The 57,308-nt window shown below is 68.2% G+C and carries 50 protein-coding genes (1 of these 50 running past the window's edge); 31 read left to right on the plus strand and 19 right to left on the minus strand.

Annotation, left to right across the window (positions count from 1 at the left end):
• The 4 genes in view from IXW21_RS01665 to IXW21_RS01680 are tightly spaced (at most 58 nt apart) and all read left to right on the plus strand, a layout consistent with a single transcriptional unit that may run on beyond the window.
• Positions 1 to 439: the 3' portion of an arabinan endo-1,5-alpha-L-arabinosidase gene (locus IXW21_RS01665; RefSeq protein ID WP_194762507.1), read on the plus strand. It extends 911 nt beyond the left edge of the window; only the last 439 of its 1,350 coding nucleotides appear in the window; its start codon lies beyond the left edge, outside the window; it ends in the stop codon at positions 437 to 439.
• A complete protein-coding gene (locus IXW21_RS01670; RefSeq protein ID WP_194762508.1) occupies positions 436 to 1,095 on the plus strand; it encodes a DUF624 domain-containing protein in 660 nt (219 codons plus the stop codon). The genes IXW21_RS01665 and IXW21_RS01670 overlap by 4 nt, the downstream gene beginning before the upstream one ends.
• A 58-nt stretch (positions 1,096 to 1,153) precedes the next feature.
• On the plus strand, positions 1,154 to 2,653 hold the full coding sequence (locus tag IXW21_RS01675; RefSeq protein ID WP_194762509.1) for an alpha-N-arabinofuranosidase: 1,500 nt from the start codon (positions 1,154 to 1,156) through the stop codon (positions 2,651 to 2,653).
• A gap of 5 nt (positions 2,654 to 2,658) precedes the next feature.
• Entirely contained in the window at positions 2,659 to 3,672 is a 1,014-nt protein-coding gene (locus IXW21_RS01680) for an arabinan endo-1,5-alpha-L-arabinosidase (RefSeq protein ID WP_194762510.1), read from the plus strand.
• A gap of 93 nt (positions 3,673 to 3,765) precedes the next feature.
• Here IXW21_RS01680 and IXW21_RS01685 read toward each other — a convergent pair whose 3' ends face one another.
• The 5 genes from IXW21_RS01685 to IXW21_RS01705 form a co-directional block, all read right to left on the minus strand.
• A complete protein-coding gene (locus IXW21_RS01685) occupies positions 3,766 to 5,289 on the minus strand; it encodes an alpha-N-arabinofuranosidase (protein ID WP_194762511.1) in 1,524 nt (507 codons plus the stop codon).
• Positions 5,290 to 5,327: 38 nt separating this feature from the next.
• Complete coding sequence (locus tag IXW21_RS01690) at positions 5,328 to 6,239, minus strand: carbohydrate ABC transporter permease (protein ID WP_194762512.1); 912 nt, start codon at positions 6,237 to 6,239, stop codon at positions 5,328 to 5,330.
• The gene (locus IXW21_RS01695) at positions 6,239 to 7,189 is read right to left on the minus strand and encodes a carbohydrate ABC transporter permease (protein WP_194762513.1); all 951 of its coding nucleotides are present in this window, start codon (positions 7,187 to 7,189) and stop codon (positions 6,239 to 6,241) included. The genes IXW21_RS01690 and IXW21_RS01695 overlap by 1 nt, the downstream gene beginning before the upstream one ends.
• Positions 7,186 to 8,532: an extracellular solute-binding protein gene (locus IXW21_RS01700; RefSeq protein ID WP_194762514.1), complete on the minus strand. Its 1,347-nt coding sequence runs from the start codon at positions 8,530 to 8,532 to the stop codon at positions 7,186 to 7,188. Before IXW21_RS01700 ends, IXW21_RS01695 begins: the two co-directional genes overlap by 4 nt.
• 154 nt (positions 8,533 to 8,686) lie before the next feature.
• The gene (locus IXW21_RS01705) at positions 8,687 to 9,733 is read right to left on the minus strand and encodes a LacI family DNA-binding transcriptional regulator (protein WP_194762515.1); all 1,047 of its coding nucleotides are present in this window, start codon (positions 9,731 to 9,733) and stop codon (positions 8,687 to 8,689) included.
• Positions 9,734 to 9,810: 77 nt separating this feature from the next.
• Here IXW21_RS01705 and IXW21_RS01710 point away from each other — a divergent pair, with 77 nt between their 5' ends.
• The 13 genes from IXW21_RS01710 (at position 9,811) to IXW21_RS01770 (ending at position 22,274) form a co-directional block, all read left to right on the plus strand.
• Entirely contained in the window at positions 9,811 to 11,070 is a 1,260-nt protein-coding gene (locus IXW21_RS01710) for an FAD-binding protein (protein WP_194762516.1), read from the plus strand.
• 160 nt (positions 11,071 to 11,230) lie between these two features.
• On the plus strand, positions 11,231 to 11,491 hold the full coding sequence (locus IXW21_RS01715) for a hypothetical protein (protein WP_194762517.1): 261 nt from the start codon (positions 11,231 to 11,233) through the stop codon (positions 11,489 to 11,491).
• Positions 11,488 to 12,603, plus strand: a complete 1,116-nt coding sequence (locus IXW21_RS01720) for a hypothetical protein (protein WP_194762518.1) — start codon at positions 11,488 to 11,490, stop codon at positions 12,601 to 12,603. The genes IXW21_RS01715 and IXW21_RS01720 overlap by 4 nt, the downstream gene beginning before the upstream one ends.
• Positions 12,600 to 13,016 (plus strand): hypothetical protein, encoded by a 417-nt coding sequence (locus IXW21_RS01725; RefSeq protein ID WP_194762519.1) that lies wholly within the window; start codon positions 12,600 to 12,602, stop codon positions 13,014 to 13,016. Before IXW21_RS01720 ends, IXW21_RS01725 begins: the two co-directional genes overlap by 4 nt.
• 169 nt (positions 13,017 to 13,185) lie before the next feature.
• Entirely contained in the window at positions 13,186 to 14,205 is a 1,020-nt protein-coding gene (locus IXW21_RS01730) for a LacI family DNA-binding transcriptional regulator (protein WP_194762520.1), read from the plus strand.
• Positions 14,202 to 15,749 (plus strand): sugar ABC transporter ATP-binding protein, encoded by a 1,548-nt coding sequence (locus IXW21_RS01735; RefSeq protein WP_194762521.1) that lies wholly within the window; start codon positions 14,202 to 14,204, stop codon positions 15,747 to 15,749. Before IXW21_RS01730 ends, IXW21_RS01735 begins: the two co-directional genes overlap by 4 nt.
• A gap of 180 nt (positions 15,750 to 15,929) precedes the next feature.
• Positions 15,930 to 16,937 carry a substrate-binding domain-containing protein gene (locus IXW21_RS01740; RefSeq protein WP_194762522.1) on the plus strand — a complete coding sequence of 336 codons (1,008 nt, stop codon included), beginning with the start codon at positions 15,930 to 15,932 and terminating at the stop codon, positions 16,935 to 16,937.
• Between the two features lie 95 nt (positions 16,938 to 17,032).
• The gene (locus IXW21_RS01745; RefSeq protein ID WP_194762523.1) at positions 17,033 to 18,640 is read left to right on the plus strand and encodes a sugar ABC transporter ATP-binding protein; all 1,608 of its coding nucleotides are present in this window, start codon (positions 17,033 to 17,035) and stop codon (positions 18,638 to 18,640) included.
• The gene (locus IXW21_RS01750; RefSeq protein WP_194762524.1) at positions 18,637 to 19,704 is read left to right on the plus strand and encodes an ABC transporter permease; all 1,068 of its coding nucleotides are present in this window, start codon (positions 18,637 to 18,639) and stop codon (positions 19,702 to 19,704) included. The genes IXW21_RS01745 and IXW21_RS01750 overlap by 4 nt, the downstream gene beginning before the upstream one ends.
• The gene (locus tag IXW21_RS01755; RefSeq protein WP_194762525.1) at positions 19,701 to 20,738 is read left to right on the plus strand and encodes an ABC transporter permease; all 1,038 of its coding nucleotides are present in this window, start codon (positions 19,701 to 19,703) and stop codon (positions 20,736 to 20,738) included. Before IXW21_RS01750 ends, IXW21_RS01755 begins: the two co-directional genes overlap by 4 nt.
• 120 nt (positions 20,739 to 20,858) lie before the next feature.
• A complete protein-coding gene (locus IXW21_RS01760; RefSeq protein ID WP_194762526.1) occupies positions 20,859 to 21,416 on the plus strand; it encodes a hypothetical protein in 558 nt (185 codons plus the stop codon).
• Between the two features lie 172 nt (positions 21,417 to 21,588).
• The gene (locus IXW21_RS01765) at positions 21,589 to 21,990 is read left to right on the plus strand and encodes a hypothetical protein (protein ID WP_228528038.1); all 402 of its coding nucleotides are present in this window, start codon (positions 21,589 to 21,591) and stop codon (positions 21,988 to 21,990) included.
• Positions 21,990 to 22,274, plus strand: a complete 285-nt coding sequence (locus IXW21_RS01770) for a WXG100 family type VII secretion target (protein ID WP_194762528.1) — start codon at positions 21,990 to 21,992, stop codon at positions 22,272 to 22,274. The genes IXW21_RS01765 and IXW21_RS01770 overlap by 1 nt, the downstream gene beginning before the upstream one ends.
• 279 nt (positions 22,275 to 22,553) lie before the next feature.
• On the opposite strand, the gene IXW21_RS01775 is transcribed toward IXW21_RS01770, so the two are convergent.
• The 6 genes from IXW21_RS01775 to IXW21_RS01800 form a co-directional block, all read right to left on the minus strand.
• A complete protein-coding gene (locus IXW21_RS01775) occupies positions 22,554 to 23,057 on the minus strand; it encodes a GNAT family N-acetyltransferase (protein WP_194762529.1) in 504 nt (167 codons plus the stop codon).
• Entirely contained in the window at positions 23,050 to 23,328 is a 279-nt protein-coding gene (locus IXW21_RS01780) for a DUF1778 domain-containing protein (RefSeq protein ID WP_194762530.1), read from the minus strand. Before IXW21_RS01780 ends, IXW21_RS01775 begins: the two co-directional genes overlap by 8 nt.
• Positions 23,329 to 23,371: 43 nt before the next feature.
• A complete protein-coding gene (locus IXW21_RS01785) occupies positions 23,372 to 25,240 on the minus strand; it encodes a beta-L-arabinofuranosidase domain-containing protein (protein ID WP_194762531.1) in 1,869 nt (622 codons plus the stop codon).
• Positions 25,237 to 26,127: a carbohydrate ABC transporter permease gene (locus IXW21_RS01790; RefSeq protein WP_194762532.1), complete on the minus strand. Its 891-nt coding sequence runs from the start codon at positions 26,125 to 26,127 to the stop codon at positions 25,237 to 25,239. The genes IXW21_RS01785 and IXW21_RS01790 overlap by 4 nt, the downstream gene beginning before the upstream one ends.
• A gap of 10 nt (positions 26,128 to 26,137) precedes the next feature.
• Positions 26,138 to 27,043 (minus strand): carbohydrate ABC transporter permease, encoded by a 906-nt coding sequence (locus IXW21_RS01795; protein WP_194762533.1) that lies wholly within the window; start codon positions 27,041 to 27,043, stop codon positions 26,138 to 26,140.
• Between the two features lie 80 nt (positions 27,044 to 27,123).
• Complete coding sequence (locus IXW21_RS01800) at positions 27,124 to 28,419, minus strand: ABC transporter substrate-binding protein (protein ID WP_194762534.1); 1,296 nt, start codon at positions 28,417 to 28,419, stop codon at positions 27,124 to 27,126.
• Between the two features lie 190 nt (positions 28,420 to 28,609).
• On the opposite strand from IXW21_RS01800, the gene IXW21_RS01805 reads away from it, so the two are divergent.
• Positions 28,610 to 29,632: a LacI family DNA-binding transcriptional regulator gene (locus IXW21_RS01805; RefSeq protein WP_194762535.1), complete on the plus strand. Its 1,023-nt coding sequence runs from the start codon at positions 28,610 to 28,612 to the stop codon at positions 29,630 to 29,632.
• Between the two features lie 89 nt (positions 29,633 to 29,721).
• Here the strand turns inward: IXW21_RS01805 and IXW21_RS01810 are convergent, their stop codons facing one another.
• The gene (locus IXW21_RS01810; protein ID WP_194762536.1) at positions 29,722 to 30,567 is read right to left on the minus strand and encodes an NAD-dependent epimerase/dehydratase family protein; all 846 of its coding nucleotides are present in this window, start codon (positions 30,565 to 30,567) and stop codon (positions 29,722 to 29,724) included.
• 57 nt (positions 30,568 to 30,624) lie between these two features.
• Here IXW21_RS01810 and IXW21_RS01815 point away from each other — a divergent pair, with 57 nt between their 5' ends.
• The 5 genes from IXW21_RS01815 to IXW21_RS01835 all read left to right on the plus strand — a co-directional run bounded on the left by IXW21_RS01815 (position 30,625) and on the right by IXW21_RS01835 (position 36,869).
• The gene (locus IXW21_RS01815; protein WP_194762537.1) at positions 30,625 to 31,638 is read left to right on the plus strand and encodes a LacI family DNA-binding transcriptional regulator; all 1,014 of its coding nucleotides are present in this window, start codon (positions 30,625 to 30,627) and stop codon (positions 31,636 to 31,638) included.
• A gap of 294 nt (positions 31,639 to 31,932) precedes the next feature.
• The gene (locus IXW21_RS01820) at positions 31,933 to 32,619 is read left to right on the plus strand and encodes an L-ribulose-5-phosphate 4-epimerase (RefSeq protein WP_194762592.1); all 687 of its coding nucleotides are present in this window, start codon (positions 31,933 to 31,935) and stop codon (positions 32,617 to 32,619) included.
• A complete protein-coding gene (locus IXW21_RS01825) occupies positions 32,616 to 34,319 on the plus strand; it encodes a xylulokinase (RefSeq protein ID WP_194762538.1) in 1,704 nt (567 codons plus the stop codon). The genes IXW21_RS01820 and IXW21_RS01825 overlap by 4 nt, the downstream gene beginning before the upstream one ends.
• A 58-nt stretch (positions 34,320 to 34,377) precedes the next feature.
• A complete protein-coding gene (gene araA, locus IXW21_RS01830) occupies positions 34,378 to 35,901 on the plus strand; it encodes an L-arabinose isomerase (protein WP_194762539.1) in 1,524 nt (507 codons plus the stop codon).
• Positions 35,901 to 36,869, plus strand: a complete 969-nt coding sequence (locus IXW21_RS01835; protein ID WP_194762540.1) for an aldose 1-epimerase family protein — start codon at positions 35,901 to 35,903, stop codon at positions 36,867 to 36,869. The genes araA and IXW21_RS01835 overlap by 1 nt, the downstream gene beginning before the upstream one ends.
• An 85-nt stretch (positions 36,870 to 36,954) precedes the next feature.
• Here IXW21_RS01835 and IXW21_RS01840 read toward each other — a convergent pair whose 3' ends face one another.
• Positions 36,955 to 37,542 (minus strand): antibiotic biosynthesis monooxygenase, encoded by a 588-nt coding sequence (locus IXW21_RS01840; RefSeq protein WP_194762541.1) that lies wholly within the window; start codon positions 37,540 to 37,542, stop codon positions 36,955 to 36,957.
• Between the two features lie 190 nt (positions 37,543 to 37,732).
• Here IXW21_RS01840 and IXW21_RS01845 point away from each other — a divergent pair, with 190 nt between their 5' ends.
• Positions 37,733 to 38,917, plus strand: a complete 1,185-nt coding sequence (locus tag IXW21_RS01845) for a thiolase family protein (protein ID WP_194762542.1) — start codon at positions 37,733 to 37,735, stop codon at positions 38,915 to 38,917.
• A 79-nt stretch (positions 38,918 to 38,996) separates the two neighbouring features.
• Here IXW21_RS01845 and IXW21_RS01850 read toward each other — a convergent pair whose 3' ends face one another.
• A complete protein-coding gene (locus tag IXW21_RS01850) occupies positions 38,997 to 39,977 on the minus strand; it encodes a hypothetical protein (RefSeq protein ID WP_194762543.1) in 981 nt (326 codons plus the stop codon).
• 484 nt (positions 39,978 to 40,461) lie between these two features.
• Here IXW21_RS01850 and IXW21_RS01855 point away from each other — a divergent pair, with 484 nt between their 5' ends.
• From IXW21_RS01855 to pulA, 3 genes are all read left to right on the plus strand, one after another.
• Positions 40,462 to 40,803 carry a hypothetical protein gene (locus IXW21_RS01855; protein ID WP_194762544.1) on the plus strand — a complete coding sequence of 114 codons (342 nt, stop codon included), beginning with the start codon at positions 40,462 to 40,464 and terminating at the stop codon, positions 40,801 to 40,803.
• A 24-nt stretch (positions 40,804 to 40,827) separates the two neighbouring features.
• A complete protein-coding gene (locus IXW21_RS01860) occupies positions 40,828 to 41,370 on the plus strand; it encodes a hypothetical protein (protein WP_194762545.1) in 543 nt (180 codons plus the stop codon).
• A gap of 414 nt (positions 41,371 to 41,784) precedes the next feature.
• Positions 41,785 to 47,817, plus strand: coding sequence for a pullulanase-type alpha-1,6-glucosidase (gene pulA, locus IXW21_RS01865; RefSeq protein ID WP_194762546.1), 6,033 nt, complete (start codon positions 41,785 to 41,787; stop codon positions 47,815 to 47,817).
• A 61-nt stretch (positions 47,818 to 47,878) separates the two neighbouring features.
• Here the strand turns inward: pulA and IXW21_RS01870 are convergent, their stop codons facing one another.
• Both IXW21_RS01870 and IXW21_RS01875 read right to left on the minus strand, forming a co-directional pair.
• Positions 47,879 to 48,844 (minus strand): aldo/keto reductase, encoded by a 966-nt coding sequence (locus IXW21_RS01870; RefSeq protein ID WP_194762547.1) that lies wholly within the window; start codon positions 48,842 to 48,844, stop codon positions 47,879 to 47,881.
• Positions 48,844 to 50,922 (minus strand): beta-galactosidase, encoded by a 2,079-nt coding sequence (locus IXW21_RS01875; RefSeq protein ID WP_194762548.1) that lies wholly within the window; start codon positions 50,920 to 50,922, stop codon positions 48,844 to 48,846. The genes IXW21_RS01870 and IXW21_RS01875 overlap by 1 nt, the downstream gene beginning before the upstream one ends.
• Positions 50,923 to 51,114: 192 nt before the next feature.
• Between IXW21_RS01875 and IXW21_RS01880 the strand changes: the two genes are divergently transcribed.
• The 4 genes from IXW21_RS01880 (at position 51,115) to IXW21_RS01895 (ending at position 55,690) form a co-directional block, all read left to right on the plus strand.
• Positions 51,115 to 52,617 carry a CoA-acylating methylmalonate-semialdehyde dehydrogenase gene (locus tag IXW21_RS01880; RefSeq protein ID WP_194762549.1) on the plus strand — a complete coding sequence of 501 codons (1,503 nt, stop codon included), beginning with the start codon at positions 51,115 to 51,117 and terminating at the stop codon, positions 52,615 to 52,617.
• Positions 52,618 to 52,646: 29 nt separating this feature from the next.
• Complete coding sequence (locus IXW21_RS01885) at positions 52,647 to 53,852, plus strand: acyl-CoA dehydrogenase family protein (RefSeq protein WP_194762550.1); 1,206 nt, start codon at positions 52,647 to 52,649, stop codon at positions 53,850 to 53,852.
• On the plus strand, positions 53,849 to 54,751 hold the full coding sequence (mmsB, locus tag IXW21_RS01890; protein WP_194762551.1) for a 3-hydroxyisobutyrate dehydrogenase: 903 nt from the start codon (positions 53,849 to 53,851) through the stop codon (positions 54,749 to 54,751). Before IXW21_RS01885 ends, mmsB begins: the two co-directional genes overlap by 4 nt.
• Positions 54,752 to 54,913: 162 nt before the next feature.
• Positions 54,914 to 55,690: an enoyl-CoA hydratase gene (locus IXW21_RS01895; RefSeq protein WP_194762552.1), complete on the plus strand. Its 777-nt coding sequence runs from the start codon at positions 54,914 to 54,916 to the stop codon at positions 55,688 to 55,690.
• Between the two features lie 127 nt (positions 55,691 to 55,817).
• On the opposite strand, the gene IXW21_RS01900 is transcribed toward IXW21_RS01895, so the two are convergent.
• Genes IXW21_RS01900 through IXW21_RS01910 form a run of 3 tightly spaced genes read right to left on the minus strand, consistent with a single transcriptional unit; the run spans position 55,818 to position 57,266 of the window.
• Positions 55,818 to 56,261, minus strand: a complete 444-nt coding sequence (locus IXW21_RS01900) for a YdeI/OmpD-associated family protein (RefSeq protein ID WP_194762553.1) — start codon at positions 56,259 to 56,261, stop codon at positions 55,818 to 55,820.
• Positions 56,258 to 56,728 carry an SRPBCC family protein gene (locus IXW21_RS01905; protein WP_194762554.1) on the minus strand — a complete coding sequence of 157 codons (471 nt, stop codon included), beginning with the start codon at positions 56,726 to 56,728 and terminating at the stop codon, positions 56,258 to 56,260. The genes IXW21_RS01900 and IXW21_RS01905 overlap by 4 nt, the downstream gene beginning before the upstream one ends.
• Before the next feature lies 1 nt (position 56,729).
• Positions 56,730 to 57,266 (minus strand): MarR family winged helix-turn-helix transcriptional regulator, encoded by a 537-nt coding sequence (locus IXW21_RS01910; protein ID WP_194762555.1) that lies wholly within the window; start codon positions 57,264 to 57,266, stop codon positions 56,730 to 56,732.
• Between the last annotated feature and the right edge of the window lie 42 nt (positions 57,267 to 57,308).

A 57,308-nucleotide genomic window follows, 5' to 3' on the forward strand; every position in this document is an offset into this window, starting at 1 on the left:
TGATCCGACGCGGCACGAGGCGCAGGTGCGGCGTGTGCACTGGACGGCATCCGGATGGCCCGTCGTGTCGCCGCATCCGTTCGCCGGAGTCGGCACCGAGCGGCTGACCGTGGCCGCGCCGGTCGCGGGGGAGTGGGATGCCGTGCGCTTCGCCCCCGAGACGTCCACGATGGTCGACTCCCGTCGCGTGCGCTGCGAGTCGGCGGTGTCGTGCGACGGCGACCCGGTGTCGACCTCGCTCACCCTGCGGGTGTCGGACCGTGCACACACCACGGATGCCGAGGACACGGATGCCGAGGACGTGGATGCCGAGGACGTGGTCCTCGAGGCCGTGGTGTTCGGCGCCCGGGATCCCGTCGCCGAGCGCACGGTGCTCGCCTTCAGCGGCATCGACGAGCACGGCGTCGTCTGGAGCGGTTCGCAGGCGGTGCGGTCGTGAGCGCCGACGCGCAGGTCGGGCTCGGCTGGACCGGCCGGATCATGCAGGCTCTGCAAGCGGTCTGCACGCTGGTGCTGGTGAACCTCCTCTTCGCGGCGGGAGTCGTGGTCGGACTCGGGGTGCTCGGGATCATGCCCGCGAGCGTGGCCGCGACGACCGTGCTGCTCCACGGCGCCGGTGACGACGATGGGGGAGCAGGAACCGTGCGTCGATTCGTCCGCGCCTATCGCGCATCGTTCGTCCGGGCGAACCTGACCGGAATCCCGTTCCTCATCGCCGCTGCGCTGCTCGCGGCAGACGCCGTCGTGCTGCCGAGGCTCGACGGCCCGCTGGCAGCCGTGCTGACGGTGCTGACCTCGGTCACGGCGCTCGCAGTGCTGCTGATGTGGATCGTGTGCGTCACGCTGCTCGTGCGCTACCGCGATGCCCCTCTCGCCGTGCTGCGCTACGCGTTGCCCCTGGTGTTCTCCACCCCGCTCACCGGTGTCGGCGTGCTCGTGGTGCTCGTCGCCTTCGCGGTGATCGCAGCCGTCTTCCCCGTCGTCATCTCGCTCGTCGGGGCCTCTCTTCCGCTCGCGCTCGTGGCGCACATGATCGATCGGCGCCTGCAGGCGATCGATGCTCGCCGACCCGACGACGCCGACAATCCGTACTGACCCCCACCGACCCCTACGCCTGCTCGCCGAGTCGGCCCGTACCAGAGAAGGAAACCCTGTGACCAAGGCACGCATCTCCATCGACCGTGAGGCGGTCGTCGCGACGATCGACCGACGCATCTTCGGCTCGTTCGTCGAGCACCTCGGCCGCTGCGTCTATGACGGCATCTACGAGCCCGGGCATCCGACCGCCAACGAAGACGGGTTCCGGCTCGATGTCGTCGACCTCGTACGCGAACTGGGCTCGACCACGATCCGCTATCCCGGCGGCAACTTCGTCTCCGGCTTCCGCTGGGAGGACTCGGTGGGACCGCGGGATCAGCGACCGGTGCGCCGTGATCTCGCCTGGCACTCGATCGAGACGAACCAGGTCGGCGTCGACGAGTTCTCCCGCTGGCTCGCCCTGACCGGTTCCGAGCTGATGATGGCGGTGAACCTGGGCACCCGCGGCATCGAGGCCGCCCTCGACCTGCTCGAATACTGCAACCACCCCTCGGGCACGGCGCTCAGCGACCAGCGCATCGCGAACGGCACCGTCGAGCCGCATGACATCCGCATGTGGTGTCTCGGCAACGAGATGGACGGTCCCTGGCAGACCGGCTACATGACGGCCGATGACTACGGCAAGATCGCCGCCCGCACCGCGCAGGCCATGAAGGCGGCCGACAAGGATCTCGAGCTCGTCGTGTGCGGGTCGTCGGGGTCGTCGATGCCGACGTTCGGCGACTGGGAGCGCACGGTGCTCGAGCACGCCTACGAGCACGTCGACTTCATCTCGTGCCACGCGTACTACCAGGAGCGGGGCGGCGACCTCGCGTCGTACCTCGCCTCGTCGCTCGACATGCAGTACTTCATCGAGACCGTGGTCTCCACCGCCGATCACGTGGGCAACAAGCTCAAGTCGTCGAAGAAGATCAAGCTCTCGTTCGACGAGTGGAACATCTGGTACCTCGATGAGCATCAGGCATCCGATGAGGTCAACGACGAGTGGCGGGTCGCACCGCGTCAGCTCGAGGACGTGTACTCGGTGGCGGACGCCGTGGTGCTCGGCAACCTCCTCATCACCCTGCTGAAGAACCACGACCGTGTGGCGTCCGCCTCGCTCGCGCAGCTCGTCAACGTCATCGCCCCGATCATGACCGAGCCGGGCGGCGCCGCCTGGCGTCAGACCACGTTCTTCCCGTTCTCGGTGACGTCGAGGCTCGCGAAGGGCGAGATCGTGAAGCCGCGGATCGACGTGCCCACCTACGAGACGGCCGTGCACGGAGCCGCACCGCTCATCGACTCGGTGGTGACGACCGACGGCACCGACTCTGCAGTGTTCCTCGTGAACCGTAGCCAGACCGACGCGATCGAGGTGAGCATCGCGGTCTCCGAGCTCGGTGCCACGCGCATCGTCGAGGCGGTCGCCGTGTGGGACGACGACGTGTACGCCAAGAACACGCTCGCCGATCAGGAGCGTGTGGGGCTGAAGAGCCTCGACGGCGCGGTGCTCGCCGACGGCGTGCTCACCGTCACCCTGCCGCCGGTCTCGTGGTCGGCGCTCGCCCTCGGCTGACCGGCATGATCCGCCTCGCACGCCTGGCCGGCGCCGCCGCAGTCTTCACCCTCGCGGCGGCGCTGGCCGGCTGCGCGTCTCCGCCGGAGGCTGTGGCCCCGGCGGAGACGCCGTCGGGCGACGTGTTCGTGCACGACCCGGCATATGTGCGCGATGGGGACGAGGCATTCGTCTATTCGACGGGCAACGGGCAGATCGGCGACGGCTCCGTGCAGATCCGGCGGTCCGATGACGGGATCGCGTGGGAGTACGTCGGCGAGGTGTGGTCCGAGAAGCCGGCGTGGCTGACAGAAGCAGTGCCGGGGGTCGACAACCTGTGGGCGCCCGAGCTCTACGAACACGACGGCACGTGGTACCTCTACTACTCGGCATCCACCTTCGGCTCGAGCACCTCGGTGATCGCGCTCGCGACCAACACGACGCTCGACCCCGACGATCCCGAGTACGAATGGGTCGACCGCGGCGAGGTCATCGCCTCGGCCGGAACGGACTTCAACGCGATCGATCCCGGCATCGTCGAAGACGAGGACGGCGTGCCCTGGATGTCGTTCGGGTCGTTCTCGTCGGGCATCCGCATGGTGCAGCTGTCGTGGCCGAGCGGCCTGCGCGCCGATGAGGAGGAGCCGCTGCGTCTCGCCGACCGCGGGCTGATCGAGAACGCGATCGAGGCCCCGTACATCGTGGCGCACGACGGAGCCTTCTATCTGTTCGCCTCCCGTGGCTTCTGCTGCCGCGGGGTCGACAGCACCTACGAGATCATCGTGGGCAGGTCGACATCGGTCGGCGGTCCGTATCTGGATGCCGAGGGCGGCGCGCTGCTCGATGACGGAGGCACCGTCGTGCTCACCACAGACGGCGAGCGGATCGGCCCGGGCGGGCAGTCGGTCTCGGCCGACACCCTCGCGTTCCACTATTACGACGGCCGTGCGGACGGGGTCGCGACCCTCGGACTGCTGCCGATCACGTGGGCCGACGGGTGGCCTCGCGTCGAGTGGCCGGCTGACGGCTCATCGGAGTGACCGCGTCGCTCGGGGGGAGCGGTCGGGAGCTGACACGACGAAGCCCGGTATCGATCGATGCCGGGCTTCGTCGCGTTCAGGGGGTGGGGGCGCTCAGGCCAGCTCGATCACCGACCACGACAGCGGGGGGAGCGTCGCGCGCACCGCACCGTCGACGACCTCGGCCGCAGCGAGCGGCACCATGTGCACGGCATCCTGCGTCGTCTCGAGGTTCGACGTGTGGCGGTCGCCGCCCTCGGGGATCGTCAGAGTCTCGGCGTTGACGACGCGCAGGCCCGATATGCCGCGGAGGTCGACGGTCAGGTCGCTCTCCTCGTCGAGCGAGCGGTTCGCGACGAAGACGACGACGCGTCCGGTCTCCTCGTCCCAGGTCGCCGCGGCGTCGATGGCGTCGACCCCGCCGTAGCGCTTCGTCTCGATCTGCGGCGCCGACACCGCGAGGCGCAGGATGCGGCCCTTCGCCAGGCGCGCCATGCGCTCGAAGGGCCAGAAGCTGGTCTGGCGCCAGGCCGGACCGTTCTCCTCCGAGCGGATCGGCGCGATCACGTTCACGAGCTGCGCCTGGTTCGCGATCTTCACGCGGTCGCCGTGACGCAGCAGGCTGTTGAGCAGCGTGCCCACGACCACGGCATCCGTCACGTTGTACGTGTCCTCGATCACACGCGGATGCTGCTTCCACCCGGCCTTCGCGATCTCGACCGACTCGACGTCGTTGAACTTCCGCTGATCCCACACGTTCCACTCGTCGAACGAGATGTCGACCTGCTTGGTGTGCTTGCCGGCCGCCTTCACGGCGTCGATGGTCGCGATGACGCCGTCGATGAAGGCATCCATGTCGACCGACTCCGCGAGGAACGACTCGGCGTCGCCGTCGTGCTCCTGGTAGTACGCGTGCATCGAGACGAAGTCGACCTCGTCGTAGGCGTGCGTGAGGACGGTGTGCTCCCACGTGCCGAACGTCGGCATCGAGCGGGCCGACGAACCGACCGCGACGAGCTCGATCGTCGGGTCGACCAGCTTCATGGCCTTGGCCGACTCCTGGGCGAGGCGGCCGTACTCGGTCGCCGTCTTGCCGCCGATCTGCCACGGTCCGTCGAGCTCGTTGCCCAGGCACCACAGCTTGATGTCGAACGGCTTCTCGGCACCGTTCTTGCGACGAAGGTCTGACCAGTAGGTGCCGCTGGGGTGGTTCGCGTACTCGACGAGAGACCGCGCTTCCTCGACGCCGCGGGTACCGAGGTTGATGGCCTCCATGACCTCGACGTCGGCCTCCTTGGCCCAGTCCATGAACTCGTGCAGACCGAACGCGTTGGTCTCGATCGTGTGCCAGGCGCCGTCGATGCGCACGGGGCGGTCCTCGACCGGGCCGACCCCGTCTTCCCAGCGGTAGCCCGAGACGAAGTTGCCCCCGGGGTAGCGGACCACGGTCGGACCCATCTCCTTCACCAGGGCGAGCACGTCCTGACGGAAGCCGCGCTCGTCGGCCTGCGGGTGCCCCGGTTCGTAGATTCCGGTGTACACGCAGCGCCCCATGTGCTCGACGAACGATCCGAAGAGCCTCCGGGGGACGTCGGCGATGGTGAAGTCGCGGTCGATGGTGATGCGGGCCTGAGACATTGCTCTCCTAGGTTCTGGCTCTCGAGCCGGGTGGGGGACTACTGGCCGCCGAAGCCGCTGGTCGCGACGCCCTTGACGATCTGCTTCTGGAAGATGATGAAGACGATGATGAGCGGCAGTGCGGCGAGCACCGCCTGCGCCATCACCTGGGCGTACTGCACGCCGTAGGCGCTGATCACGGTCTGGAGGCCGACCGGCAGCGTCATCAGCGTGGTGTCGTTGATGACGAGGAACGGCCAGAGGAAGTTGTTCCACGCGCCGATGAACACGAAGATCGCGACGGATGCCAGGATCGGCCGCGAGAGCGGCAGGACGATCGACCAGAAGATGCGCAGGCGGCTGGCGCCGTCGACGCGGGCGGCGTCTTCGAGCTCGATCGGGATCGCGTCGAAGAAGCGCTTCAGGATGAACACCATCGCGGGGGCGACGACCTGCGGCAGGATCAGGCCCCAGTAGGTGTCGATCATGTTGAACGCGAGCATCTGGTAGAAGAGCGGGATGATCAGCACCTGTGGCGGCACGACGATCGAGGCGATGACCGCGACGAACAACCACTTGCGGCCGGTGAAATCGAGGCGCGAGAACGCGTAGGCGGCCAGGGCCGAGATCGCGAGGGTGATCAGGGTCACCGCGACCGAGGTCCACAGACTGTTGAACGCCCAGATGTAGACGTTGCCCTGCGACAGGATCGCCGTGAACGCCTCGATCGTCGGGCCGGAGGCGCCGATCCACGAGGGGTCGCCGCTCGCGGCATCCGTCTCGGTCTTGAAGGCCGTGGCGACCGCCCACAGGAACGGGAGCAGCCAGCCGATCGCGAGCACGATGAGCACCACGAGTGCGCTGATGCGCAATGCGCCGAACGGCTTCTGACCGGGGAGGTGCGAGCGGCGGGCGCGCGGGGGCTTGGCGGCGGAGGTGGTGATGGTTTCGGTGAGGGTGGCGGAGGACATCACAGCTGCTCCTTCCGGCGGCGCGAGATCAGAGCCTGCGCGACGCCGATGATGACGATGAGAGCGAAGAACACATAGGAGATCGCGGCCGAGTAGCCGAATCGGTAGCTGACGAAGCCCGCCTCGTAGATGTACTGGACGATCGAGCGGGTGGTGTCGCTCGCGACGCCGCCGAGCATCTGATACGCCTGATCGAACAGCTTGAGCGAGGCCAGGATCTGCAGGATCAGGATCAGCACGGTCGCCGGTCCCAGCTGGGGGAGCGTGATCGACCAGAACTGCCGCCACGGCCCTGCGCCGTCGAGGGATGCCGCTTCATACTGCTGCGGCGGGATGTTCTGCATCGCCGCGAGGTACAGCAGGAAGTTGAACCCGACCGTCCACCAGACGGTGGCGATCACGATCGACAGCATGTTGGTGTCGGGGTTCTGCAGCCAGGCCAGCGGCTCGAGACCGAACGCCTTCAGGATGTTGTTCGCGGCGCCGATCTGCGGGTTGAAGATCCAGACCCAGATCTGCGAGATCACGGTCGAGGCCAGCAGATACGGCATGAAGAACGACAGGCGCCACAGCCACTGGCCGGGAATGCCGCGGTCGACGAGGGCCGCCATGAGCAGTGCGACCACGACGAGCGGGACGGTCGAGAGCAGCGTGAACCACACGGTGTTGCCCATCGACTGCCACATCTTGGGGTCGGTGAGCGCCTCGGCGTAGTTCGCGAAGCCGATGAACGATCCGCCGGCGCCGGTGAGCGACTGGTCGGTGAAGCTGAGGATGATGCCGTGCACGATCGGCCAGACGAGGAACAGCGCGAACGCGATCAGGAACGGCGCGAGGAATGCCCAACTGATGAGCTGCTCACGGTTGCGGGACGAGCCGGGGCGCCGGGTGGGCGAGGCCGACTTCGAGCCGGTGACGATGGTGCGGGTGGAATCCGTCGCGAGGGTCATGATGCGAACGCTCCCTCGGGGTCGGCCGGGTTCGGCTGTCGGAGCAGTGTGTTGACGCGGGCCTCGAAGCGGTCGATCGCGGCGGCGGGGTCATCGCCCGAGAGCAGCACGCCCTGCACGGCGGCGCCGAACTCGCCCTGGAAGTTCGATCCGCTGCCCGTGAACCACGCGGTGGGGTCGTAGACCACGTGCTGCGCGGCCTCGGCGTAGTGGGCCTGCGGGATCAGGTCGGCGTACTCGGGAGACTCGGTGACGGGCAGGAAGGCGGGGATATGACCCGCCTCGGCCCAGCCGAACGAGCCCTTCAGCATGTCGGCGACGAACCGGTAGGTGAGGTCGCGCTTCTTCTCGTCGGCCCTGGTCTGGTGCGGCAGCACGAACGAGTGCGAGTCCGCGTAGACGGCCGGGGTGCCGTAGAGGGTCGGGATCATGGTCGCGTCGAACGGGATCTTCGCGCCCTGCATCGTGCGCAGCTCCCAGACGCCCGTGAACAGCATGCCGCTCTTGCCACCCGCGAACTCGGCCACGGCGCTGCCGTAGTCGGCCTGGGCGAGCGCGATCTCGCCGTCGAGCAGGGTGCGCATGAGCGTGAGCGACTCGACCGCGGCATCCTTGTCGATCACGGCCTTGCCGCCGGCGGGCAGCTCCATCGCGGCGCCGTGCTGCGAGTAGAAGGTGTAGAAGAGACGCCACATCTGAGCGCCGTCGCCGAGGTAGCCGTACGAGAGGGCGTGGCCCTCGGCCTTGCCGCCGATCGTGCGCAGCTGGTCGACGAACTCGTCGGGCGACGACGTCTCCTGCAGACGCCCGTCACTGTCGAGCACGCCCGCCGCATCGCAGATGTCGGTGTTGAACATCGCCACGAACGGGTGGGCGTCGAGCGCGATGCTGTACATGTTCTCGCCGACGAAGCCCTTCTCCCAGATCGGCTTCGGGAAGGTCGTGCTGTCGACGCCGAGGTCGGCCAGACGATCGAGGTCCCACGGATCGAGCAGGCCGCCGGGGGCCCAGCCGACCGTGCGGGTGGCATGCATGATCGCGACGTCGGGGGCGCGGCCGCCGGCGCCCGCCATGGCGAGCTTCGTGTAGTACGGCGTGCCCCAGGCGAGCACGGTGGGACGGATGCGGTACGCATTCTGAGAGCTGTTCGCGGTGTCGAGCAGCTGCGACATGGTCACGCCGTCTCCGCCCGAGAGCAGATGCCAGAACTGCAGGGTCGTGGTGTTCGCGCCGTTCGCGCCGGGGACGGTGCCGGGGGCGCAGCCGGCGAGCAGAGCTGCGGCGGCCGTGACGGAGGCGGCAGTGAGGAACTGCCGCCGAGACAGATCGAGCGGGGGTGTCATCGTCACTCCTTTGTGACTGCGGGCGGGGTTGGCTCCATCATTACATCGATGTAATCCCGTCGGCAAGTACTTCCCGGACTTTCGAATCGCTCACTTTGCAGGTTTCAGCGGCCCGAATCTGCACAGTGAGCGATTCGAAAGGAGGGTGCGGGCGCTACGGACGGTAGCCGCGCGGGGTGCCGTTCGTGCTGTCGCGCTCAAGCAGATGATGCGACAGGGTGAGCGAACGCGGTGGGGCGGCGCGGTCATCCATCCGGGACTCGAGCAGGCCGAGCGCGGCATCCGCGAACGCACGACGGTCGAACGCGACCGTCGAGAGCGACGGCGAGGTGTATCGCGAGAACTCCACGTCGTCGAAGCCGGTGACGATCACGTCATCAGGCACGCTGACACCGTGATCGTGCAGAGCGTGCAGGGCCCCGAGAGCAAGCGTGTCAGTCAGGGCCACGATGGCATCGAACGCGACATTCCGGCGGAACAGGGTTTCGACCCCGGTGGCTCCGCCGGTCATCGACCACGGCATCGGGTTGATCTCGAGCGCGGGATCCCGCGGGATGCCGGCTTCGCGCAGCGCGTCGTGCACGCCCTCGAGGCGGAGTCTGCTCGTCGCCGTCGCCACCGAGGAATCGTCGTCCGCACCGATCACGGCGATGCGCGTCGCGCCGCGCGACAGCACGTGCCGAGTGGCATCGGCCGCCGCGCGCCGGCTGTCGATGCGCACGTGATCGGCCCTGTTCTGCTCGACCTCGCCGATCACCACCAGCGGCGGCAGCCGATCGGCGAACTCGAGCACGCTGTCCTCGAGGCGGATCGGGTTCAGGATGAGACCGTCGACCAGGTGAGCGCGTGCCCGGGAGACGAGCTCCCTCTCGCGCTCCGGGTCGGTCGCGGTCTCCTCGATCTGCACCGCGAGGCCGCGCTCGTGCGCGGTCTCGACGATGCGGTGCAACAGCTCGGCCGAGAACGCGGTGGCGAGGTCGGGCAGGGCGACGGCGATGATTCCCGAGCGCCCTTTGCGGAGTCCGCGGGCGTTGAGGTTCGGCACGAAGTCGAGCTGCGTCATCGCGGCCTCGACCCTGACGCGGGTCTCCTCGCGCACGGACACGGTTCCGGTGACGACGTTCGACACTGTCTTGATCGAGACACCTGCCAGTGCCGCCACGTCTTTCATGGTCGCTCGTGGCGGCGGCGTCGCTGTCATGCGGTCAGCCTAGTGCGGTCTGTCGAGCCGGTCGGGTACATCGTTGTAACCCCAGGGCGCGTGGCTATCATGGCGCCATGACGATCGAACGCAACTGGGCAGGCAACCTCACCTACCGAGCATCCGGAGTGGAGCACCCCGCGTCGGTCGAAGAGCTGCAGGCGCTGCTCGCGAGGGGTGGGCGGGTGCGGATGCTCGGATCGCGGCACTGCTTCAACGACATCGCCGACACCGACGGACTGCTGGTCGCTCTCGATCGGATGCCGAGGGTCTTCGAGGTGAACGAGGCCCGCGACGCGGTGCGCGTATCGGGAGGCATGCGCTACGGCGACATCGCCCCTCTGCTCGATGCGGAAGGGCTCGCGCTCGCGAACCTCGCGTCGCTGCCGCACATCTCGATCGCCGGAGCGGTGGCAACAGGCACGCACGGCTCGGGTGACGGGATCGGTTCACTGGCCAGCGCCGTGCGGGCGCTCACGATCGTCACCCCCTCGGGCGACGTGCGGGCGCTGCAGCGCGGTGACGACGACTTCGACGGCGCCGTCGTGAGTCTCGGCGCGCTCGGCGCGGTCGTCGACGTGACCCTCGACGTCGAACCGACGTACGAGGTCGCGCAGCACGTGTTCGAGCATCCGTCGTGGGATGCGATCCTCGCCGACTTCGACGAGGTGACCAGCATCGGCACCAGCGTCAGCATCTTCTCGCGCTGGGAGCGCACCGACGTCGCCGACCAGATCTGGGTCAAGCAGCGCCAGCCCGAGGCGCGCGAGATCGCCCGCGCCGACCTCTTCTCCCGCATCGACGGCGAGGCGGCGACTGCGGAGCGGCATCCGATCATCGGTGTCGACCCGGTGGCGTGCACCGAGCAGCTCGGGGTTCCCGGTCCGTGGTTCGAGCGGCTCCCGCACTTCAAGCTCGAGTTCACGCCGTCGGCCGGCGCCGAGATCCAGACCGAGTACCTCGTGCCGCGCGCCGATGCGGTCGCCGCGATCCAGGCGGTGCGCACGCTCGCCGGCCAGATCGCGCCGCTGCTGCTCGTGAACGAGATCCGCACGGTCGCGCCCGACTACCTCTGGCTGAGCTCGTCGCAGGGCACGGATGCCGTCGGCATCCACTTCACCTGGAAGCCCGACGAGGCGGCCGTGCGCGCGTTCCTGCCCACGCTCGAGGCGGCGCTGCCCGAGACCGCCCGCCCGCACTGGGGCAAGGTGTTCACTCTCGACGGCGCCGAGCTGCGCTCGCGCTATGCGCGGTGGGATGAGTTCGCCGCCCTCGCGCGGCGGTTCGACCCCGAGCGTCGGCTCGTGAACCCGTATCTCGAGCGCCTGGGGCTGTAAGTCCGTCCGGATCCCGGTCGGCTCCGGGCTGCGTCGGTTGGTTCAATGCCGGTATGTAGCATCGGGACGGTGAGTGTCTTCGTATGAGGACACTAGTCTGAGGAGCACCGTGATTCCGGGGGGAACAGTGCGCCAAGAGGTTCACGTGGATCATGACGGTATGCAGGGCATAGCCGCGATGCTGAACGGCCTGAACATCGGTGGGCAGGAGAGTGGCTTCGATCTCTCGTCGATGAGGAGCGATCTCGTGACCTCGGCCGCCTCGATGTTCTCGCGCGGCTGGGGAGATGCGCTCGTCGCGCTCGCATGGGATGCGCGCAGTCTCGCCGGTTCCGTCGACGAGACGGTCGCCGACTTCGTCGCTGCCGAACAGGCGCACCTCGATGCGCTCACCGGCTTCGTCGCTGCGCTGGACGAATGATGCCTTCCCAGTGGACGCGGGCGGATCCCGGGGCGGGCGATACCGGAGCATGCACGGCCGCCGCTCGATGGGCTGAGCTGCAGGTCTCCGATCTTTCCGACGCGCAGGCCGCGGTGACGACGATCCTGCGTGATCTCGATGCCTCGTGGACCGGCGAGAGTGCCGACGCCTTTCGCGGGCGTGCGGCCCGGCTGCGACGCGACCTCGAGGACTCCGTCGAGGCGATGGATGCTGCGCGCAAGGGTGTCGTGGAGTACGGCGACGCTGTGGCCGAGATCGCGGCAAGGGCTGAGATGGTGAAGCAGGACATCGCCGCGGCGCAACTGATCCTCGACATGGGGCGAGAAGGACAGATCTTCGACAACGACGCCGCGGGTCTGGAGCACGCGTACCAGGCGGAGCGGCAGGCCACGATCGATGCGAGAACAGCGACCGACGCACTCGCTGAGCTCGCCAGGGACAGGGCGAACGCGGATCAGACTCTCGCGAGTCTGCTGGCTCGCGTGGCATCCGAGGCCTGGGACGGGTTGCGCTGCGTCGCCGAGAGTCAGGAGGGCTCGCGCCGTGATCGTGCGAACGAGCGAGTGATCGAGATGCTCGCCCGGTTCTGGAAGGGCGACCTCGGGCGGGGGATGGTCCTCGACTCCGACGATCCCTTCGTGTCGACCTTGATGCGGAGCGAACACATCGAGAGAGTGCGAGAGCGCGTACTGGATGATCTGCGAAGTGGAAGGTTGGACACCGTCGGGATCTATGACCGCTCCATCAGCAACAATCCATCGGTGCTCATCAACGATGGCGTGAACGTCGCAACCAGCACGATGTCCGGCCCCGTTGCAGATTTTCACCTGAGCAGCCAGAATCTTCCGGAGTCGTTCCTCGGGTCGTACTCGCTCCAGGTGTTCGCGGGTGACCCCAGCGTCGATGGAAGCGTCGAGGTGACCTACGTGATCAATAACGACACGACCATCGATTCCGCGACACGCATCCCGGGAACCGGAGGTGGCCATCTTCCGATCGTCTACCCTTCGATGATCGCCGCGGAAGCCGACAGCGGCGAATGGGCATCGCAGCACCAGACGATCGCGTGGACGGAGACGGTCTTTCCATGAGTGAGCTCGTGCATCGAAAGAGGGGCGTCGCCGTGGCGGTCGGAGGCATCGTCGTGGCACTGTTTCTCGCAGGCTGCGCGCCACAGATCTCATCTCCGATCGGCACATGGCGCGCAGTGGGCGAGGACACCGGCACGCTCACGGTGAACGAAGATGGCTCCTTCGCCCTGAGTGGCGCCTCCTTCAACCCTATTGACGACCGGGACGCAGACGGCGACTTCTCTGGCTACGGCACTTGGGATGCTTACCCCGACCGGCCGGAGATCGTCTTGCGCTTCTCCGAGGCTTCGCAGGGCGATCGCGGCGTGCAGCCTTCCTCGCCCTCCGCGGATTTCAGATCCGGAGTCATGCGCTTCACCGATCCGGACGAGACGGTCGGCATCGAGTTCCGTATCGAGGATCCAGCCGGGTGATGACCGACACGGCTGTCGTCGTCGTCACTCTGTCGGGATCCAGGCGAGCGAGGTCGAGGTCGAGGGATCGCGGAGCGCCCAGTCGTGGTGCGGAACGAGGACACGATCCGTTGCACCACCCCGGTTGTTCTCGGTAACATTCTCCGAGGCCCGGCCGACGGAGGTGCGCATGGCGAACGTCGGCTCCGACAAGCCCAACATCCGGCAGGTCGCGACCATCGCGGGCGTCTCGCACATGACGGTGTCGCGTGTTCTCAACGATCACCCGAACATCAAGCCCGACACGAAGCGCCGCGTCCTCGAGGCGATCGAGGAGCTCGACTACCGCCCGAATCTCGTCGCCAGGGCGCTCGCCACCCAGCGCACCCGGCGCATCGGCGTGATCGTCGAGAGCGCGGTCGCGCACGGCCCGACCAGCATCCTGCGGGCCGTCGAGCTGTCGGCGCGCGCCACCGGATACTCGGTCACGCCGATCGCTCTGCACGAGGGCGACGCGCTGTCTCCCCAGGAGGCGGTCGACCATCTCGTGACGCAGGGAGTCGACGCGCTGTGCGTGATCGCGCCCCGCTCGTCGTCCGTGGCTGCTCTGCGGCGCATCGCGATCGCGGTGCCCATGCTCGTCGTCAAGGCCGACGCCGACCCGACCTTCCTCACGGTCTCGATCGATCAGCACGCCGGCACGACGTCGGTGGTCGACCACCTCGTCGCGCTCGGGCACCGCGACATCCTGCACCTCTCCGGCCCGCTCGACTGGCTCGACGCGCGTGCGAGGGAGCGTGCCTTCCACACGAGGGCCAAGTCGTGGGGCATCCGCGAACGGCCGATCGTCGTCGGAGACTGGTCGGCCGACTTCGCCTACGACTTCGCGAAGGGCCTCACCCGGCTGCCGGACTACACGGCGATCTTCGCCGCGAACGACGACATGGCCATGGGCCTGATCCACGGGCTGCACGACAGGGGCTTCGAGGTGCCGAGGGACCTCAGTGTGGTCGGGTTCGACGACATCCCGCTCGCGAGGCACTTCATCCCTCCACTCACGACGGTGCGCCAGGACTTCGGAGCGCTGGGCATCGCGGTGGTCGAGATGCTGCGCGCGGCCATCGAGGGTCGCGACATCCCCGCGCTCACCCGGATCCCGACTGAGCTCGTCGCCCGAGGTTCGTCGGCCGCCCCCAGGGAGGTGCGATGACATCCGACTGTGGTCCCGAACCGGTGGTGCGGCTCGAGGGCATCACGGTCGAGTTCCCCGGCGTGCGCGCCCTCGACGGCGTCGACTTCCGCCTGTTCCCCGGCGAGGTGCACGCGGTGATGGGCGAGAACGCCGCGGGCAAGTCGACCCTCGTCGCCGTGATCACCGGCACGCTTTCGCCTGACGAGGGCGTGGTGTGCGTCGACGGCGAGCCGCGTCGCTTCTCGGGAGTCGCCGACAGTCGAGCGGCCGGCATCGCCACGGTGTTCCAGGAGGCGCAGCTGAGCCCCAATCTCAGCGTGGCCGAGAATGTGATGCTCGGGCGGGAGCGCCGGGGCCGATTCGGAATCGACTGGCGCAGGACCAGGGCGGATGCCGCCGAGGCGCTGGCCAGACTGGGACTCGACGATCTCGACCCGAAGACGCCGCTGTCGATGCTGACTCCGGCGCAGAAGCAGCTGGTCGCTCTCGCTCGTGCGGTCGTCGACGACCCGAGGGTGCTCATCCTCGACGAACCCACATCGAGCCTCGACGTCGCCGAGGTCGCCACTCTGATGCGGGTCATCCGGGGTCTGCGGCAACGCGGCGTCGCGATCCTGTTCATCTCGCACTTCCTCGAGCAGGCGTTCGCGATCAGCGACCGCATGACGGTGCTGCGCGGCGGGCGACGGGTGGGCGAATACGCGACGCGCGACCTCGACCGAGCCGACCTGATCTCGAAGATGCTCGGCAAGGACATCGACAGCCTGAGGGCCCTCGGCTCGGAGCGCAAGGCTCATCACTACGCGTACGACGGAGAGCCGGCCATGCAGGCGTCCGGTGTCGGTAGACGCGGCGAGCTGGAGCGGATGGACGTCGAGATCCAGCGGGGTGAGATCGTGGGGCTCGCGGGACTCCGGGGGTCCGGCCGCACCGAGCTCGCCTCGTTGCTCAGCGGTTCGGTGCGCACCGACAGCGGGGAGCTCTGGGTCGACGGCGAACGGGTGCACCTGCGGAGTCCTTCGGCGGCACTTCGGCATCGCATCGCGCTGTCGGCCGAGAACCGGGGAACGCAGGGCATCATCGGCGAGCTCACGGCCCGAGAGAACATCATCCTCTCGCTGCAGGCGCTGCGCGGGTGGACGCGTCCCCTGTCGCACGCCGAGTCGAGAGGGCTGGTGGAGACGTACGTCGAGGCGCTCCATCTCGACCCTGCTGATCTCGACCGTCCGGTCGGACTCCTGTCCGGCGGCACGCAACAGAAAGTGCTCCTCGCTCGCGCGCTGGCAGTGCGCCCGCATGTGTTGATCCTCGACGAGCCCACCCGGGGGATCGACATCGCGGCGAAGGTCGATGTGCAGCGCCGCATCAGTCAGCTCGCAGGAGACGGGGTGGCGGTCGTGTTCATCTCGTCCGAGCTCGAAGAGGTGGTGCGGCTGAGCGATCGCATCATCGTCCTGAAGGACCGCGAGAAGATCGGCGAGCTCAGCAACGGTCCGGGTGTGACCGTCGACACGGTGGTCGAGATGATCGCCGCCGAGCTGAGTCACAGCGCGGAACTGTGATCGGTAACAACTTCTCTTCGCGCTGAACGCCGCGATTTGGTAACGAACTCTTGTGTTCCTGAAAATGTTCCCGGTAACATCGTCGCAGGACATGCGAAGCAGCTGTCCTGCAATCACGTCAGGACCATGACTGGTCCGCCACTGCCGGAGTGACCACCGGCATCTCAAAGAGGAGAAAAAATGTCCGCGAAGAAGCGCATCCGCCTCGCGTTCGGCCTGGCAGCAGCCGGCGCACTCACCATCGGCCTTGCGGCCTGCTCGACCGGCGATTCCGGCGATTCCGGCGCCGACGGCGGCGGAGGCTCGGAGGAGATCACCACCGTCGGGTTCGTGGCCGTCGGACCCGAAGGTGCGTGGCGCGAGGCGAACGAGTCGAACATCCAGGACACCTTCACCGAGGAAGCCGGATACGAGCTCAAGTACGCCCCCGCCACCAACCTCGACCAGAAGTCGCAGATCGACGCCTTCACGTCGTTCGTCGATGAGGGAGTCGACGTCATCCTGCTGTCGGCCACGGAGGCCTCCGGGTGGGAGGACTCGCTCAAGCGCGCACAGGAGGCGGAGATCCCCGTCATCCTGCTCGACCGCGGCATCGAGCCCGACGACGACAGCCTCTACGTCACGCGCATCGCCCCCGACAACGTCGAGGTCGCCAAGGAGGTCGGCACCTGGGCTGCGGCCACGTTCCCCGACGGCGGCAACTACGTCGTGCTCGAGGGCCCGGCCGGTGTCGGCGTCGTGAACGAGCGCAACACGGGCTTCGACGAGGGCCTCGGCGACTCGTCGCTGACCAAGCTCGACGCGCAGACCGCCAACTGGTCGGCGGAAGAGGGCAAGAGCGTCTTCGAGACGATGCTGAAGTCCTCGAACAACGACATCCAGCTCGTGTTCGCACAGAACGACGAGATGGGTCTCGGTGCGGCTCAGGCTGCCGAGGAGGCCGGCCTCGTCGTCGGCGAGGACGTCAAGATCGCCACGATCGACGGCACCAAGAACGCCATGCAGGCGCTGGCCGACGGCCAGCTCAGCTACGTGCACGAGTACAACCCGCTGTTCGGCGAGACCGCGCTCGAGGTCGTCGAGAAGGCCCTCGCGGGCGAGGATGTCGACTCGTACATCGTCGTGCCCAGCGAGGCGTTCGACTCCGCCGAGGCGGCGCAGGCCGTGCTCGCCGACCGCAAGTACTGACCGAGCACCGAACCCGACGCCGGAGTGATCAGGCAGCGAGCCCGGGTGGGGCAGGAGCACTGCGCCACCCGGGCTCTGCGGACGGAGAGACAGCGATGAACGAAGCACTGCCCATCGTCGAGATGCGCGGGATCTCGATCGAGTTCCCGGGCGTGAAAGCCCTCGACGGGGTCGATTTCCGGCTGTTCCAGGGCGAGGTCCACGCGCTCATGGGAGAGAACGGCGCCGGAAAGTCGACCCTGATCAAAGCACTGACCGGTGTCTACCGGATCGACTCCGGGTCGATCGTCGTCGCAGGGCAGGAGCGCAGCTTCGGCGGCGCCGGCGATGCGCAGGATGCCGGGATCTCGACGGTCTACCAGGAGGTCAACCTCGCCCCGAACCTTTCGATCGGGGAAAACGTGATGCTCGGACACGAGCTGCGCGGGGTCTTCGGCATCAACTGGACGGCCACGCATCGAGCGGCGACCGAGGCCCTCGAACGGCTGGGATTGGGTCACCTCGACACCCGCAAGCCGCTGTCGACGCTCTCGATCGCGCTGCAGCAGCTCGTCGCCATCAGTCGCGCGATGGCGATCAAGGCCAAGGTGCTCATCCTCGACGAGCCGACCTCCAGTCTCGACGCCGCCGAGGTCGAGGGTCTTTTCACCGTGATCCGGGCTCTGCGCGACCAGGGCGTCGCGATCCTCTTCGTCTCGCACTTCCTCGATCAGGTCTACGCGATCAGCGACCGACTGACGGTGCTGCGCAACGGCCAGTACGAGGGCGAGTACCTCACTCGAGACCTCGACCGCCATGCCCTCATCTCGACCATGATCGGCAAGGACCTCGACGCGCTGAAGTCGCTGGGCGGCAACCGTCGCCAGGCACCGCGCGACGCCGACGAGAAGCCGCTGCTCGCGGCATCCGGCATCGCGCGACGAGGCGCGGTCGAGGCGACCGACCTCGACATCCGCCCCGGCGAGGTGATCGGCTTCGCCGGCCTGCTGGGCTCCGGGCGCACCGAGCTCGCCCGACTGCTCTATGGAGCGGATCGCGCCGACGAGGGCACGATCGAGCTGCACGGACAGCGTGTCGACCTCAGATCACCCGCCGACGCGCTGCCTCGCCGCATCGCCTTCTCGACCGAGAACCGCCGCGAGGAGGGGATCATCGGAGACCTGACCGTGCGCGAGAACATCATCCTCGCGGTGCAGGCCGAGCGCGGGTGGGCGCGGCCGATGAGCCGCAAGGAGCAGGATGCGATCGTCGACCGCTACATCGAGCAGTTCGCCGTGCGTCCCGCCGACCCCGACCGGATGATCAAGAACCTCTCCGGCGGCAACCAGCAGAAGGTGCTGCTCGGACGCTGGCTCGCCACACAGCCCGAGCTGCTGATCCTCGACGAGCCGACCCGTGGCATCGACGTGGGCGCGAAGGCTGAGATCCAGGAGGCGGTGGCCGAGCTCGCCGAAGACGGCGTCGCCGTGGTGTTCATCTCGTCCGAGCTCGAAGAGGTCGTGCGTCTCTCCGAGCGGATCGTCGTGCTGAAGGACCACCGCAAGATCGGCGAGATCCAGAACGGCCCCGACGTCACCGCGCAGGTGATCGTCGATGTGATCGCCGCTCATGGAGTGGAGGCCGCGGCCGAGACGCTCGACGACACAGACGGCGCCGTGCCCGATAGCATCGCCCCCACGACCGACAAGGAGGCAGCGCGATGACCGCGTCAGCCGGCACCACAATCTGGCGGGATCTGATCCACAAGCCGTTCTTCTGGGGCATCGTCGCGATCCTCGCGCTGCTCGCCCTGAACGTGATCAAGGACCCGACCTACCTCGCGCTCTCGATCAACCCCAACAACGGCAACCTCGTGGGCAACCTGATCGACATCCTGCGCCAGGCGGCGCCGATCATGATGATCGCGATCGGGATGTCGCTCGTGATCGCCACCGGTGGCATCGACCTCTCGGTCGGCTCGCTCATGGCCGTCGCGGGGGCCGTCTCGATGGAGTTCCTCAGCGCCGCCGGAGACTCCTTCGGTGCGGCGCTCGCCGCGGTCGGGCTCGCGCTGGTGATCACCGGCATCCTCGGGGCGGTCAACGGTCTGCTCGTCGCCTACGTCGGGCTGCAGCCGTTCATCGCGACCCTCGTGCTCATGCTCGCAGGCCGAGGCATCGCCAAGGTGATCACGGGCGGGCAGAACACCACGGCGTCGAACGACGCGTTTCGGTGGATCGCCAACGGCTTCGTGATCGGCATCCCCGTGGTGTTCATCCTCGCCGTGCTCATCGTGATCGCCGTCGGCTGGGTGGTGAGGCGCAGTGCGCTGGGTCTCATGATCGAGGCGATCGGCATCAACCCTCGCGCCAGTCGCATGGCGGGCATCAAGCCGAAGGGCCTGCTGCTCACGGCGTACATCCTGAGCGGCATCCTCGCGGGAATCGCAGGAATCATGTCGGTCGGCAGCGTGATGACCGTCGACATCTCGCGCACCGGATATCAACTCGAGCTCGACGCGATCCTCGCGGTCGTCATCGGCGGTGCATCGCTGGCCGGCGGCAAGTTCTCGCTCAGCGGGGCGTTCGTGGGCGCGCTGCTCATCGCCACGCTCGACAAGACCGTGCTGTACCTCGGCGTCTCGTCGTCGGCGACCCCGGCGTTCAAAGCCATCGTCATCGTCGCGCTGTGCCTGCTGCAGTCGCAGCGGGTGCGCAGCTGGTTCCGCTCACGGCGCAAGGCTCGACCGGTCGAACAGATCATCGCCAAGGAAGAGGTGTCCGCATGAGCATCGCGACCGCCACCCCCGCTCCGCAGGCGACCGAGACCGTCGTCGACCGCGTGCGACGCATGATCACGGCGAACCCGTCCGTGCTGCCGACGATCGCCTCCGTCGTCATCTTCGTCGGCATGGTGATCTTCGGGGAAGTCGCCTACGGCCGCATCCTGCAGTTCAACACGCTGTCGAACCTGCTGATCAACAACGCGCACCTCATCGTGCTCGCCGTCGCGCTGACGTTCGTGATCCTCACCGGTGGCATCGACCTGTCGGTCGGCTCGATCATCGCGGTCTCGTCGGTCGCCGGGGTGATGCTCTCGAACGCCGGCTGGAACGCGTTCGCCGTGATCATCGCGATGATCGGCATCGGCATGCTCTTCGGCATCGTCTCGGGCGTGCTGATCAGGTACTTCAACGTGCAGCCGTTCATCGCGACGCTGGCGATGATGTTCCTCGGGCGCGGTCTCGCATCGCTGCTCAGCACCAAGCCGGAGCGACTCGGCGAGGACTCACCCATCCGCTGGATCGGCACGCAGCTGAAGATCATCGACGGGCCCAAGGTCAACGACCTCGTGATCACCCCCGCGGTGCTCGTCGCCGTGATCGTCGTGGCTGCCGCGTTCTTCGTGCTGCACCGCACCCGCACGGGGCGGACGGTCTATGCGATCGGCGGCTCCGAGAGCTCGGCGTTGCTGATGGGGCTTCCCGTGCAGCGCACCAAGGTGTTGGTCTATGTGATCAGCGGCGGCCTGGCCGGCCTTGCGGCGGTGCTGTACACCGCGCGACTCGGAACCGCGCAGAACATCACCGGCATCGGGTGGGAGCTCGACGCGATCGCCGCGGCGGTGATCGGAGGCACCGTGCTGACCGGAGCATACGGCTACGTGCTCGGGTCGGTCATCGGAGCGTTGGTGCTCGGACTCATGAACGTGCTGATCACTCGCGACGGCGGGATCCCACCCGAGATGACCACGATCATCACCGGCGGCATCCTGCTTGTGTTCGTGCTGTTACAGCGGGCGGTGACACGCAAGCGGGAGTAGCTCCGTTCCCTCGTCCGAATGGCCTCCGATCCACCGGGTCGGGGGCCATTCGTGTTTCCGCATCTCTGAACACCGAAATATAGCAAGTGAGCATCCCTTCTGTCGTCATATGACGACGTAGTGTCTCTCATCGTGATGGAGCACGCGGACGCGGCACCGCTGGAGACGCCGAAGCAGGCGGAGAGCACGAAGAACTGGGCGGACGCGGGGGCGATCGGCGCGGTCATGTTCGAGACCGCCGTGCTCAACCCGGCGATAGACCAGCTGAACTTCATCGCCTCGATGGGCACTGCGCTCATCAACCACCCCGACATCCTTCTCGAGCTTCTGGGTGGGGTCGCCCTCGTGGTCGGTGGCGGCTCGATGATCGGCGGGGGCGGTGCCCTCGCGGTCACGGGTGTGGGGGCGGTGCCGGGAGGCGGCGTCGCTTGGGCTGGAGCGGGCGTCGCCGCGACGGGATTCCTCGCGGTCAGCCACGCCGCCGGGCGATGGACGAATGAAGCGGTGGGGGATGATGCGACGAATGTCGTCGAACGTCCAAGCCCGAGGCGACATCCGATCAACATCGTTACTACGACGGCTTGTTCGAGAACTCGGACGGGACCTGCACTGCCATCGAGGTCAAGGGGGGAACCGGAACCCGCGACGCAGCCCAACGAGGGTTCGACAGCACCGTGAGTCCGGAACGCCCTGCGACCGCGATATACAACGGCAAGAAGATTGAGATCACCCGAGTGCTCCTGGAGACCGTGAAATGAATCAACCCACGCACATCCGTCAAGTGAACGGCACTACCCGGGGTGCGTTGGTCGACTACGTCCGTCCCTATCCGGAACAGATTCGATTCTCGTTGGGCCAGCTGAACGGGTCGTCGTTCTGGGCGTGGAGCCTGTGGCGGGCACCGGAGGGTGCAGACCTGCTCGACAGCATCCCGTTCAGCGAGGAGTACATGCAGTGCGCGGGCACCGCGGAGGCTCTCGCGGTGGAGGTGCGCCGCGTCGAGGCCGACGGCACGCCCCACCAGTACGCGATCGGCAAGCCCGGTGGCGATCGCACAGGCGAGCCCACCGAAGTGATCCACTACGACGACGGTCGTCACAGCACCACGATCTACCCGCACGAGGTCTTCACCGCCGACGAGGCGGCGGTCGTCTTCTACACGTACTTCCTCACGAACGAGGTGTCTCACCCCTACGAGCTCCGTGACCTCCACCTGAACTGGCCGAAACCTGAATCGGGTGAGGGCGACTGATGCGCATCCGCGTCGACCACGAACCGCTCGCGCAGTCGATCGCGGACCTCGCCGATACCGCGCAGCAGGTCCGAATGATCCTCGGGGCCCTGGACTCCGAGGTCTCCGAACTGAAGCAGTCGTGGACCGGGCACGCCCGAGAGGCCTACTCCCGCGCTCAGCGCGATTGGAACGAGTGTGCCGACGGTATGCAGACCGCCCTCGCCAGCGCTGCGACCGCTGCGGCCCGCGCGCAAGCGCGAACTCGCGAGGCCGAAGCCCGGGTTGCCAGCCTCTGGAACTGACTCACACCGTCGGAATCCACACCCTCATGGTCGAGGGGCCCCGGCGAGCCCAGCCGTGGTGAGCGATCAAGGCGGCGTCGACCGTCTCGGCGGCCATCTTCCGATCGTCTACCCTTCGATGATCGCCGCGGAAGCCGACAGCGGCGAATGGGCGGCATCCTGCTCGTGTTCGTGCTGCTGCAGCGGACGGTGACACGCAAGCGGGAGTAGCTGTCGGTTCGGATCGATTCGAAGGGCCCCTCTTGACGAGAGGGTCCCTTCGTCATGCAGTGTGGGAGGTCACCTCGTCAGAGTTGCACGAGCATCCTTGGCGAGCAGATACAGCGTCTTCTGCGCGCCCGGAAACCGAGTGAAGCCGAACTTCTCGTAGAAGGGCACCACGTTGTCGTTGATGGCGTGCACGAGCATCGCATGGATGCCGATGGTCTCCGCAGCCTCCAAGGCGCGGGCCGTCGAGTGCTGGAGCAGGGAATAGCCGAGACCTGTGCCCTTGAAGGCCTCGTCGACGGCGAGCCGGCCGAGCAGAACGACAGGAATGGAGGTCGGCATTCCTGTCGTGAGCTCGGGCGGGCCGTCGTCGCGTTCGAGAGCGCTCGCCGAAAGGCAGTAGTACCCCGCGATCCGGCCTTCCGTCGTCGCGGAGACCATGGTCCGCGAGGCTCCGGACTTCTCGTTGCTCCGCGCTCGCCCTCGGAGCCAGATGTCGAGTGCCTCTTCGCCGCAACGGAACTCCGAGAGCTTGTCGCCGGCGGCGACGGGCCGCGGCGTCAGGAACTCAGTCAACGAAGACAGGCCGACGGGTCATCAGGTCGCGCAGACCGTCGATGGACTGCGCGGGCTGATCCATGATCCTCGCGAAGGCGTCGAAGCGCTCTGCGTCCACTCGCACCTGACGCTCGCGCTGGATGACTTCGTTCGCGCGCTCGATGAGCGCCTCAGCGGAGAAGTCGGTGAGGGTACGCCCCTCGAGGGCCGCGGCGGTCTCGATGGTCTGCTTCTGCTCGGCGGTGACTCGGAACTCTACGCGAGCGGCTTTCAACGAAGAGGTGCTCATCTCGCTAGTGTACGGCAGATTGCCGGACGGATGGTGGCGATCGTCAATTCATCGGGATCCAGACCCGCATGGTGGACGGACCGCGTCGGGCCCAGTCATGGTAAGCGATCAGTGAAGCATCGACCGTCTCTCCGCTCGATCGACGGCGGAGGGGGATGACGACCCTGCCGTCTCGCTCGACCGGCTCCCCGGCCACGACCGCCTCGCCGACATCGGCGCCGAAATCGATCGACTCGAGCGCCAGCACCTCGGGACCCCGTTCGATCACGACGCTGCCTCGCACGGCATCCACCATCGGATGCGGTGCCGTGGCGCGCGCGACGATCGGCAGGCTCAGTTCGACGGTGTCGCCGCCGCGGAAAACGCGAGTGACCGCGACGGCCCCCGCCGGCGCATCGGACTCCGTGACCTCACCGCCGCTGTGCACGCGCACCGCGGCTCCCGATGCCCACGACGGCACGCGCAGACTCAGCGTGAACTCGGCGTCCGCGGCGATCGTGATGCGCACGTCGCCGTCGGCCGGATATCCCGTTTCCACGTCGAACGCGACGACCCGTCCATCCGGAAGCGTGGTGCGCACCGACGACGGCGCGTACTGATGCAGTTGCACGCCGTCGTCATCCGCCGTGGCCACATAGGCAGCGAGGCTCGCGAACGTTCGCGCCACATTCGGCGGGCAGCACGACACCTCGAACCAGGGGGCGCGCAGCGACGACGAGGCGCGCGGCGACGTGGCATCCGGATCCGCCGGGACACCGGGTGTGCGCTGGTGCAGCGTGTTGGCGTAGAAGAACGACCGCCCGTCGTCACCGGGCGAGGTCGCGACCACGTTGAACAGCGTGCGCTCGATCAGATCGGCGTACTGCGCCTCGCCCGTCGCGAGCAGCAGGCGCCACGAGAACATGATCGAGCCGATGCCGGCGCAGGTCTCGGAGTAAGCGCGGTCCGGGGGCAGCTCCCAGTCGTCGCCGAAGGCCTCGTCCTGGTGGTGCGATCCCTGGCCGCCGGTCACATAGGTGCGACGCTCGACCGTGCGATCCCATTGCGACCGCAGCGCGTCGAGCAGTGACTCGTCGGCCAGCTCGGTGGCGACATCGGCCGCGGCCGACGACAGATAGTTCGCCCGCACGGCGTGCCCGCGCAGCGCCTCGGCATCGCGCACCGACACGTCGTCCTGGAAGTACTCTCGCCCGAACTCGATCTCGCCCAGTGTGCCGCGTCCGTGCCGGTCGACGAACAGGGCAGCCTGATCGATATAGCGCTGCTCGCCGAGAGCGCGCCCGAGCTCGGCCAGACCGACCTCGACCTCGGCGTGCCCGCAGATCGCGTCGCGTCCGTCAGCGCCGAACTCGCGGCAGACGAGGTCGGCGGCGCGACGGGCGACGTCGATCAGGCCGTCGTCGGCATCCGGCCTCGTGCGCACCCGGGCGACCGCCGCCTGGAACAGGTGTCCGAGGCAGTACAGCTCGTGTCCCCACTGCAGCGCCGACCAGCGCTCGCCCTGGCCCTCGCGGCCGAACATCGTGCTGAGGTATCCGTCGGGTTCCTGCGCGGCGGCGACGCGGTCGACCACACGGCGGAACCGCTGCTCGAGCTCGCTGTCACCAGCGGCATCCGTCCGACCGATCTCCCAGGCGAGAGCCTCGAGGAACTTGTAGATCTCGGAGTCCGCGAACTCGCGCCCCCGGCGCCCGGCCGGCAGCGTGCCGGCAGCGGCGAGGTCGAAGTTCGGCAGCCAGCCCTCCGACTCGAGTCGCGACTCGATGTGCGGCAGCGTGCCCGAGGCATTGACGGCCTGGCGCTCGCCCCAGAATCCTCCGGTGATGCGCACCTCGTCGAGGCCGAGCGGACGCAGACGGCCGTGCGAGGGCACGACGGGAGCGGCAGGTGTTGTGGTGTCGAACATGGTCATCCCTTGAAGGCGCCGGACATGAAGCCGCGCACATAGTGTCGTTGCAGGATCAGGAAGAGCAGGATGCAGGGGAGCGCCAGCACGACGACGCCCGCCTCGGTGGCGCCGTAGTCGACGACACCCTGCACCTGCCCACGGAGGTTCGCCACCGCGAGAGGCAGCGTCATGCGGTTGGTGTCGTTGATGAGGATCAGCGGGGCCATGAAGTCGTTCCACGCCGTGAGGAACGCGAACAGCCCGACCGTGACGAGTCCCGGCTTGACCGCGGGGAGCAGCACTCGCCACAGGGCGCCCCAGCTGGAGCATCCGTCGACCATCGCCGCTTCGTCCATCTCTCTCGGGATCGACTCGAACGAGATGCGCATCATGAACATCGAGAACGGCAGCTGGAACATGGTGATCACGAGCGCGACGCCGACGAGCGAGTTCTGCAGGCCGACCGCGTTGAGGATCACGTAGAGCGGAATGAGCAGGGTCGCGTACGGCACCATCAGGATCGCGAGGGTCAGCAGGAACAGGGCGTTCTTGCCGGGGAACGAGAAGCGCGCGAACGCGTAGCCGCCCAGCAGCGAGATGAACAACGTGAGCGCCACAGTGAGCACCGAGACGAACAGCGAGTTGCCGAGGTACACCCAGATGCCCGCCTGGTACTCGCCGAGGGCGGCGTAGTTGCCGAAGCCCCAACCGTCGGTCTGGCTGGTGCCCGCCATCGGGCTGACCGACGAGACTCCGGTCCAGATGAGCGGGTAGAGGAAGATCACCGCGAGGGCGGTCGTGAACACCCAATACGGGATGCCGAAGACGACGCGCGCGGCCTTCGAGCGGTATCGAGGTGCGGTGGGCTGATGGTTCGGGGCGACGATCGTGCGGGTCAGTGTCTGGGACATGATTCTCAGCTCAGCTCTCATCCGTGCGGCGGAACGCGCGCAGCTGGAAGACGTTGATGACGATGAGCGCGAGCAGCACGATCACCGAGAGGGCGCCGGCGACGCCGAGGCTGTTCTGCCCCTGGAAGGCGACGTTGTAGATCAGCTGCACGACGGTCATGGTGCTGTTGTCGGGGCCGCCCTTGGTGAGGATGTAGAACTGCTCGAACGCGAGCAACGACCCGGTCACGCACATCACGGTCGTGAGGGCGAAGGTCGGCTTGAGCAGTGGCACCGTGATGTCGCGGAACGTCTGCCACCGGTTCGCGCCGTCGATGCGCGCGGCCTCGTAGACATCGTCGGGGATCCCCTGCAGGCCCACCAGCATCAGCAGCATGTAGAAGCCCGCGTAGCGCCAGACGATCAGGAAGATCGTCGACCACAGGGCGCCCTCAGGGGTGCCGAGGAACGTGATGCCCCACGACTTCATGAGATTCGCGAACGGACCGGCGATGGGAGAGTACAGCACGTAGAAGAGCAGGGAGGCGGATGCGAGGCCCAGGGCGCTGGGGATCAGGAACGCCGTGCGCAGGAAACCCTTCCACCGGGTCGACTCCTGCACGAGCAGGGCGAGTCCGAGCCCGAGGCCGATCAGGATGACGGTCGTGATGAGCGTGTACAGCAGGGTGAAGCGGATCGAATCCCAGAAGAGGCGGTGCGTGACGGCATCCGTGTAGTTGTCGGGGAAGTTGATGCCCTGGTTGCCGCTCAGCAGGGGCCAGTCGGATGCCGACATCTGCAGCACCAGCACCAGCGGGACGATGAACAGCAGGGCGACGAAGATCGCGGTCGGGGCGGCATACAGCCAGCCCTGCACGGGGCCTCCGAAGCCGGTGCGCGGTCTGCGGCGAGGCAGCGGAGGTGCGGCCTGGGTCATCTCGTTCTCTTCCGATCGGGAGTGCGGGGGCGTACGGGAGGATGCGGGGGCGACGCGATCCGCGCCGCCCCCGCTCGCGATCACTGCGACAGGATCGCGGTGATCTCCTCGTTGTCGGCCGGCACCGAGTCGTCGCCGTTCAGCACGGCGTTGCGCACGAGCGTGAGCCACGGGCTGCCCGGCGCGTTGAACGCCTGCTGGAAGTTCAGCGCCACCGGAGTGTCGCCCTGGGCTGCGACCTCGTTGATCGTCACCAGACGAGGGTCGGCCGCGGCGTACTCGTTGTCGGCGAGGTCGCCTCGCGAGACGGCGTTGCCGTCCTTCGCGAGCACCTCGACCTGGGCCTCTTCCGACATCATCCAGTTGAGGAAGTTCCAGGCTTGCGCCGCCTTCTTCGAGTCCTTCGAGATGCCGATGCCGTCACCGCCGACGAAGGTCGAGGCGCCGCCGTCGACACCGGGGATGCCGGCTACGCCCGCGTCGAACTCGAGGGAGGGGAGCAGTGTCGCCGGGAACGGCATCACGCCGACCTTGCCCTCGCTGAATGCGGCGGTCCAGGTGGGGCCGGCCTCGTCGGTCGAGCTGGGGAGGATCGCTCCGGCATCCTGCAGCTCGGACCACGTGTCGTACACGGCCTGGGCGGAGTCGCCGTCGAGCAGCGATTCGGTGCCGTCGTCGCTCATGACCTCGTCGCCGGATGCCCAGATCGAGGGGAACCACGTGAAGACCAGGCATCCGCCGCAGTTGAGGCCGGTCGCCGTGCCGTACGTGTCGGGCTTGTTCAGCGCCTGCACGGCCATGGCTGCCTCGGCGAACTCCTCGAGCGTCGCCGGGGCCTTCTCGGGGTCGAGGCCCGCTTCTGCGAAGAGCTCCTTGTTCCAGAACAGCATCGAGAGGTCGAGGGCGAACGGCAGCACGTACTCGGCCCCTTCGACCGTGCCGGCCGAGAGGTGCCCGGGGTTGATCTCGTCCTTGAAGTCGAGCGCGTCGATCTGCTCGGACATGTCCTGGAACAGGCCCTGCTGCGCCCAGTTGGGCACGTAGACGATGTCGGCGGCGAACAGGTCGGGCAGGCCGCCCGAGCCTGCGGCGGCGCCGACCTTGGCGACGTAGTCATCGTTCGGGACGACCGTGAGCTCGACCTGGTTCTCGTGGCTCTCGTTGTAGGCGTCGACCAGCAGCTTGGCCTGGCGCTCGATCGGAGCGCGGGTCCACAGCGTCAGGGTGGTGCCGTCATCCGTGCCCTCGGCGGGGATGGGTTCGTTCGACGCTTCGTCGGCAGCAGGTGCGCAGGCGGCGAGGCCGCCGACGAGCATGCCGACCGCGATGACGACGGCGGATGCTCGGCGCACGGCGTGAGTGCGGGTGGTGATCATGGTGGGGGGACTCCTCTGGCTCGTCTTCGAGCGGATGCGGGTGGCGCTTCGACAGTGCAGCGCCGGGTGTGGAGATGAGGTGGAGATCAGGTTCTTCGAAATCTACGAAAACCCTTTCGAAAAGGTATAGCGTGGTTTCGGCGGGGGCGTCAACCCTCGTTCCGATAACCTTTCAGCAACAGGGAGCGGGATGAGCGACACGACTGGAACACGGGCGGTGACCCTCGGAGACGTCGCCGCGCGCGCCGGGGTGTCGATCTCGACGGCGTCGAAGGCGCTGAACGACCGGGGAGATGTCTCTGCCGCGACCCGCGCCAAGGTTCGCGCGATCGCGGAGGAACTCGCGTTCACGCCGAACGCCATGGCACGAGGACTGCTCGCCGGACGCACCGGAACCGTGGGCCTGCTCACGAGCGACCTCGAAGGCCGTTTCATGATCCCGATCCTGATGGGCGCCGAGGACGCCTTCGGGGCGGGCCGCATCAACGTCTTCCTCTGCGACGCGCGCGGTGACGCGATCCGCGAGCAGCACCACCTGCGCGAGCTGCTCAGTCGCCGGGTCGACGGCATCATCGTCGTCGGTCGCCAGACGGATGCGCGCCCCTCGCTCGGGCAAGAGATCCCCGTGCCCGTCGTCTACGCCTACGCGCCGTCCGACGATCCGCGCGACCTGTCATTGACCCCCGACAACTATGCGGGCGGGCGTCTCGCGATCGAGCACCTGCTCGCCTGCGGGCGACGGCGCATCGCTCACATCTCGGGCGACCCGACCTATGCCGCGGCGCAGGATCGTCTCGCCGGAGCGAGAGCCGCGCTCGGCGAAGCGGGGCTCGAACTCATGGGCGAGCCGATGTTCTCGGAGTGGACGGAGCACTGGGGTCGGGATGCCGCGGCGATGCTGCTGCAGCGGCATCCCGACATCGACGCCGTGTTCTGCGGGTCGGACCAGATCGCTCGGGGCGTGCTCGACTCGGCGCGGGATCTCGGACGCACCGTTCCCGACGACCTTGCGGTGATCGGCTACGACAACTGGGAGGTGCTCGCGACGAACGCGCGACCCGAGCTCACCAGCATCGACGCCAACCTGCAGCAGCTGGGGCGTCAGGCGGCGCTTCGGGTGTTCGACGCGATCGACGGGATCGACATCGGGGAGGGGTCGCACCATCTGCCGGTGCGCCTCGTGATCCGCGGGTCGACGATCGCCCGCCGCTGAGCCGCCCTCTCGGATCTTCGAATCGCGTGAATGACCCCGTTTCCTCGCGAAACAGGGTCATTCACGCGATTCGAAGGCGGTCCGTCCGGTCAGACGTGGTCGCGCCAGGAGTGCTGCGGGTCGAAGCCCAGGATGCGGCGGGCCTTGTCGATCGACAGCAGTGTCTCGTTCGGGCCGAACTCGCGCGCGACAGGGACGTCGGGGAAGACCTCGGCGAGCAGCTCGGCGTTCGGGCGGGACATCACCGTGTCGGCCGCCGCGATGATGAAGTTGTCGAACCCGGGGGTCGCCACCTCGAGCGCGCGCTCCACGGCCTGCGCGCCGTCGCGCGCGTCGATGTAGCCCCAGAGGTTCCACTTACGGCGCAGGGCGTCGGCGTCGAAGTCGGGGAACTCGGCGTAGTCGTCCGGGTTCATCACATTCGAGAAGCGCAGCGCGGTGATCGAGAGGTCGGGATGCCAGCGCACGAGCTCCCTCGCCAACTGCTCCTCGAGCGTCTTGACCAGCGAGTAGACCGATTCGGGGCGGGCGGGGTAGTCCTCGTCGACCGGCACATAGGGCGGCGGCACGTCGAACGGCAGGCCGAGAACGGTCTCGCTCGACGCGTAGACGACGCGCCGGATGCCGAGGCGCACCGCCGCCCAGAAGACGTTGAACGTCGCGGGCATGTTGTTGTGGAAGGTCGCGACATCGCTGCGGATGCCGGGGGCGGGGATCGCCCCGAGATGCACGACGGCATCGATGCCGTCGTGTCGGTCACCGACTGCCGTGAAAGCATCCACGACCTGGCCGTAATCCGTGAGGTCGACCTGCACGAAGTCGGGCCCGCGGGCCCCCGCGACGTCCATGCCGATGACCTCGTGGCCGTGGGCGCGGAGTTCCCGCGCGACGACGCTGCCGAGCTTGCCCGATGATCCCGTGAGTGCGATGCGCATGTCACCAGAGTGGCACGACGGCGAGGCGTCGGGGCCGGTCGGCATACACTCGTCGGCGTGAGTGACACGAGCAGCGAGCCCCGCCGCACCGTCGGCGTGCGCGATGTCGCCGCGCTGGCCGGGGTATCTCGGCAGACGGTGTCGCGGGTGCTCAATGACCATCCCGAGGTCGCCGCGGAGACCCGCGAACGGGTGCTCGCCGCGATGACAGAGCTCGGCTACCGCATGAACAACGCCGCCAGAGCGCTGGGCACGAGGCGGTCCCGGACGCTGGGAGTGCTGGCATCCGATGCTCTGCAATACGGCCCGTCGCGCAGCATCGCCGCACTCGAGGCATCGGCGCGCGAGGTCGGGTACTGGGTCAGCGCCGCCTTCGCGGATGCCGGGGATGCCGCGGCCGTCGTCTCGGCCGTCGATCATCTGGTCATGCAGGGAGTCGAGGGGATCGTGGTCGTCGCACCGCATGCGCGCACTCTCGAAGCACTCGATGCCCTGAGGATCGGCGTGCCGGTCGTCACGCTGCACGCCGCCGACCGTGGCGCCCGCGGCCTCTCGGTCGATCAGGCTGCCGGTGCGCGTCTCGCTGTCGCGGCGCTCGCCGACGCCGGTCACACGCGCATCGCGCACCTCGCCGGTCCCGCCGACTGGCTCGAGGCCGAGTCGCGTGCCGAGGGGTTCGCTGCAGAGCTCGCAGAGCGCGGTCTCGTCGCGGGTCCCGTGATCGAGGGGGACTGGACCGCGGGGTCGGGCTATGCGGCAGTCGCCGCTGTGCGTGAGGCCGGAGTCACCGCGGTGTTCGCCGCGAATGACCAGATGGCGCTCGGGCTGCTCGGCGGACTCCATGAGGCGGGGCTCTCGGTGCCCGACGACATCAGCGTGGTCGGGTTCGACGACATCCCCGATGCCGCGTACTACTGGCCGAAGCTCACGACCGTGCGTCAGGACTTCGACGAACTGGCGCGCCGTGCCGTGGCGGCGGCCCTCGCGGGCAGCAGCGGGGCGCCAGCATCCGACCTTCAGCCCGTGGCACCGGTGCTCGTGACCCGGGCGTCGGTCGCCCCGCCGCGCTGACGCTCGTTCTCGCTGACGCTCCGTCACTCAGCGTTCGCAACTCAGCACCGCGGGGTCCATCGCGAGACTGAACCGGCGTCATCCCGGGCCGCTGGCCGAGCCGTCGTCGATCTCATGCTGAGTCGTGAACGCCCGATCGTCGATCCCCGCGTCTTGACGGTCGGCGGACCGCCGTGACACACTTCTGTGACCGGTCACAGTCCTTCGGAGGGCACAGTGACCACCGACGACCCTGAGGTATCCGTGAGCAACGAAGCCCCCGCTTTCTCTGACGAGAGTTCCTTCTCCCCGGAGATAGCCGCCGCCATCCGCACCGTCCGCGAAGACGTCGCCCGTCTGCACGGCGAGCTCGTCCGTTACGACCTCATCGTCTGGACAGGCGGCAACGTCTCGGGTCGCGTGCCCGGCGCCGACCTGTTCGTGATCAAGCCCTCGGGCGTGAGCTACGACGACCTCACCCCCGAGAACATGATCCTGTGCGACCTCGACGGTGCTGTGATCCCGGGCACCCCGGGCAGCGACCGTTCGCCCTCGAGCGACACCGCGGCTCACGCCTACGTCTATCGCCACATGCCCGAGGTCGGCGGCGTCGTGCACACGCACTCGACGTTCGCGGTGGCCTGGGCCGCGCGCGGCGAGGAGATCCCCTGCGTCATCACGGCCATGGCAGACGAGTTCGGCGGACCGATTCCGGTCGGCCCGTTCGCGATCATCGGCGACGACTCGATCGGCCGCGGCATCGTGCAGACCCTCAGCGGTCACCGCAGCCGCGCGGTGCTCATGCAGAACCATGGCCCGTTCACGATCGGCGTCGACGCGAAGGATGCCGTGAAGGCGGCCGTCATGGTCGAAGACGTCGCCCGCACCGTCCACTACGCCCGTGAGGCAGGCCCGCTGATCCCGATTCCGCAGGAGACGATCGACAGCCTCTTCAATCGGTACCAGAACGTCTACGGACAGAACTCGGACGCCCGCCGATGATCCCTTCGACAGGCTCAGGGACCCAGGGCTCGACAGGCTCAGGGACCCAGGGTTCGACAGGCTCAGGGACCGAAGGCTCGACAGGCTCAGGGACCGAAGGTTCGACGACCGCCCGTGACGACATCGTCGCCGGCCGCACGAGCCTCGGCATCGAATTCGGCTCCACCCGCATCAAGGCCTGCCTGATCGGGTCCGACGCCACCGAGGTGCTCGCGACCGGCTCTTTCGCCTGGGAGAACCGGCTCGAAGACGGACTCTGGACGTACGCGATCGACGAGGTCTGGGCGGGGCTCCAGGCCGCATACGCCGAGCTCGTCGCCGACGTCGAGAACCGCTACGACCTGCGCCCCGAGACCTTCGGAGCGATCGGCATCTCGGCCATGATGCACGGCTACCTGGCCTTCGACGCGCAGGGCGAGCTGCTCGTACCGTTCCGCACCTGGCGCAACACCAACACGGGCGCGGCGGCGACCGAGCTGACCGATCTTCTCGGTGTGAACATCCCGCTGCGCTGGTCGATCGCGCACCTGCATCAGGCCGTCGTCGACGGCGAGGCGCACGTGCCGCAGCTCGACTTCATCACCACCCTCGCCGGATACGTGCACACGACGCTGACGGGCGAGCGCGTGCTCGGTGTCGGCGACGCATCCGGCATGTTCCCGATCGATTCGGCGAGCGGCGACTACGACGAGCGGATGCTGCAGGCCTACGACGCCCTCGCCGGCGACCGGCTCCCCACGAAGGTCAAGGACCTGCTCCCGACTGTGCTCCCGGCCGGCGCCGCCGCGGGAACGCTCACCGACGACGGCGCACGGCTCCTCGACCCGACCGGCACGCTGCAGCCCGGCATCCCGCTCTGCCCGCCCGAGGGCGATGCCGGCACCGGCATGGTCGCGACCAACTCGGTGTCGCCGCGCACCGGCAACGTCTCGGCAGGCACGAGCATCTTCGCGATGGTCGTGATCGAGCGGCCCCTCGCCGAGGTGCATCACGAGCTCGACCTCGTGACGACTCCGGCCGGCGACGCCGTCGCGATGGTGCACTGCAACAACGGCGCGAGCGAGCTCGCCGCCTGGGCGGGTCTCTTCACCCGCTTCTCCGCCGCGGCGGGTCAGCCGCTGAGCGACGACGCTGTCTTCGACGCGCTCTTCCGCGAGGCTCTCGACGGTGAGGCGGATGCCGGTGGGCTGATCGCCTACAACCACCTCGCCGGAGAGCCGATCGCCGGTCTGACCGAGGGGCGCCCGCTGTTCGTGCGCACCCCCGACAGCGCCTTCACGCTGGCGAACTTCATGCGCTCGCAGCTGTACGGCGTCTTCGGCACGCTCGCGCTCGGGATGCAGGTGCTCACCGCCGAGGGCGTCGAGCTCGACCGCATGTTCGCGCACGGGGGCATGTTCCGCACGGCAGGAGTCGCGCAGCGCTTCCTCGCCGGAGCGCTGGGCGCTCCGGTCGCGGTGGGTGAACTCGCCTCCGAGGGCGGGGCATGGGGCATCGCCGTGCTCGCGTCGTACCTCGCGCACGCCGAGTCCGCCTCGCTCGGCGAGTACCTCGAACGGGACGTCTTCGCCTCGGCATCCCTCGCCGTCGCCGAGCCCGATCCCGCCGACGTCGCCGGCTTCACCGCCTATCTCGACCGCTACCGCGCGGGCCTCGCCATCGAGGCCGCTGCGATCACCGCTCTCCCCACCGGTCGCTGACGTTCCGACTCGCCCACGCTTCGACAGGCTCAGCGACCCACCTTCTGAAAGGCCACTCATGACCCGCACCCCGCTCACCACCTCGCTCGACGGCTACGAGGTCTGGTTCCTCACCGGCAGCCAGCACCTCTACGGCCCCGAGACGCTCGCGCAGGTCGCCGAGCAGTCGCAGGAGATCGCGCGCATCCTCGACGACGCGGGCGAGGTGCCCGTGAAGATCGTCTGGAAGCCGGTGCTGACGGATGCCGCGGCCATCAAGCGCACCGCGCTCGAGGCGAACGCCGACGACCGCGTCATCGGCCTGATCGCGTGGATGCACACGTTCAGCCCCGCGAAGATGTGGATCGCCGGTCTCGACGCGCTGCAGAAGCCGCTCGCGCACCTGCACACGCAGGCGAACGTCGAGCTGCCGTGGGCCGACATCGACTTCGACTTCATGAACCTGAACCAGGCGGCGCACGGCGACCGCGAGTTCGGCTACATCCAGACGCGTCTCGGCGTGCCGCGTAAGACCGTCGTCGGTCACGCGAGCGACCCGCGAGTGCGTCAGGAGATCGCGACGTGGCAGCGTGCGGCCGCCGGCCTCGCGGCCTCCCGTTCGCTGAAGCTCGCCCGCTTCGGCGACAACATGCGTTACGTCGCCGTCACCGAGGGCGACAAGACCGAGGCTGAGCTGCGCTTCGGTGTGCAGGTCAACACGTGGGGCGTGAACGACCTGGCGGATGCGGTCGCCGCGGCATCCGAGTCCGAGATCGACGCCCTCGTGGCCGAGTACGAGGAGCTCTACGAGGTCGTACCGGAGCTGCGCCGCGGTGGCGACCGCCATCAGTCGCTGCGCGACGGAGCCGCGATCGAGATCGGGCTGCGGACGTTCCTCGAAGAAGGCGGCTTCGGCGCCTTCACCACGTCGTTCGAAGACCTCGGCGCGCTGACGCAGCTGCCCGGTCTCGCGGTGCAGCGCCTGATGGCCGAGGGCTACGGCTTCGGTGCCGAGGGCGACTGGAAGACCGCGATCCTCGTGCGCGTCGCCAACGTGATGGGCGCGGGACTGCCCGGCGGCGCGAGCCTCATGGAGGACTACACCTACGACATGACCCCCGGCGACGAGCTGATCCTCGGCGCGCACATGCTCGAGGTCTCGCCGTCGCTCACCACCGCGAAGCCGACTCTCGAGATCCACCCGCTCGGCATCGGCGGCAAGGACGACCCGGTGCGCCTGGTCTTCACAGCCGACCCCGGCCCCGCGGTCGTCGTCGCACTCAGTGACATGCGCGACCGGTTCCGCCTCACTGCGAACGTCGTCGAGAACGTGCCGCCGCGCCAGTCGCTGCCGAAGCTCCCGGTCGGCCGCGCCGTCTGGAAGCCGCAGCCCGACTTCACCACCTCCGCCGCCGCCTGGCTGACCGCGGGCGCCGCGCACCACACGGTCATGTCGACGGCCGTGGGGCTCGAGGCCTTCCGGGATTTCGCCGAGATGGCCGAGGTCGAGCTGCTCGTGATCGACGAGGCGACCACGCTGCCCGAGTTCCAGAAGCAGGTCCGCTGGAACCAGGCGTACTACCGACTCGCGCAGGGGTTGTGATGGCCGACGTCTCTGCTGTCGCCGGTTCCGCCGTGGATGTCGCGACCGCGGCGCGCCCGCGCTCCGGGCGACAGCTGCGCATCGCAGGTCATGGCTACGAGGCCGTGATCGCGAGCGTCGGCGCATCGCTGCGCGTGCTGACATTCGAGGGGCGCGACCTCGTCGTGCCGTTCGAGGCCGACGAGGTGCGGCCCGGATACCGCGGCACCAGCCTCGCACCGTGGCCCAACCGCATCGTCGACGGCCGGTACACCTTCGGCGGCGTCGAGCATCAGCTCGCCCTCACCGAGCCCGGCCGTGGTCAGGCGCTGCACGGCCTGCTCTCGTGGGCCGAGTTCGAGGACCGCCTCGTGCTCGGCGACCGTGTCGTGCTCGCCGCCGTGATCGAGCCGCAGACCGGATATCCGTTCCGCGTCGAGGTCGAGACCGAGTACCGCATCGACGCCGACGGCCTTCACCAGACCGTGACCGCGCACAATCTCGGGGCGGATGCCGCACCGTGGGGCACCGGACCGCATCCGTATCTCGTCGCCGGTCCCGGCGGCCGGGTGGACGACTGGACTCTCACCCTGCCGGCATCCGAGGTGCTCACCGTCACCGATGACCGCCTGAGCCCGGTGGCCGTCGAGGCCGTGGCGGAGCATCCGGAGTGGGACTTCCGCGCTGCGCGCCAGATCGGCGACGTCTTCATCGACCACGCGTTCACCGGCCTCGCACGCGAGGGCGGTGTCGCCGAGGTTCGGCTCGTGACGGATGCCGGAACCGGCGTCGCGATCACATTCGACGAGCGCTGCCCCTGGGTGCAGGTGCACACGGCCGACAACCCGGGGATCGACGCGATCCACCGCATCGGCCTCGCGGTCGAGCCCATGACCTGCCCGCCGGATGCCTTCAACTCGGCAACCGACCTGGTCGTGCTCGAACCGGGCGCTGCGCACGCGGCATCCTGGCGTATCGCCGCGGTCTGAGTCGCGTCGCCGGGCTTGCGTCCCAGTTCGTGCCGCTGAGCAGGCTGAGGCACGGCACGGATTGCGACGCAAGCGCCGGCCCGCCTCAGCGGTTGAGCCAGCGTCGCAGCGAGCGCGTCACGAACGGCAGCACCCAGTACGCCATGATCGGCGTGAGCACGGCCGTCGTCGCGAGCACCCGCAGCCAGATCGGCAGCTCGTTCCAGCCCGGGACCGGGCTCATCGCGTACGTGAACGCGAGGTTCACCGGGAAGAATCCGAGCCAGATCGACACCGCCTGCTTCCAGCGCGGGGGAGTGCTGACCATGGCGACGGTGGTCGTCGAGCCGTCGGCGCGGGGAAGCGTGATGGTGTCGGTGGTCGGCTGGTCGAACCAGCCCTCGATGCCGGTGCGCCGGTGCACGTGCTCGCTGCGCACGAACTGCTCGCCGGTCGACTTCCACCACTCGCGCTCGCCGGACTGCTCCCAGGCGACGAGCGACTTCTCGTCCGCGAACCGGTACAGCATGTGCCAGATGTGCGAATCCTCGCCGTCGCGTACCCATCCCGATCCCAGGAAACCCGGATACCGGTGAGCGAGGTTCACGCCCGTCTGCACCCAGGCGGTCGCGGCGGTCACGTGCTCGGGGTCGACCTCGCGGCGGATGGAGACGGTGATGGGTTCACTGGACATGGTGGGTCCTCGGAGAGTGCGGTCGCCCGGGTCACGGGCGCCTCGGCGGTGGGGGATGCGCCGGGGTGCGGGCGCACCTCCGATTGTATTTCGGATGGATGCCGTTCGAATCGCTCACCTTGCAGATTCCGGCGGCCGATTCTTGCAAAGTGCGCGATACGAACGAGGCGCGAGGGTGACAATGGGACGCATGAGCACGCGCAGCGAAGCCGTTCTGATCGATGTCGTCCGGACCCCCGTGGGGAGGGGGAAGCCGGGCGGAACCCTGTCGGGGGTGCATCCGGTCGATCTCGCTGCCGGAGCGCTCGCCGCGATCCTCGAGCGCAGCGGGCTCGATTCGCGACAGATCGACGACGTGCTGCTCGGCTGCGTGAGCCAGGTGGGCGATCAATCGTCGAACATCGCCCGCCAGGCGGTGCTTGCCGCGGGGTTCGACGAGTCGATCCCGGCCGCGACGATCGACCGGCAGTGCGGGTCGAGTCAGCAGGCCGTGCACTTCGCCGCGCAGGGGATCATCGCCGGCGCCTATGACGCGGTGATCGTCGGCGGCGTCGAGTCGATGAGCCGGGTACCGCTCGGGTCATCCGGCGCGGGTGGCTCGCCGATGTCGCCGCGTCTGCGCGAGCGGTATCCGGACGGGCTCGTGAACCAGGGCGTCTCGGCCGAGCTGATCGCGCAGCGCTGGGGCCTCGACCGCGCAGCCCTCGACGCCTACGCCGCTGAATCGCACCGCCGCGCGGCCGCCGCATGGACCGATGGATTTTTCGGCCGCACGGTCATCCCAGTCGCGGAGGCTCCGGATGCCGTGGCCGACGAGACCGTCCGCGCGAGCACGACGGCCGAGGGGCTGGCGGGTCTTCCGCCCGCGTTCCGGACGGATGCGCTCGCCGCCCGTTTCCCGGAGGTCGACTGGCGCATCACCCCCGGCAACTCCTCGCCGCTCACCGACGGAGCATCCGCCGCGCTGCTGATGAGCGCCGAACGTGCCGAAGCGCTGGGGCTCACGCCACGTGCGAGGTTCCAGGCCTTCACGGTGGTCGGAGACGACCCGCTGATGATGCTGACCGGGCCGATCCCCGCGACCCGACGCATCCTCGAGCGCACCGGACTCACGATCGACGACCTCGATGCCTACGAGGTCAACGAGGCCTTCGCATCGGTGCCGCTCGCGTGGGCGGCCGAGCTCGGGGCGGATGCCGCGAAGCTCAACCCGCGAGGAGGGGCGATCGCCCTCGGGCATGCCCTGGGCTCCTCGGGTACCCGCCTGCTCGGCACGCTCGTCGACCAGCTCGAGGCCGTCGGCGGCCGGTTCGGCCTGCAGACCATGTGCGAGGGCGGCGGCATGGCGAACGCGACGATCATCGAGCGGCTGTAGCGGCATCCTCGGCGTTCGAATCGCGCACTTTGCAGAAATGGCGACCGGAGAACTGCAAAGTAAGCGATTCGAAGGCGGGTCAGGCGCCGAGAGCTGCCGACACCCGCCGAACCAGTTCCTCCGGACGACGCAGAAGAGGTGAGGTGACCTCGACGACGATCCACCCCGCGGCGCGGAGCCGTGCGAGCCTCTCCACATCAGCCGCCCACTGCGCCCCATGCAACATGCCGAGATACTCGATGACGACACGAGCGTCGCGGTAGACCATGTCGACGCATCCGAGGAAGCGCCCGCGTTCGTCGTAGAGATCCACGTTGAGCTCCGGTTCCGGCAGCCCGCCGGTCAACAGGATGCAGCGCACTCGCGTCTCGCGTGGCGACCAGGAGTCCTCGCGGACGAGCTCGAGTGCGTCCCTGAGTCGCGCCGCTCCACGTCGTCGCCCGGCGTCCAGCATCGTCCGCAGATCTGCGCGCGTCGAGAGCGGTGCGCGTCCGGGTGTCGGCCTGCCCCTTCCGCGTCGCCACACGCGGCACATGTGGTCGCCGATGGCGACGATGTCGAAGAGCGGAAGTCCGCCGAGCGACGCCCAGGTCGCGGCGGGCGAAGTGACTCGCAAGCCATCGTGCACCGTGATCTCCGTCATGCTCGCCAGCGTTCGATGACCGACGAGGCCGCTCGCGTGGGGGAAGGGCGTGTGTCCAGCGGCGCTGACGTGCAGACGGAGATCGCTGTATGCGGCGATCCGGTCATCATCGGTGAACTCGAGCGGCAGTGGCGCATCCCAGATCGACGCTGCCGTCTGATGGCTGAAGAAATGGCCGGTGTGCAGTCGCGGCGCGTAGACGCGGGCGCGGTGGACGCGCGCGCGGCGCTGCCGTTCATGGGGATCCGCGATGTCGTCGAACGTCGGCACCGGTCCGGCGGGAGCGCGAATGCCGAAGAACGGGGCTTGCAGATCGACGCTGCGCAGGCGGTTGCGGCTCACGCCGTGCAGCCGCGCGATGTGCACCGAGAAGCCGGTGCCGCAGAACTCGTCCGGAAGGTTCTCGGGTGGCGTCATGGTCCCAAAGGTGGCACACGACCGCGCTGGCGTACGCGGTTGTCCACAGCCCCCGGCGGCCTTCGAATCGCGCACTTTGCAGAAACAACCAGTCGCAAACTGCAAAGTAAGCGATTCGAAGGGTGCCGGGGGAAGAGAAGACCCCCGCCGACCCGATTCGGCGGGGGTCTCTTCGGGAGCAGACGCTCACCGTATGCGCGGATGACGTGACTACCCGATCCGGTCTGAGTCTGTGTCCGCGCATGTGCAGTTGTAGTCGGCGAAGGTGTCCGGGCGGTGAACGCGGCGAGAAATCCTCATCGGCGTCGACGAGCCCGATAAGAAGCAGTGAACACGTACACGCCCGGCGCAGCGGTCGCGAGAGAGTGATCCGCGTGGCTGAGGCGCATGGCTGGAAGTCAGGCTGGCAAGGTACTCCGGAATACCGATATCCCTGATTGGCGAGGGCGGACCTCGGCGCGTTGGCGGGTGTATGGTCCGAGCCATGACGACGGAGTCACGATTCTCACGGCTCTTCACGTGCGCTGCGTTAGTCGCTGCAGCTCTGATCGCAAGCCCCGGAGGCGCGATTTCGATCGATGCTGCTCGGGCCGACACCTTGAGCAACACCTGTCGCCAGTGGTACCCGGGGGCACAGGTGAGCAACATGATCCCGTGCCAATCAGACGACAGAAATGTTGACTTCTGTACCGTCTATCCCTGGCCAAGCATCATCGGCGACCGCTTCGGCGAGGCCATGGCAAACCTGGATGCGCAAACGGTGCTCTACGACACTTATACCGCACGAGTTGGTCCGGCTACAGCATCCATCACCGCGATCTCATGAACAACGCGTACTGAGGAGTCCACCGTGCTTCATTCCACGGCGAAGATCAGCGCAGTCATGGCCGCTTCATTCCTGGCGCTCACGCTCACCGGTTGCGCGACTCACTCAGCGCCAACGACCGTCGGCACGGCGCCTACTGCAACCAGCACAGATGAGTCCACGCGGCTCAGCACGGGGGACCAGCTCAGCTTCCTCGATCTCTCCGCGGTCGCTAATGAGATGTTCTCGCGCGACATGACCGAGCTTGCCGACGACTCCCAGATCGTTGCTCTCGGAACGGTGAAGCGCTGGTTGGCCGGGGATCGTGTGACAACCGCGACGGGGATGGACGTCGGTGCCGTCATCCTTGCGGAATTCACGGTCAGCAAGGTTGTCACATCGAACGGAGACAGCCGGCTTGCTCCCGGAGACACGCTGTACCTCCCCTTCCCCGGCGGGATGGACATAGGCAAGGTCGCGGAATCCGCACCGCATGATCTCGACGCGCTGGTCTATCTCGAACGTGAACTCTCTTCGGAAGACCTCGCGGTCGGTGACGAGTACGTCGTCGAGAAGGGAGACCCCTAGGCAGCGGGTGCGCCGCGGTGGGTTCTCACCGGCTCTCAGGGGTTCGTGGTCGTAGACCAATCGGCCCCCGGCCAAGTGGTGTGGCCGATGCTCGGGAACACAGCCGCGGGAACCCTCCAGGATGCTCTCCCGGGCGGCACCCTTGATGGGCTGAATGACCAGCAACGTGCTGTTGTCGACACCTACGAGAACGGAGAGACCCCGGAACCGTAGACGAAATACGGACGTACCAGGCGGCGCAATCGAGAAGCCGATGGAAGCGCTTGCGACTTTCGGCCAGCTCACCCGCACCCACCCCTGACTTTTCGCCAGAGCACTCCTGCAAGCGCTTGCAGTTCACGAACCCTCCCTGCTAGCTTCACTCGCAAGCCTTCGGACACGTCGTCGTGTCCGCCCGCACCCAGGGAGCATCACTTGTTCACACCGGCTCGGTCGAAGACGACCGCATCACGTCCGCTCGCCCTCCTCGCCGCCACTGCGCTCGTCGTCTCGGGCTTCGGCACAGCGGGCACCCTCAGCGCCGAGCCCGCCTCCGCCGCCGATCGAACAGTCGCCCTCGTCGGATCGCTGCAGTCCGAACTCGGCTGCGCAGCGGACTGGGCCCCCGACTGCGCCGAGACCGAGCTCGTACCCTCGGGCGCCGAGGGCGTCTACTCCGCCGAGTTCGAGGTGCCCGCGGGCAACTACGAGTACAAGGTCGCGCTCGACGACGGCTGGGACGAGGCCTACGGCCTCGACGGCGGCGCCGAGAACATCCCCCTCACGGTCGCCGGGCCCACCACGCTGCGATTCACGTTCGACGACACCCTCAAGCGGGTCGGTCTCGAGGCGACCGACCTGCGCGATGGGTACACGGCAGACGACGACGCATTGATCACGAGCCCGGTGCGCCAGGCCGGAGCCGGAGAGCAGTTCTACTTCGTGATGACCGACCGCTTCGCGAACGGCGATCCGAGAAACGACACCGGCGGCCTCGAGGGCGACCGGCTCACCACCGGATTCGATCCGACGGACAAGGGCTTCTACCAGGGTGGCGACATCGCCGGCATCCGGCAGAACCTCGACTACATCGAGGGCCTCGGCACGTCGGCGATCTGGCTCACCCCCAGCTTCGCCAACAAGCCGGTGCAGGGTGAGGGCGCGAACGCTTCGGCCGGGTACCACGGCTACTGGGTCACCGACTTCACCCGCATCGACCCGCACCTCGGCACGAACGAGGAGCTGCAGGCGCTGATCGCCGAGGCCCACGATCGCGGCATCAAGGTCTACTTCGACATCATCACCAACCACACCGCCGATGTCATCGACTACGCCGAAGGCCAGTACTCCTACATCGATCAGTCGACGAGTCCCTACACGGATGCCGCGGGCACGGCCTTCGATCCGGCCGATCACGCCGGCACCGACAGCTTCCCCGAGCTCGACCCGGCGACGAGCTTCCCTTATACGCCGGTGGTCGCCGACAGCGAGATCGACGTCAAGGTCCCGGCCTGGCTGAACGACCCCACGCTGTACCACAACCGCGGCGACTCGACCTGGTCTGGGGAGTCCGTCACCTACGGCGACTTCAGCGGACTCGACGACCTGATGACCGAGCACCCGACCGTCGTCAACGGCTTCGTCGAGGTGTACGACAAGTGGATCGACCTGGGCATCGACGGCTTCCGCATCGACACGGTCAAGCACGTGAACTTCGAGTTCTGGGAGAAGTGGACCGCCGACGTGCTCGACTACGCCCACGAGAAGGGCAACGACGACTTCTTCATGTTCGGCGAGGTCTACGACGCCGATCCGGTCAAGCTCGCCCCGTACGTGCGCGACACCGACATGAACTCGATCCTCGACTTCACATTCCAGTCCTCCGCTGTCAGCTATGCGTCGGGCAACTCGGCCAAGGGGCTGCAGTCGCTGTTCGCGGGCGACGATCGCTACACGACGCCCGACTCGTCGTCGACGGCGCTGCCCACGTTCCTCGGCAACCACGACATGGGTCGGGTCGGATCCTTCCTGCAGTCGACGGATGCTCCGCTGCAGCGCGATGAGCTTGCGCACGAGCTCATGTTCCTCACCCGCGGCCAGCCGGTCGTCTACTACGGCGACGAGCAGGGCTTCACCGGCCCCGGCGGCGACAAGGACGCGCGGCAGTCGCTCTTCGCCACGCAGGTCGACGAGTACGCGAACCAGAACCTCATCACGGGTGAGCAGGCGGGCTCCGTCGACCGCTTTGCGACGGATGCCCCGCTCTACGAGCACATCGCGGCTCTGTCGGCTCTGCGCAAGGCGCACCCGGCACTCGACGAGGGAGCACAGATCGAGCGTCACGCGGCATCCGGTGCGGGCGTGTACGCGTTCTCGCGCGTGGATTCCGACGAGAAGGTCGAATACCTCGTCGCGGTGAACAACGCCGCGACCGCGCAGACGGTCGACCTCGCCACGCTCACCGCGGATGCCTCGTACGAGGTGCTCTACGGCGACGCCGCACCCCTCACGACGGATGCCGGGGCGGCCGCATCTCTCGAGGTCCCCGCCCTGTCGGCCGTGGTCTGGAAGGCCGACCGCACGGTCACGGCGCCCGCCGAGGCCGCACCGCTCACGGTCACCGCACCGGCACCGGGAGCCGGTGTCACCGGACAGTCCGCCGTGCAGGCCGACATCGCTGACCAGTGGGCGCAGACCAGCTTCGCCTGGCGCGTCGTCGGCTCCGACGAGTGGCAGGCCCTCGGCACCGCGGAGGACACGGATCCGCGCGTCTTCCACGACATCCGCGACCTCGCGAACGGCACGCTGATCGAGTATCGGGCCGTGACGACGGATGCCGCCGGCAACCATGCAGCCGCCTCGACCTACGCGTCGGTCGGCAACGCTGTGACGCTCGAGGTCGGTGAGGAGCCCGAGTCACCCATCGACATGGTGACGGTGCCGGGCAGCCTCAACTCCGAGATGGGTTGCGCAGGCGACTGGGATCCGGCGTGCGAGAGGGCCAAGCTGACCCTGCGCGCCGACGGCGTGTGGGCGGGCACGTTCGACCTGCCGGCCGGCGACTACGAGTACAAGGCGGGGATCAACGGCAGCTGGGCGATCAACTACGGAGCCAACGGCGTGCCCGACGGCGCGAACGTCGCGCTCACCCACGCGGGCGGGCCGATCACCTTCTACTTCGATCCGCGCACGAACATCGTGCAGTCCACGGCCGACGGCCCCATCGTGACGCTGCCGGGTTCGCTGCAGGACGAGCTCGGCTGCGCCGCCGACTGGTCGCCCGACTGCCTGGGCACACTGATGGCCGACGGCGACCGCGACGGCGTCTACGAGTTCGCGACCGCCGATCTGCCGACCGGCGCCTATGAGCTCAAGGTCGCGCACGGCCTGAGCTGGGCCGAGAACTACGGTGCCGACGGCGTGCCTGGCGGCGCGAACATCTCGTTCAGCGCCACCGAAGGCACGGTGACGTCGTTCCGCTACACGCTGGCGACGCACGTCCTCGAGGTCGGCAGCGACACTCCGCAGCTCCCGGGCGCCGGCGAGCAGCGCGCGCACTGGGTCGATGCCGAGACGATCGCATGGCCGGCGACTCTCGGCGCGACCGACAAGGCCGCCTACCAGCTCTATTCTTCGGCTGACGCCTCGCTCGCCGCCGCCGACGGTGACATCGTGGGCGCCGAGCCCCTCGCGCTCGACGTGATCGAGGGCGGTCTGACCGACGAGCAGCTCGCCCGGTTCCCGGCCCTCGAGGGCTACCTCGCGCTGCGGGTGACGGATGCCGATGCCGCGGCGCTGCTGCGCACGCAGCTCGCGGTCGCCCAGCGCGACGAGGCAGGCGCGCTCATCGCGTTCACCGGCGTGCAGATCGCAGGGGTGCTCGATGACCTCTATGCCGCGGCTCTCGACGACGTCGACCTCGGCGTGACGTTCTCGGGCAAGAACCCGACGTTCCGGCTGTGGGCGCCGACCGCGCAGAGCGCGACGCTGCTCACGTGGGACGAGGGTGCCGAGGGCGACCCGGTACGCCACGAGGCCACGTGGGATGCCGCATCCGGTGTCTGGTCCGTCACGGGCAAGAAGGACCTCAAGGGTGACGAATACGTCTGGGAGGTCGTCGTCTTCGCTCCGACAACAGGCACGGTCGAGACGAACCGGGTCACCGACCCGTACTCGACGGCCCTCACGCTGAACTCGGAGCGCTCGGTGGCCATCGATCTCGATGACAAGGCGTGGCAGCCGACGCAGTGGCAGAAGGCGAAGGCGCCGGTCGTCGATCGAGCAGTCGATCGCGCGATCTACGAACTGCACATCCGCGATTTCTCGATCAGTGATGAGACCGTTCCCGAGGGGGAGCGAGGCACCTACTTGGCCTTCACCCGCGACAGCGCAGGCACCGCTCAGCTGCGCGAGCTCGCGGATGCCGGCATCAACACCGTGCACCTGCTGCCCTCGTTCGACATCGCCTCGATCGAGGAAGACAGAGCGGCACAGGCGGTGCCCGGCTGCGACCTCGCATCGTTCGGCCCCGCGGACACGGCGCAGCAGGCCTGCATCCAGGCCGTCGCCGATGCCGACGCGTTCAACTGGGGCTACGACCCGTACCATTTCTCGACCCCCGAAGGCTCGTATGCAGTCGACGCCGAAGGTGGTGCGCGTGTCAGCGAGTTCCGGTCGATGGTCGGCGCCCTGCACGACATGGGCCTGCAGGTCGTGCTCGACCAGGTGTTCAACCACACCGCGGCCTCCGGTGAAGACGAGAAGTCGGTGCTCGACCAGGTCGTTCCCGGCTACTACCACCGGCTCAACGCGGCCGGTGGTGTCGAGACCTCGACGTGCTGTCAGAACGTCGCGACCGAGCACCTCGCCGCGCAGAAGCTCATGGTCGACTCGATCGTGACGTGGGCGCGCGACTACAGGGTCGACGGCTTCCGCTTCGACCTCATGGGCCACCACTCGACGACGAACATGCAGGCGGTGCGTGACGCGCTCGATGCGCTCACGGTGAAGAAGGACGGCGTCGACGGCTCGGCGATCCACCTCTACGGCGAGGGCTGGAACTTCGGCGAGGTCGCCGACAACGCCCTGTTCGAGCAGGCCACCCAGGGGCAGCTCGGCGGCACCGGCATCGGAACGTTCAACGATCGGCTGCGCGATGCCGTGCACGGCGGCAGCCCGGTCGACTCGTCGTCGACGTTCCGTCAGGGCTTCGGCACCGGTCTCGGCACCGACCCGAACGGCGATCCGATCAACGGCTCGACGGAGCAGGCGCTCGCCGACCTCGGGCACGAGACAGACCTGGTCAAGCTCGGGCTCGCGGGCAACCTGCGCGACTTCTCGTTCATGACGAGTGACGGCGCGGTGACGGCGGGAGAGGCCATCGACTATCGCGGCTCGGCGGCAGGCTATGCCGATCAGCCCGACGAGGTGATCAACTACGTTGACGCGCACGACAACGAGACGCTCTACGACCTCTCGGTGCTCAAGCTGCCGGTCGATACGCCGATGGCCGACCGTGTGCGCATGAACACACTGTCGCTCGCGACCGTCACGCTCTCGCAGTCGCCGTCGTTCTGGCACGCCGGCACCGAGCTGTTGCGCTCGAAGTCCCTCGACCGCAACAGCTATAACGCGGGCGACTGGTTCAACCGCATCGACTGGACCGGGCAGGAGTCGACCTTCGGCTCCGGACTCCCGGCCGCGGCAGACAATGAGGAGAAATGGCCGATCATGGCGCCCCTGCTCGCCGACCCGGCGCTGAAGCCCGGTGCGGCGGACATGGCGGCCGCTGAGGCATCCGCTCTCGATCTGCTGCGCGTGCGCGAGGAGGTCGACCTGCTGCGTCTCGGCTCGGCCGACCTGATCCGGCAGAAGGTGACGTTCCCGAACGGCGGAGCCGAGGCGACCCCGGGTGTCATCGTGATGCAGATCGACGATCTGGCAGGTCCCGATGCCGACGCCGAGCTCGACGGGGCGCTGGTCGTGTTCAACTCGTCGCCGTCTGCGGTCACGCAGACGGTGGCGGGCCTGGCCGGGCGCTCGTTCGCGCTGACCCCGGCGCAGGCCAACGGAGCGGATGCCGTGGTCAAGACCACCACCTGGGATGCCGCATCGGGCACCGTGACGGTTCCTGCACGCTCGGTCGCCGTGCTCGTCGACGAGCAGGCGCAGCCGATCGACACCACGGTTCGGGTGTCGTCCGACATTCTCGTGAAGGCGGGCAAGAGCGCGACCGTGAAGGTGACGGTCACCGCCGACGACGGCAGCGCTCCGGTGGGCACCGTGACGGTGCACGACCGCGGCAAGATCGTCGCGACGGTCGCGCTGACGCCGGCGGACAAGGGCAGGGCCACGGTCTCGGTGCCGAAGCTCGGTCGTGGGATTCACCTGCTCACGGTGCGATTCGACGGCACGGAGCCGTGGCAGGACTCCCGGGCTCGAATCCCCCTTCCTGTGATCGCCTACTAGAACGACGAAGACCGGATGTCGGGGCGCATGTCCCCGGCATCCGGTCTTCGTCGCGGGCTCGCTACCAGGCGTATGCCTCGGGGGCTGTGCCGCCGGGGCCTGGCCAGATGCGGTCGAGTTCGGCGAGCGTGTCGGCATCCAGGGTCACGTCGAGCGCCTCGACGGCCGAGTCGAGCTGGTCGATCGTGCGCGGACCGATCACCGGGGCGGTCACGCTCGGCTGGTGCAGCAGCCAGGCGATCGCGACGACACCGGGGCGGATGCCGAGTTCGGCGCAGAACTCCTCGTAGCGTTCGATCGCCGGGCGTCGGTCGCCGAGGGCGTCGAGGCTCGACCGCGAGCGGTCGGTCTTCTGCAGCACGCCGCCGAGCTGTCCGCTGGCGAGCGGCGACCAGGGGAGCAGTCCCATGCCGTACTGCTCCGCGGCGGGCACGACCTCGAGCTCGACCGTGCGCTCGGTGAGGTTGTACAGCGACTGCTCGGTGACCGGGGCCGGGTAGCCGGATGCCGCGGCGATCTCGTGCACGCGGGCGAGGTGCCAGCCGGCGAAGTTCGAGCTGCCGAGATAGGTGATCTTGCCCTGCTCGCGCAGCGTCGCGAAGGCGCTGAGCGTCTCGTCGAGAGGCACATCGCGGTCGATGTGGTGCATCTGATACAGGTCGATGTGGTCGGTGCCGAGTCGCCGCAGCGAGGCCTCGACCGACGCGCGGATGTGCACCGCCGACAGCCCGCGGTCGTTCGATCGGGGACCCATCACGCCGAACACCTTGGTCGCGACGATCAGGTCGTCGCGGTTTCCGCGGTCTTTCATCCAGCGTCCGAGGATCTCCTCCGACTGCCCGGGGTGATCCCCCCACCGTCCGCCGCCGTAGACGTCGGCGGTGTCGATGAAGTCGATACCGGCCTCGACCGCGCGATCCAGGATGGCGCGGGATGCCTCCTCGTCGATCACCGGACCGAAGTTCATGGTGCCGAGGGCCAGGCGGCTCACGCGCGCACCGGCTCGTCCGAGACGTGTGTACTGCATCAGCTGTTCTCCTTGTGCGAGTTCTGCTCGTGCTGCGAGTCCTGCGGAGCCGGCGCGTCGCTCGTGTCGACGAACGCCCACCCGAACGCGCCGAGCTCGCGGCGCGCGTCCGTCGATCCGGTGAGCAGGTCGGTGCCCGGCACGTCGACCGCGAACGGCTCGGCACTGTGGTTGATGACCGTGAGGATGCCGCCGCGGCGCGCGATCTCGACGTGCTCGGGGAGCCCCTCGATCTCGGCCGTCACTCCGGCTTCGGCCGCGAGCCAGCGCAGCACCGCGGTCATGCCCGCGTCGTCGGGGATCGTGGCGAGGTAGTAGCCGTGACCTGCGCCGAAAGCCTTGCGCGTGAACGCGGCGCGTCCCTCGGTGCGTCCCTCGGTGAAGCGGCCGAGCACCTCGGCATCCTGCACCAGAAGCTCCTCGGCGAAGTACTGGCCGACGATGCGGCCGGCGGGCCCGTCGAGCGGGGCCTCCGACTGACCGGGCCCGTCGGGCACCGCGTGCAGGGCGATCTCGCCGGCCGAGTCGGCCGAGCGCACCGACTCGGGCGGAACGAGCGCACCGAAGTCCTCGAGCGCGACGCCGAGCGCATCGCGCAGGCTGACGATGAACCCGCCGTCGCGGAACGCGTCGTCCTGATCGACGACGTCGCTGAACGCCGAGACGAACAGGTTGCCGCCCTCGCGCACGTAAGACGTCAGGTTCGCCGCGCCCTCATCGCTCAGCAGATACTGCTGCGGTGCGACGACGAGCGAGTACGCGCTCAAGTCACTGGTGGTGTTCACGATGTCGATCGCGAGGTTCTGGCGGTGCAGAGCCGCGTGCCAGCGGTGCGAGAGCGTGAGGTAGTCGAGTGCGACCGGGTGATCGCGGCCGTCGAGAGCCCACCAGTTCTCCCAGTCGAACACGAGCGCGATCTTCGCCCCCGAGGTGACATCGGGCAGAGCGGGGAGCTGCGCGAGCTGTCCGCCGAGCTCGACGGCCTCGCGCCAGGTGCGGGTGTCGAGCCCGGCCTGCGGCAGCATCGCCGAGTGGAACTTCTCACTGCCGCGGCGGGACTGCCGCCACTGGAAGAACATGATGGCATCGGCACCGCGACCGACGGCCTGCGCGGTGATCGCAGCCATCTGGCCGGGGGCCTTGGGCGCATTGGTCGGGCGCCAGTTGAGGGCGTTCGTCGACTGCTCCGTCAGCAACCACGGCACGCCGGGCTTGAGGCCACGCATCAGCTCACGTGCGAACGCGGCCCCGCGGAACGATTCGGGGTCGTTGGGGTCGGGATAGTTGTCGTCGGCGATCACGTCGACCTCGGCTGCCCACTTCCAGTAGTCCGCCGGCGGGAAGGGGCCCATGAAGTTCGTGGTGATCGGCTGAGTCGCCCCGGCGGCGCGGATGATGTCGCGCTCCATGACGTACAGCTCGAGCAGGGTGTCTGAGGTGAACCGCTTGAAGTCGAGCACGCTCGTCGGGTTGATGCTGTACGGCGCCTTGCGCGGCGGCACGATCTGGTCGAACGCGGTGTAGCGCTGCGACCAGAAGTCGGTTCCCCACGCGTGGTTGAGGGCGTCGATCGTCGAGTACTTGCGCTCGAGCCACACGCGGAACGCGTCGCGCGCCGCATCGGAGTAGTCGTAGTGCAGGTGGCAGCCGTACTCGTTGTTGACGTGCCAGAGCACGACGGCCGGATGCTGCGCATAGCGCTCCGCCAGAGCCGTGACGAGCTCCGACGCGAGGCGACGGTAGACCGGTGACGACGGGGCGTACGCCTGTCGGCTGCCCGGCCAGAAGGTCGATCCGTCGGCATCCTGCGGCAGCATCTCGGGATACGCGGCCGAGGCCCACGGCGGCGGGGATGCGGTGGCGGTGGCAAGGTCGACCTGGATGCCGCCCTCGTGCAGCAGCCCGATGATCTCGTCGAGCCACTCCCAATCGAACTCGCCCTCAGCGGGCTGGATCCGCGACCACGAGAAGATGCCGAGGCTCGCGAGCGTCACACCCGCTTCGCGCATGAGCCTGACGTCTTCGGGCCACACCTCTCGTGGCCACTGCTCGGGGTTGTAGTCGGCGCCGTAATGCATGGCCCCACCCTATCGGCAAGCGCTTTCCCGCGCACCTCTCCCCTTTCGAATAGCGCACTTTGCAAGCGATGCGGCCTCCGATCTGCAAAGTGAGCGACTCGAAGAGGGAGATACAAGGACGCCCTAGTAAATCTCAGGATGCCGAAGTATCATTCTCATAGTGCCAACGACGGCGCGAAGGGACATCGCACAATGACTCGTACCATTCCCCACTTCGTAGGCGGATCGCACCTCACCCCCGAGGGTGGCCGCTTCGCCGACGTGTTCGATCCGAGCACCGGCTCCGTGCAGGCGCGGGTGCCGCTGGCATCCGCCGACGAGGTCGCCGACGTGATCGCCAACGCCGAGGCCGCGCAGGTCGAGTGGGCGGCCACCAATCCGCAGAAGCGGGCTCGCGTGCTGCTGCGATTCCTCGATCTCGTGCAGCGCGAGATGCAGTCCCTCGCCGAACTCCTCGCGAGCGAGCACGGCAAGACCGTCGACGATGCGAAGGGCGACATCCAGCGCGGTCTCGAGGTCATCGAGTTCTCCGCCGGAGCCCCGCATCTGCTGAAGGGCGAGTACTCCACGGGCGCCGGCGCGGGCATCGACGTGTACTCGATGCGCCAGCCGCTCGGTGTCGTAGCGGCCATCACTCCGTTCAACTTCCCCGCCATGATCCCGCTGTGGAAGGCCGGCCCGGCTCTCGCGGCCGGCAACGCCGTGGTTCTCAAGCCCAGCGAGCGCGACCCCTCGGTGCCCGTGCGCCTCGCCGAGCTGTTCCTCGAGGCGGGGCTCCCCGCCGGCGTCCTGAACGTCGTCCACGGCGACAAGGAGGCTGTCGACGCGCTGCTGACCGAGGATCGCATCCGCGCGGTCGGATTCGTCGGCTCGACCCCGATCGCCGAATACATCTACTCGACGGCCGCCGCCCACGGCAAGCGGGCGCAGTGCTTCGGCGGTGCGAAGAACCACATGATCGTGATGCCGGATGCCGATCTCGACCAGGCCGTCGACGCGCTGATCGGCTCGGGCTACGGCTCGGCGGGTGAACGGTGCATGGCGATCTCGGTCGCGGTGCCGGTGGGACAGCAGACGGCGGATGCTCTCGCCGCCAAGCTCACCGAACGCGTGGCGCAGCTGCGGGTCGGCCCCTCGCTCGCGGCCGACGTCGACTATGGGCCGCTCGTCACGCGGGCAGCGGTCGAACGCGTCGAGGGGTACATCCAGCAGGGCGTCGACGAAGGCGCGACCCTTCTCGCCGACGGTCGCGGGTTCTCGGTCCCTGGGCATGAAGAGGGCTTCTACCTCGGCCCGACGCTGTTCGATCACGTCAGGACCGACATGGCGATCTACCGCGAGGAGATCTTCGGCCCGGTGCTCGTGATCGCACGCGCCGCCGACTACGAAGAGGCGCTGCGCATGGCGTCGGAGCACGAGTACGGCAACGGCGTCGCGATCTTCACGCGCGACGGCGACGCTGCCCGCGACTTCGCCGCCCGGGTCGAGGTCGGCATGGTCGGAGTGAACGTGCCGATCCCCGTGCCGATCGCGTACTACACGTTCGGCGGCTGGAAGCGCAGCGGCTTCGGCGACCTCAACCAGCACGGTGCCGACGCGTTCCGCTTCTACACGAAGACCAAGACGGTCACGAGCCGCTGGCCCTCTGCCGGCATCCGCGACGGAGCCAGCTTCGTCATCCCCACCATGCACTGACCCCACGTCACCTCCCACAAGGACTCACGATGACCATGACCACCGTCACCACCACCGCCGAAGAGCGCGAAGCCATCCTCGACGCCGTCCGCGAGTTCGCTGACACCGAGCTCGCTCCGTTCGCCGCCGAGCGCGACGAGAAGCACATCTTCCCGCGCGAGTCCCTCGGCAAGGCCGGCGAGCTCGGCCTCGGTGGCATCTACGTGCGCGAGGAGTTCGGCGGCACGGGTCTCAGCCGCTCCGACACGGTCGCGATCTTCGAGGAGCTCGCCAAGGGCGACCCTGCCGTCGCCGCCTACATCTCGATCCACAACATGGTGGTGTGGATGATCGACACCTACGGTGACGACGCACAGCGCGGCGAATGGCTGCCGAAGCTCACCGCGATGCAGGAGTTCGGCGGCTACTGCCTGACCGAGCCGGGAGCAGGGTCTGATGCCGCGAACATCTCCACGAGCGCGGTACGCGACGGAGACGACTATCTGCTCACCGGCGTGAAGCAGTTCATCTCCGGCGCAGGCGAAGCCGCGGTCTACGTGGTGATGGCACGCACCGGCGAGCCGGGGGCCCGCGGCATCAGTGCCTTCCTGGTTCCCGGCGACGCCGAGGGCCTCAGCTTCGGCGCCCCTGAGAAGAAGATGGGCTGGCACGCGCAGCCCACTCGCCAGGTGATCCTCGACGGCGTCCGCATCCCGGCATCCGGGATTCTCGGCGACGAGGGCCGTGGCTTCGCGATCGCGATGTCGGCCCTCAACGGCGGACGCCTCAACATCGCCGCCTGCTCGCTGGGCGGTGCCCAGTGGGCCCTCGACCGTGCGGTGCAGTACGTGCACGAGCGGGTGGCCTTCGGCGAGCCGCTGGCCGAGAAGCAGTCGATCCTCTTCGCGATCGCCGACATGCGCACCGATCTGCAGGCCGCACGCCTCATGGTGCGCGACGGCGCGTTGGCTGTCGACGAGCAGGCACCGGATGCGACGATGCGCTGCGCCATGGCCAAGCGCTTCGCGACGGATGCCGGCTTCGACGTGGCCAACCGCGCGCTGCAGCTGCACGGTGGCTACGGATATCTGCAGGACTACGGCATCGAGAGGGTCGTCCGCGATCTGCGGGTGCACCAGATCCTCGAGGGCACCAACGAGATCATGCGCCTGATCGTCGGGCGCGAGATGCTGCGACCGGCCGGGTCGGCGTCCGTCCAGCGGAGCGGCGCAGACCGGATGCGGAGTGCATCATGACCGAGACGCCGAAGGCGCGGATCGCCTTCCTCGGCCTCGGCCACATGGGGCTGCCGATGGCGAAGAACCTCGTCGCCGCCGGTCACGAGGTGCACGGGTTCGACCTGGTGCCCGCGGCGATCGACGCGGCGCAGGCGGCCGGCATCCCGGTCGCGGCCAGCGGGGCGGATGCGGTCGCCGACGCCGACATCGTCATCACGATGTTCCCGGCGGGAAAGCACGTGATCGACGCGTACCGCACCGAGCTGCTGTCTGCCGCTCGACCGGACACGCTGTTCATCGAGTCGTCGACGATCGCGGTCGATGAAGCCCGTGCGGCCCATGCCCTCGCCCTCGCGGCGGGGCACCGCAACATCGACGCCCCGGTGTCGGGCGGCGTGGTCGGTGCCGAGAACGGCACGCTCGCCTTCATGGTCGGCGGGTCGGAGGAGGACTTCGCCGCAGCTCTCCCGGTGCTCGAGGTCATGGGAAAGCGCATCGTGCACTGTGGCGGTCCCGGACTCGGCCAGGCGGCGAAGGTCTGCAACAACATGGTGCTGGCCGTGTCGCAGATCGCGGTCGCCGAGGCGTTCGTGCTCGGAGAGCGGCTCGGACTCGAGCACCAGGCGCTGTTCGACGTCGTGTCGCAGGCATCCGGTCAGTGCTGGTCGATCACGACGAACTGCCCCGTGCCGGGGCCCGTGCCGACGAGTCCGGCGAACCGCGACTACCAGCCGGGCTTCGCCGGGGCCCTGATGGCGAAGGACCTCGGCCTCGCGCTGCAGGCGATCGAGCAGACCTCGACCGACGCGAAGATGGGGCGACTCGCGCAGCAGCTCTACGCCGTGTTCGCCGCGGGGGAGGGCGCGACCCGCGACTTCTCGGGCATCATCACCGACATCCGTGAGGGGCGAGTGTGAGCCGGGCGTCCTCCCCGCGTCCCGATCTGCGGATGTTGTCCCGATCTGCGGGCGCATCCCGCGAATCCGTCCGCAGATCGGGACGCCGTCCGCAGATCGGGCGGGGCGGATGCCGGACACCCCGCGACATACTGAGATGACCACGACGGAGAGGGCTTCACGATGACCGAGTACGAGACGATCCTGGTCGAGCAGCGCGGACGCGTCGGGTGGATCACCCTGAACCGACCGCAGGCGTTGAACGCCCTGAACAGCCGGCTTGCCGACGAGGTCACCGCCGCCGCGGTGGCGTTCGATCTCGACGACGGCGTCGGAGCGATCGTCGTCACCGGCTCCGAGAAGGCCTTCGCCGCCGGCGCCGACATCAAGGAGATGGAGGGCATGTCGGCGGCCGAGATGATCGAGACCGATCACTTCGGGGTGTGGCACGAGTTCGCGGCGGTACGCACGCCCGTGATCGCCGCCGTCTCGGGCTTCGCACTCGGGGGCGGATGCGAGCTCGCGATGATGTGCGACATCATCCTCGCGGCCGACACCGCGAAGTTCGGGCAGCCCGAGATCAACCTCGGCGTCATCCCCGGTATGGGCGGCACGCAGCGCCTGATCCGTGCGGTCGGCTACTACAAGGCGGCCGAGCTCGTGCTGTCGGGGCGCTTCATGGGAGCCGAGGAGGCGGAGCGTTCGGGCCTCGTGTCGCGGGTCGTTCCGGCATCCGACCTGCTCGATGAGGCGTCGACCCTCGCCGAGACGATCGCCTCGAAGTCGCTGCCGTCGGTGTTCGCGGCCAAGGCCGCCCTCGACGCCGCGATGGAGACGACGCTCGCCGACGGTCTGGCGCACGAGAAGAAGGCGTTCGCCGCGCTCTTCGACACCGAAGACCAGAAGGAAGGCATGTCGGCCTTCCGGGAGAAGCGTGCGCCCGACTTCCAGAACCGCTGAATTCCGCGAAGGCGGCGCGGTTTCGCGGTTCACAACTCAGCATGGATGGCGCCAGACTGGCACGCCGGTGCCGAGCCGGCACGCCCGTCAGCGGTTGATGCTGAGTTGTGAACGGGAGCGGCGGGGCTCAGCCGCGCAGCGCCTCGACGATCTTCGCGACGCGGCGGGCGCGGGTCGCATCCTGCTTGGCCTCGGCGACCGTGCGGGCGTGCTCCTTGCGCACCGAGTACGACAGGGCGTCGAAAGCGGCGCGCAGCGCGGGGTCGGCATCGAGGGCGGCCGAGAGCGCGGGCGGGACCTCGACCTCGCGCTCGGCGGAGTCGAGACCGACGACAACGTCGACCTCCTGATCGATCTCGACGCCGAGCTCGGCGCGCACGGCCTTACTGAAGCCGATCATGTTCTGCCCGCCCATGCGCGCGAGACGCAACCGGGCGGTGCGTCCGTCGATCGTCACAGCCACAGGGAACGCCTTGCCGGCGCCGAACGAGGCGACCTGCTCGTCGGTGAGGATGATCGCGGCGGCAGGACCTCGGCCTTCGAGAGTGGTGTGCAGGCGCAGTTCGCTCATGCGGGCAGTGTACGCCCGCGCTCCTCGGCCTCGGATTGCACGTGGTCGTTGCGCTCTTCGATCAGCCGCCGCATGTACGCGCGCAGCACGAGGCGATCGACGAGGCGTCCGAGCGGGCCGAACGGAGAGTGGAACCGGACCGTGTCGCGCATCAGCGTGCCCCGCGGATGCTCCTTGAAGACGTGCTCGTGCCAGAACGAGTCGAAGGGGCCCGAGATCTGTCGGTCGCGGAACCCGTGCGGTGGGTCGATGTCGTACACGACCGACCGCAGTCGGAACGGGATACCGAAGTGCCGCGCCCGCCACGTGACGGTCGTTCCCTCGGTGAACGTGCCACCGGCCGGGGCCTCGACCATCGTCTCGCCGTACTGCGCCATGGAGCGCAGGTGCAGCCCCGGGTCGAGGGCGACGGCGAAGACGTGCTCGGGAGCGGCGGAGATCACCCGCTCGAGCACGAACTCGACCATGTCAGAGCGCGTCCGGTTGCGGCCTCGGGTCGCTGAAGTCGCCGGCGGCCTTGCGCATCCGCGCCACGATCGCGACGAGTTCGGCGGCGTCGGCCTTGCTGATGCCCGGGTCGGCGAACACGTCGTCGTTCAGGGCGGCGGTCGCGCGGTCGACGAGGTCGCGACCGGCCTCGGTGAGCGCGAGCAGGGCTGCGCGTCCGTCGTGCGGGTGCGGTTCGCGCACGATGAGACCGTCACGCACCAGTCGCTCGGCGGTGCTCGTGACGGTCGTCGCGTGCACCTGCAGTCGGGCGACGACGCTCGAGAGCGGCAGACGACCCGACCGGCTGAACGCCAGCAGTCGCAGCATCTCGTAGCGGGCGAAGCTGAGCGCGAAGGGCTTGAGCGCCGCATCCACCCGCGCGAGCAGCAGCTGCTGTGCCCGCATGACGGAGGTGACCACGGTCATGCCGTCGGCGGCGTCCGTCCACCCGTGCGCGAGCCACTGCCGCTTCGCCTCGGCGAGCGGATCCACGGGCAGGGGGCGGGGTCGGACCACGCTTCTACGGTAGGGCATCCGCTCGGGCCCGCGGGGAGGCGG

Source organism: Microbacterium sp. UFMG61 (genome assembly GCF_015354505.1).
GTDB lineage: Bacteria > Actinomycetota > Actinomycetes > Actinomycetales > Microbacteriaceae > Microbacterium.

Bases quoted from the DNA above. Each gene is read 5' to 3' on its own strand.
- IXW21_RS01900 (WP_194762553.1), bottom strand. From the start codon at position 56,261: ATGAGCGAACTGCGCCTGCACACCACTCTCGAAGGCCGAGGTCCTGCC.
- IXW21_RS01880 (WP_194762549.1), top strand. From the start codon at position 51,115: ATGACTCGTACCATTCCCCACTTCGTAGGCGGATCGCACCTCACCCCC.
- IXW21_RS01710 (WP_194762516.1), top strand. From the start codon at position 9,811: ATGACGATCGAACGCAACTGGGCAGGCAACCTCACCTACCGAGCATCC.
- IXW21_RS01685 (WP_194762511.1), bottom strand. From the start codon at position 5,289: ATGTCTCAGGCCCGCATCACCATCGACCGCGACTTCACCATCGCCGAC.
- IXW21_RS01705 (WP_194762515.1), bottom strand. From the start codon at position 9,733: ATGACAGCGACGCCGCCGCCACGAGCGACCATGAAAGACGTGGCGGCA.
- araA (WP_194762539.1), top strand. From the start codon at position 34,378: ATGACCCGCACCCCGCTCACCACCTCGCTCGACGGCTACGAGGTCTGG.
- IXW21_RS01825 (WP_194762538.1), top strand. From the start codon at position 32,616: ATGATCCCTTCGACAGGCTCAGGGACCCAGGGCTCGACAGGCTCAGGG.
- IXW21_RS01735 (WP_194762521.1), top strand. From the start codon at position 14,202: ATGACATCCGACTGTGGTCCCGAACCGGTGGTGCGGCTCGAGGGCATC.
- IXW21_RS01730 (WP_194762520.1), top strand. From the start codon at position 13,186: ATGGCGAACGTCGGCTCCGACAAGCCCAACATCCGGCAGGTCGCGACC.
- IXW21_RS01875 (WP_194762548.1), bottom strand. From the start codon at position 50,922: ATGCATTACGGCGCCGACTACAACCCCGAGCAGTGGCCACGAGAGGTG.
- IXW21_RS01895 (WP_194762552.1), top strand. From the start codon at position 54,914: ATGACCGAGTACGAGACGATCCTGGTCGAGCAGCGCGGACGCGTCGGG.
- IXW21_RS01870 (WP_194762547.1), bottom strand. From the start codon at position 48,844: ATGCAGTACACACGTCTCGGACGAGCCGGTGCGCGCGTGAGCCGCCTG.
- IXW21_RS01905 (WP_194762554.1), bottom strand. From the start codon at position 56,728: ATGGTCGAGTTCGTGCTCGAGCGGGTGATCTCCGCCGCTCCCGAGCAC.
- IXW21_RS01780 (WP_194762530.1), bottom strand. From the start codon at position 23,328: ATGAGCACCTCTTCGTTGAAAGCCGCTCGCGTAGAGTTCCGAGTCACC.
- IXW21_RS01750 (WP_194762524.1), top strand. From the start codon at position 18,637: ATGACCGCGTCAGCCGGCACCACAATCTGGCGGGATCTGATCCACAAG.
- IXW21_RS01785 (WP_194762531.1), bottom strand. From the start codon at position 25,240: ATGACCATGTTCGACACCACAACACCTGCCGCTCCCGTCGTGCCCTCG.
- IXW21_RS01810 (WP_194762536.1), bottom strand. From the start codon at position 30,567: ATGCGCATCGCACTCACGGGATCATCGGGCAAGCTCGGCAGCGTCGTC.
- IXW21_RS01695 (WP_194762513.1), bottom strand. From the start codon at position 7,189: ATGACCCTCGCGACGGATTCCACCCGCACCATCGTCACCGGCTCGAAG.
- IXW21_RS01805 (WP_194762535.1), top strand. From the start codon at position 28,610: ATGAGCGACACGACTGGAACACGGGCGGTGACCCTCGGAGACGTCGCC.
- IXW21_RS01800 (WP_194762534.1), bottom strand. From the start codon at position 28,419: ATGATCACCACCCGCACTCACGCCGTGCGCCGAGCATCCGCCGTCGTC.
- IXW21_RS01850 (WP_194762543.1), bottom strand. From the start codon at position 39,977: ATGACGCCACCCGAGAACCTTCCGGACGAGTTCTGCGGCACCGGCTTC.
- IXW21_RS01740 (WP_194762522.1), top strand. From the start codon at position 15,930: ATGTCCGCGAAGAAGCGCATCCGCCTCGCGTTCGGCCTGGCAGCAGCC.
- IXW21_RS01790 (WP_194762532.1), bottom strand. From the start codon at position 26,127: ATGTCCCAGACACTGACCCGCACGATCGTCGCCCCGAACCATCAGCCC.
- IXW21_RS01680 (WP_194762510.1), top strand. From the start codon at position 2,659: ATGATCCGCCTCGCACGCCTGGCCGGCGCCGCCGCAGTCTTCACCCTC.
- IXW21_RS01700 (WP_194762514.1), bottom strand. From the start codon at position 8,532: ATGACACCCCCGCTCGATCTGTCTCGGCGGCAGTTCCTCACTGCCGCC.
- IXW21_RS01690 (WP_194762512.1), bottom strand. From the start codon at position 6,239: ATGTCCTCCGCCACCCTCACCGAAACCATCACCACCTCCGCCGCCAAG.
- IXW21_RS01745 (WP_194762523.1), top strand. From the start codon at position 17,033: ATGAACGAAGCACTGCCCATCGTCGAGATGCGCGGGATCTCGATCGAG.
- IXW21_RS01795 (WP_194762533.1), bottom strand. From the start codon at position 27,043: ATGACCCAGGCCGCACCTCCGCTGCCTCGCCGCAGACCGCGCACCGGC.
- IXW21_RS01715 (WP_194762517.1), top strand. From the start codon at position 11,231: ATGCAGGGCATAGCCGCGATGCTGAACGGCCTGAACATCGGTGGGCAG.
- IXW21_RS01725 (WP_194762519.1), top strand. From the start codon at position 12,600: ATGAGTGAGCTCGTGCATCGAAAGAGGGGCGTCGCCGTGGCGGTCGGA.
- mmsB (WP_194762551.1), top strand. From the start codon at position 53,849: ATGACCGAGACGCCGAAGGCGCGGATCGCCTTCCTCGGCCTCGGCCAC.
- IXW21_RS01845 (WP_194762542.1), top strand. From the start codon at position 37,733: ATGAGCACGCGCAGCGAAGCCGTTCTGATCGATGTCGTCCGGACCCCC.
- IXW21_RS01755 (WP_194762525.1), top strand. From the start codon at position 19,701: ATGAGCATCGCGACCGCCACCCCCGCTCCGCAGGCGACCGAGACCGTC.
- IXW21_RS01720 (WP_194762518.1), top strand. From the start codon at position 11,488: ATGATGCCTTCCCAGTGGACGCGGGCGGATCCCGGGGCGGGCGATACC.
- IXW21_RS01855 (WP_194762544.1), top strand. From the start codon at position 40,462: ATGACGACGGAGTCACGATTCTCACGGCTCTTCACGTGCGCTGCGTTA.
- IXW21_RS01840 (WP_194762541.1), bottom strand. From the start codon at position 37,542: ATGTCCAGTGAACCCATCACCGTCTCCATCCGCCGCGAGGTCGACCCC.
- IXW21_RS01835 (WP_194762540.1), top strand. From the start codon at position 35,901: ATGGCCGACGTCTCTGCTGTCGCCGGTTCCGCCGTGGATGTCGCGACC.
- IXW21_RS01770 (WP_194762528.1), top strand. From the start codon at position 21,990: ATGCGCATCCGCGTCGACCACGAACCGCTCGCGCAGTCGATCGCGGAC.
- IXW21_RS01885 (WP_194762550.1), top strand. From the start codon at position 52,647: ATGACCATGACCACCGTCACCACCACCGCCGAAGAGCGCGAAGCCATC.